At 68.8% G+C, this 56,804-nt stretch carries 49 protein-coding genes, 3 tRNA genes and 2 pseudogenes (1 of these 54 only partly in view); 30 read left to right on the top strand and 24 right to left on the bottom strand.

The window, feature by feature from the left end:
- A protein-coding gene (gene rox / locus ABZ345_RS35360) for a rifampin monooxygenase (protein ID WP_359858690.1) crosses the window boundary here: on the bottom strand, positions 1–708 show its 5' portion. 717 nt of this gene lie to the left of the window's left edge; only the first 708 of its 1,425 coding nucleotides appear in the window; its start codon is at positions 706–708; its stop codon lies beyond the left edge, outside the window.
- Positions 709–851: 143 nt separating this feature from the next.
- Between rox and ABZ345_RS35355 the strand changes: the two genes are divergently transcribed.
- Positions 852–1,988, top strand: coding sequence for an MFS transporter (locus ABZ345_RS35355; RefSeq protein ID WP_359858688.1), 1,137 nt, complete (start codon positions 852–854; stop codon positions 1,986–1,988).
- Here the strand turns inward: ABZ345_RS35355 and ABZ345_RS35350 are convergent, their stop codons facing one another.
- The 3 genes from ABZ345_RS35350 to ABZ345_RS35340 form a co-directional block, all read right to left on the bottom strand.
- On the bottom strand, positions 1,989–3,839 hold the full coding sequence (locus ABZ345_RS35350) for a glycoside hydrolase family 97 catalytic domain-containing protein (RefSeq protein ID WP_359858686.1): 1,851 nt from the start codon (positions 3,837–3,839) through the stop codon (positions 1,989–1,991).
- A 61-nt stretch (positions 3,840–3,900) separates the two neighbouring features.
- Complete coding sequence (locus tag ABZ345_RS35345) at positions 3,901–4,293, bottom strand: NUDIX domain-containing protein (protein ID WP_359858684.1); 393 nt, start codon at positions 4,291–4,293, stop codon at positions 3,901–3,903.
- Between the two features lie 10 nt (positions 4,294–4,303).
- Positions 4,304–4,885 (bottom strand): NAD(P)H-dependent oxidoreductase, encoded by a 582-nt coding sequence (locus ABZ345_RS35340; protein ID WP_359858683.1) that lies wholly within the window; start codon positions 4,883–4,885, stop codon positions 4,304–4,306.
- An 82-nt stretch (positions 4,886–4,967) separates the two neighbouring features.
- Here ABZ345_RS35340 and ABZ345_RS35335 point away from each other — a divergent pair, with 82 nt between their 5' ends.
- The gene (locus ABZ345_RS35335; protein WP_359858681.1) at positions 4,968–5,441 is read left to right on the top strand and encodes a MarR family winged helix-turn-helix transcriptional regulator; all 474 of its coding nucleotides are present in this window, start codon (positions 4,968–4,970) and stop codon (positions 5,439–5,441) included.
- Here ABZ345_RS35335 and ABZ345_RS35330 read toward each other — a convergent pair.
- Complete coding sequence (locus ABZ345_RS35330; RefSeq protein ID WP_359858679.1) at positions 5,438–6,625, bottom strand: FAD-dependent oxidoreductase; 1,188 nt, start codon at positions 6,623–6,625, stop codon at positions 5,438–5,440. The genes ABZ345_RS35335 and ABZ345_RS35330 overlap by 4 nt on opposite strands.
- 188 nt (positions 6,626–6,813) lie before the next feature.
- Between ABZ345_RS35330 and ABZ345_RS35325 the strand changes: the two genes are divergently transcribed.
- Genes ABZ345_RS35325 through ABZ345_RS35315 form a run of 3 tightly spaced genes read left to right on the top strand, consistent with a single transcriptional unit; the run spans position 6,814 to position 9,924 of the window.
- Positions 6,814–7,014 carry a hypothetical protein gene (locus ABZ345_RS35325; protein ID WP_030468277.1) on the top strand — a complete coding sequence of 67 codons (201 nt, stop codon included), beginning with the start codon at positions 6,814–6,816 and terminating at the stop codon, positions 7,012–7,014.
- A 53-nt stretch (positions 7,015–7,067) separates the two neighbouring features.
- Positions 7,068–8,567 (top strand): AMP-binding protein, encoded by a 1,500-nt coding sequence (locus ABZ345_RS35320; protein ID WP_359858677.1) that lies wholly within the window; start codon positions 7,068–7,070, stop codon positions 8,565–8,567.
- Positions 8,568–8,595: 28 nt separating this feature from the next.
- Positions 8,596–9,924, top strand: coding sequence for a LuxR C-terminal-related transcriptional regulator (locus ABZ345_RS35315; protein WP_359858675.1), 1,329 nt, complete (start codon positions 8,596–8,598; stop codon positions 9,922–9,924).
- Positions 9,925–10,131: 207 nt separating this feature from the next.
- Here the strand turns inward: ABZ345_RS35315 and ABZ345_RS35310 are convergent, their stop codons facing one another.
- A complete protein-coding gene (locus ABZ345_RS35310) occupies positions 10,132–11,370 on the bottom strand; it encodes a helix-turn-helix transcriptional regulator (RefSeq protein ID WP_359858673.1) in 1,239 nt (412 codons plus the stop codon).
- 30 nt (positions 11,371–11,400) lie between these two features.
- Here ABZ345_RS35310 and ABZ345_RS35305 point away from each other — a divergent pair, with 30 nt between their 5' ends.
- From ABZ345_RS35305 to ABZ345_RS35290, 4 genes are all read left to right on the top strand, one after another.
- Entirely contained in the window at positions 11,401–11,532 is a 132-nt protein-coding gene (locus tag ABZ345_RS35305) for a hypothetical protein (RefSeq protein WP_359858671.1), read from the top strand.
- A 117-nt stretch (positions 11,533–11,649) separates the two neighbouring features.
- The gene (locus ABZ345_RS35300) at positions 11,650–12,138 is read left to right on the top strand and encodes a PH domain-containing protein (protein WP_359858669.1); all 489 of its coding nucleotides are present in this window, start codon (positions 11,650–11,652) and stop codon (positions 12,136–12,138) included.
- Positions 12,135–13,643 carry a PH domain-containing protein gene (locus tag ABZ345_RS35295; protein WP_359858667.1) on the top strand — a complete coding sequence of 503 codons (1,509 nt, stop codon included), beginning with the start codon at positions 12,135–12,137 and terminating at the stop codon, positions 13,641–13,643. The genes ABZ345_RS35300 and ABZ345_RS35295 overlap by 4 nt, the downstream gene beginning before the upstream one ends.
- The gene (locus tag ABZ345_RS35290; protein WP_359858665.1) at positions 13,633–16,275 is read left to right on the top strand and encodes a BTAD domain-containing putative transcriptional regulator; all 2,643 of its coding nucleotides are present in this window, start codon (positions 13,633–13,635) and stop codon (positions 16,273–16,275) included. Before ABZ345_RS35295 ends, ABZ345_RS35290 begins: the two co-directional genes overlap by 11 nt.
- Here the strand turns inward: ABZ345_RS35290 and ABZ345_RS35285 are convergent.
- Positions 16,254–17,189, bottom strand: a complete 936-nt coding sequence (locus ABZ345_RS35285) for a helix-turn-helix domain-containing protein (protein WP_359858663.1) — start codon at positions 17,187–17,189, stop codon at positions 16,254–16,256. The two genes, ABZ345_RS35290 and ABZ345_RS35285, sit on opposite strands and share 22 nt — an antisense overlap.
- A gap of 71 nt (positions 17,190–17,260) precedes the next feature.
- Between ABZ345_RS35285 and ABZ345_RS35280 the strand changes: the two genes are divergently transcribed.
- Complete coding sequence (locus tag ABZ345_RS35280; protein ID WP_359858661.1) at positions 17,261–18,526, top strand: MFS transporter; 1,266 nt, start codon at positions 17,261–17,263, stop codon at positions 18,524–18,526.
- Here the strand turns inward: ABZ345_RS35280 and ABZ345_RS35275 are convergent.
- Positions 18,458–19,972: a helicase HerA-like domain-containing protein gene (locus ABZ345_RS35275; RefSeq protein WP_359858658.1), complete on the bottom strand. Its 1,515-nt coding sequence runs from the start codon at positions 19,970–19,972 to the stop codon at positions 18,458–18,460. The two genes, ABZ345_RS35280 and ABZ345_RS35275, sit on opposite strands and share 69 nt — an antisense overlap.
- Positions 19,973–20,044: 72 nt before the next feature.
- Between ABZ345_RS35275 and orn the strand changes: the two genes are divergently transcribed.
- From orn to ABZ345_RS35260, 3 genes are all read left to right on the top strand, one after another.
- The gene (gene orn, locus ABZ345_RS35270) at positions 20,045–20,650 is read left to right on the top strand and encodes an oligoribonuclease (RefSeq protein ID WP_359858655.1); all 606 of its coding nucleotides are present in this window, start codon (positions 20,045–20,047) and stop codon (positions 20,648–20,650) included.
- A gap of 67 nt (positions 20,651–20,717) precedes the next feature.
- Positions 20,718–20,790: transfer RNA gene (locus tag ABZ345_RS35265), tRNA-His, on the top strand.
- A gap of 57 nt (positions 20,791–20,847) precedes the next feature.
- Complete coding sequence (locus ABZ345_RS35260; RefSeq protein ID WP_359858652.1) at positions 20,848–22,473, top strand: ABC-F family ATP-binding cassette domain-containing protein; 1,626 nt, start codon at positions 20,848–20,850, stop codon at positions 22,471–22,473.
- A 1-nt stretch (position 22,474) separates the two neighbouring features.
- On the opposite strand, the gene ABZ345_RS35255 is transcribed toward ABZ345_RS35260, so the two are convergent.
- Together ABZ345_RS35255 and ABZ345_RS35250 are read right to left on the bottom strand one after the other, a co-directional pair.
- On the bottom strand, positions 22,475–24,478 hold the full coding sequence (locus ABZ345_RS35255) for a PQQ-dependent sugar dehydrogenase (RefSeq protein WP_359858650.1): 2,004 nt from the start codon (positions 24,476–24,478) through the stop codon (positions 22,475–22,477).
- 117 nt (positions 24,479–24,595) lie between these two features.
- A complete protein-coding gene (locus ABZ345_RS35250) occupies positions 24,596–25,744 on the bottom strand; it encodes an Ig-like domain-containing protein (protein WP_359858647.1) in 1,149 nt (382 codons plus the stop codon).
- A gap of 267 nt (positions 25,745–26,011) precedes the next feature.
- On the opposite strand from ABZ345_RS35250, the gene ABZ345_RS35245 reads away from it, so the two are divergent.
- The 4 genes from ABZ345_RS35245 to ABZ345_RS35230 all read left to right on the top strand — a co-directional run bounded on the left by ABZ345_RS35245 (position 26,012) and on the right by ABZ345_RS35230 (position 31,504).
- A tRNA-Lys gene (locus ABZ345_RS35245) sits at positions 26,012–26,085 on the top strand.
- A 385-nt stretch (positions 26,086–26,470) separates the two neighbouring features.
- Positions 26,471–27,763: a hypothetical protein gene (locus ABZ345_RS35240; RefSeq protein WP_359858644.1), complete on the top strand. Its 1,293-nt coding sequence runs from the start codon at positions 26,471–26,473 to the stop codon at positions 27,761–27,763.
- A 98-nt stretch (positions 27,764–27,861) separates the two neighbouring features.
- Positions 27,862–29,061: a fructose-specific PTS transporter subunit EIIC gene (locus ABZ345_RS35235; protein ID WP_359858641.1), complete on the top strand. Its 1,200-nt coding sequence runs from the start codon at positions 27,862–27,864 to the stop codon at positions 29,059–29,061.
- A gap of 211 nt (positions 29,062–29,272) precedes the next feature.
- Entirely contained in the window at positions 29,273–31,504 is a 2,232-nt protein-coding gene (locus tag ABZ345_RS35230; protein WP_359858639.1) for an autotransporter-associated beta strand repeat-containing protein, read from the top strand.
- Positions 31,505–31,511: 7 nt separating this feature from the next.
- Here ABZ345_RS35230 and ABZ345_RS35225 read toward each other — a convergent pair whose 3' ends face one another.
- A complete protein-coding gene (locus ABZ345_RS35225) occupies positions 31,512–32,945 on the bottom strand; it encodes a leucine-rich repeat protein (RefSeq protein WP_359858637.1) in 1,434 nt (477 codons plus the stop codon).
- 144 nt (positions 32,946–33,089) lie between these two features.
- A complete protein-coding gene (locus ABZ345_RS35220) occupies positions 33,090–34,616 on the bottom strand; it encodes a ferredoxin reductase family protein (protein WP_359858634.1) in 1,527 nt (508 codons plus the stop codon).
- Positions 34,617–34,988: 372 nt separating this feature from the next.
- Here ABZ345_RS35220 and ABZ345_RS35215 point away from each other — a divergent pair, with 372 nt between their 5' ends.
- Complete coding sequence (locus ABZ345_RS35215; RefSeq protein ID WP_359858631.1) at positions 34,989–36,467, top strand: non-reducing end alpha-L-arabinofuranosidase family hydrolase; 1,479 nt, start codon at positions 34,989–34,991, stop codon at positions 36,465–36,467.
- Between the two features lie 51 nt (positions 36,468–36,518).
- Here ABZ345_RS35215 and ABZ345_RS35210 read toward each other — a convergent pair whose 3' ends face one another.
- Positions 36,519–37,808 carry an SLC13 family permease gene (locus ABZ345_RS35210; protein WP_359858629.1) on the bottom strand — a complete coding sequence of 430 codons (1,290 nt, stop codon included), beginning with the start codon at positions 37,806–37,808 and terminating at the stop codon, positions 36,519–36,521.
- 61 nt (positions 37,809–37,869) lie between these two features.
- Positions 37,870–38,976, bottom strand: a complete 1,107-nt coding sequence (locus ABZ345_RS35205; RefSeq protein ID WP_359858626.1) for a PrpF domain-containing protein — start codon at positions 38,974–38,976, stop codon at positions 37,870–37,872.
- A gap of 232 nt (positions 38,977–39,208) precedes the next feature.
- On the opposite strand from ABZ345_RS35205, the gene ABZ345_RS35200 reads away from it, so the two are divergent.
- Both ABZ345_RS35200 and ABZ345_RS35195 read left to right on the top strand, forming a co-directional pair.
- Positions 39,209–40,120 carry a LysR family transcriptional regulator gene (locus tag ABZ345_RS35200; protein WP_359858719.1) on the top strand — a complete coding sequence of 304 codons (912 nt, stop codon included), beginning with the start codon at positions 39,209–39,211 and terminating at the stop codon, positions 40,118–40,120.
- A 104-nt stretch (positions 40,121–40,224) separates the two neighbouring features.
- On the top strand, positions 40,225–41,127 hold the full coding sequence (locus ABZ345_RS35195) for an AMIN domain-containing protein (RefSeq protein WP_359858623.1): 903 nt from the start codon (positions 40,225–40,227) through the stop codon (positions 41,125–41,127).
- A 2-nt stretch (positions 41,128–41,129) separates the two neighbouring features.
- Here the strand turns inward: ABZ345_RS35195 and ABZ345_RS35190 are convergent, their stop codons facing one another.
- The 4 genes and pseudogenes from ABZ345_RS35190 to ABZ345_RS35175 form a co-directional block, all read right to left on the bottom strand.
- Positions 41,130–41,666 (bottom strand): GNAT family N-acetyltransferase, encoded by a 537-nt coding sequence (locus ABZ345_RS35190; protein WP_359858620.1) that lies wholly within the window; start codon positions 41,664–41,666, stop codon positions 41,130–41,132.
- A gap of 62 nt (positions 41,667–41,728) precedes the next feature.
- A complete protein-coding gene (locus ABZ345_RS35185) occupies positions 41,729–42,466 on the bottom strand; it encodes a methyltransferase (RefSeq protein ID WP_359858717.1) in 738 nt (245 codons plus the stop codon).
- Positions 42,466–42,624 (bottom strand): annotated as a pseudogene (locus ABZ345_RS35180) (hypothetical protein); the annotation flags it as partial. The pseudogene ABZ345_RS35180 and the gene ABZ345_RS35185, both read right to left, overlap by 1 nt.
- A 107-nt stretch (positions 42,625–42,731) precedes the next feature.
- A pseudogene (locus tag ABZ345_RS35175) lies at positions 42,732–42,962 on the bottom strand (FAD-dependent monooxygenase); the annotation flags it as partial.
- A gap of 216 nt (positions 42,963–43,178) precedes the next feature.
- On the opposite strand from ABZ345_RS35175, the gene ABZ345_RS35170 reads away from it, so the two are divergent.
- The 5 genes from ABZ345_RS35170 to ABZ345_RS35150 all read left to right on the top strand — a co-directional run bounded on the left by ABZ345_RS35170 (position 43,179) and on the right by ABZ345_RS35150 (position 45,121).
- Positions 43,179–43,790 carry a lysoplasmalogenase gene (locus ABZ345_RS35170; protein ID WP_359858617.1) on the top strand — a complete coding sequence of 204 codons (612 nt, stop codon included), beginning with the start codon at positions 43,179–43,181 and terminating at the stop codon, positions 43,788–43,790.
- A gap of 69 nt (positions 43,791–43,859) precedes the next feature.
- Positions 43,860–43,933, top strand: a tRNA-Lys gene (locus ABZ345_RS35165).
- 147 nt (positions 43,934–44,080) lie between these two features.
- A complete protein-coding gene (locus ABZ345_RS35160; RefSeq protein ID WP_359858614.1) occupies positions 44,081–44,278 on the top strand; it encodes a hypothetical protein in 198 nt (65 codons plus the stop codon).
- On the top strand, positions 44,275–44,730 hold the full coding sequence (locus ABZ345_RS35155; RefSeq protein WP_359858611.1) for a histidine kinase dimerization/phosphoacceptor domain-containing protein: 456 nt from the start codon (positions 44,275–44,277) through the stop codon (positions 44,728–44,730). The genes ABZ345_RS35160 and ABZ345_RS35155 overlap by 4 nt, the downstream gene beginning before the upstream one ends.
- 196 nt (positions 44,731–44,926) lie before the next feature.
- Positions 44,927–45,121 carry an LPXTG cell wall anchor domain-containing protein gene (locus ABZ345_RS35150; RefSeq protein WP_359858715.1) on the top strand — a complete coding sequence of 65 codons (195 nt, stop codon included), beginning with the start codon at positions 44,927–44,929 and terminating at the stop codon, positions 45,119–45,121.
- A 144-nt stretch (positions 45,122–45,265) separates the two neighbouring features.
- Here ABZ345_RS35150 and ABZ345_RS35145 read toward each other — a convergent pair whose 3' ends face one another.
- Genes ABZ345_RS35145 through ABZ345_RS35135 form a run of 3 tightly spaced genes read right to left on the bottom strand, consistent with a single transcriptional unit; the run spans position 45,266 to position 46,565 of the window.
- Positions 45,266–46,132 carry a transglutaminase family protein gene (locus ABZ345_RS35145; protein ID WP_359858608.1) on the bottom strand — a complete coding sequence of 289 codons (867 nt, stop codon included), beginning with the start codon at positions 46,130–46,132 and terminating at the stop codon, positions 45,266–45,268.
- A complete protein-coding gene (locus tag ABZ345_RS35140; RefSeq protein WP_359858606.1) occupies positions 46,129–46,284 on the bottom strand; it encodes a DUF6307 family protein in 156 nt (51 codons plus the stop codon). Before ABZ345_RS35140 ends, ABZ345_RS35145 begins: the two co-directional genes overlap by 4 nt.
- Positions 46,281–46,565 (bottom strand): DUF5994 family protein, encoded by a 285-nt coding sequence (locus ABZ345_RS35135; protein WP_359858603.1) that lies wholly within the window; start codon positions 46,563–46,565, stop codon positions 46,281–46,283. Before ABZ345_RS35135 ends, ABZ345_RS35140 begins: the two co-directional genes overlap by 4 nt.
- A 623-nt stretch (positions 46,566–47,188) precedes the next feature.
- On the opposite strand from ABZ345_RS35135, the gene ABZ345_RS35130 reads away from it, so the two are divergent.
- Positions 47,189–47,803 (top strand): hypothetical protein, encoded by a 615-nt coding sequence (locus ABZ345_RS35130; RefSeq protein WP_359858600.1) that lies wholly within the window; start codon positions 47,189–47,191, stop codon positions 47,801–47,803.
- An 18-nt stretch (positions 47,804–47,821) separates the two neighbouring features.
- On the opposite strand, the gene ABZ345_RS35125 is transcribed toward ABZ345_RS35130, so the two are convergent.
- Positions 47,822–47,977: an RGCVC family protein gene (locus tag ABZ345_RS35125; RefSeq protein ID WP_359858597.1), complete on the bottom strand. Its 156-nt coding sequence runs from the start codon at positions 47,975–47,977 to the stop codon at positions 47,822–47,824.
- A 259-nt stretch (positions 47,978–48,236) separates the two neighbouring features.
- Positions 48,237–49,658: an FAD-dependent monooxygenase gene (locus tag ABZ345_RS35120; RefSeq protein ID WP_359858594.1), complete on the bottom strand. Its 1,422-nt coding sequence runs from the start codon at positions 49,656–49,658 to the stop codon at positions 48,237–48,239.
- Between the two features lie 454 nt (positions 49,659–50,112).
- Between ABZ345_RS35120 and ABZ345_RS35115 the strand changes: the two genes are divergently transcribed.
- The 4 genes from ABZ345_RS35115 to ABZ345_RS35100 are packed head-to-tail and all read left to right on the top strand — an operon-like array spanning position 50,113 to position 55,757.
- The gene (locus ABZ345_RS35115) at positions 50,113–51,462 is read left to right on the top strand and encodes a tyrosine-type recombinase/integrase (RefSeq protein WP_359858591.1); all 1,350 of its coding nucleotides are present in this window, start codon (positions 50,113–50,115) and stop codon (positions 51,460–51,462) included.
- Positions 51,452–53,290, top strand: coding sequence for a hypothetical protein (locus ABZ345_RS35110; RefSeq protein WP_359858588.1), 1,839 nt, complete (start codon positions 51,452–51,454; stop codon positions 53,288–53,290). The genes ABZ345_RS35115 and ABZ345_RS35110 overlap by 11 nt, the downstream gene beginning before the upstream one ends.
- A complete protein-coding gene (locus tag ABZ345_RS35105) occupies positions 53,287–55,371 on the top strand; it encodes a hypothetical protein (protein ID WP_359858586.1) in 2,085 nt (694 codons plus the stop codon). The genes ABZ345_RS35110 and ABZ345_RS35105 overlap by 4 nt, the downstream gene beginning before the upstream one ends.
- Positions 55,368–55,757: a hypothetical protein gene (locus ABZ345_RS35100; RefSeq protein WP_359858583.1), complete on the top strand. Its 390-nt coding sequence runs from the start codon at positions 55,368–55,370 to the stop codon at positions 55,755–55,757. Before ABZ345_RS35105 ends, ABZ345_RS35100 begins: the two co-directional genes overlap by 4 nt.
- 217 nt (positions 55,758–55,974) lie before the next feature.
- Here ABZ345_RS35100 and ABZ345_RS35095 read toward each other — a convergent pair whose 3' ends face one another.
- Complete coding sequence (locus tag ABZ345_RS35095) at positions 55,975–56,757, bottom strand: MBL fold metallo-hydrolase (RefSeq protein ID WP_359858580.1); 783 nt, start codon at positions 56,755–56,757, stop codon at positions 55,975–55,977.
- Positions 56,758–56,804 lie beyond the last annotated feature (47 nt).

Below are 56,804 nucleotides of genomic sequence, written 5' to 3'. Positions count from 1 at the left end.
CGCCTTGAAGTCGTCGAGGGTCGGCATGACCGCGCGGTCCTCCGACACGCCCTCCGCGGGCACGACGACCCGGTACCCACCGGTGCGGTAGGGCCCGATGCCGAACAGCTTCTGCGTCTCGCGGACCTTCATCATGATCGGCATCGCCTCCTCCCACGGCATGCCGATCTCCATCTCGCCGAGCAGGATCTCGACCCGAGTGGGCTCGCCGGGGAAGTCGATCCCGGCCAGCTTCCGCACAGTGCTGCGGCCGCCGTCGCAGCCCACCAGGTACCGCGCCCGCAACGCACTGCCGTCGGCCAGCGAGACGGTCACGCCCTCGTCGTCCTGCGACAGCCCGACGACCTCGCAGGAGCGCCGGACCTCGGCACCGAGAGCCACGGCGTGTTCGGTGAGCAGGCGCTCGGTGATCGGCTGCGGCAGGCCGAGGGTGTGCGGGTACTTGGTGTCGAGGCGTTCCGGCGCGGGCTTGTCGATGCCCGCGAAGAAGCCGGCGAGCGGGTGCTTCGTGCCGAGCTCGAGGAACCGGTCCACGATGCCCCGCTGGTCCAGGATCTCGATGCTGCGCGCGTGCATGCCGAGCGCGCGCACCACCTTCGTCGGTTCGGCGTCCCTCTCCAGCAGCACGACCTCCACACCGTGCAACCGCAGTTCGCCGGCCAGCATCATGCCGGTCGGCCCGCCGCCGGCGATGATGACGTCGATCATGGAGTTCCCCATTTCCCCAGGTGGATGACGTTGGCCGGGAAATGATGAAGCACACCCGGGGTCTTGTGGCAAGCCCCCGTCTGCGCTATATGTTGAAGTGGGAGGAGAGAGATCTCCTCCTTCGTCGTCTCTGGGGGAGCGACTTGATCAGGTGGTACTTCGCGGGGCTGGCGCTGTCGTTCTTCGGCACGAGCGCGATGTACCTCGTCGCCGGCGTCTGGGTGAAGTCCCTGACCGGCAGCGACGCTCTCGCGACGATCGCGATCCTGTGCGTGTACGCGCCGGGCGTGCTGTCGCCGTGGATCGGCCGGTTCGCCGACTCCTACCGCCGCAAACCACTGCTCATCTGGACCGACCTCGCGATCGTGCCCGCGCTGGCGGTGCTGTTCTTCACCGACGAGATCTGGGTGATCTACGCGGTCTTGCTGGTCTACGGCGTGAAGGCGGTCCTGGTCAGCGCCGCCGAACCAGCGCTGCTCGTCGCACTGCTCCCCCAGGACCAGCTCGCCAAGGTCAACGGCCTGCGCATGTCGCTGCAGGAAGGCATGAAGCTCGTCGCGCCACTGGCTGCCGCCGCGTTGTTCGCCGTGTACGGCGCGTGGCCGGTCGTCGCGATCGACGCGCTGTCGTTCCTGCTCGCCGCCGCGGCCACCAGCATGATCAAGGTCGACGAGCCACCTCCCGCGCCGCGCGAGACACCGAGCCGGCCGCACCTCAAGGCCCTCACGTGGCCGCTGACGGGCGCGGCGACGGCGCTGTTCGCGGGCTCACTGGGCACCGCCGCGTCGTTCGCGCTGGTAGAGGACGGCCTGCATCGCGGGCCGGCGTTCCTCGGCGTGCTGACCGCGGCCCAGGGTGCCGGATCGGTCCTCGCGGGCCTGATGGGAAAGCGCGCCAACGTCACCCTCGGCCTCCTGCTCATCGCCGCGGGGGCCCTGGCCAGGATGACGGCCTGGCTTCCGGCGGTGCTCGCGGGAGGGTTCCTGAACGGCGTCGGCCTCGCCTGGGCCGTGGTCGCGGTCATCACGCTGGTCCAGCACCGCACCCCACCGGCGGTGCTCGGCCGGGTCAGCGCGACGGCCGTCAGCATCGTCTTCGCCGGCGGGCCGCTGGGCCTCGCGGCGGGCGCGGCACTCGTCGCGCACCTGAGCTTCCAGGCGATCTACGTGATCATCGCCGTGGTCGCCGCGGCCGCGGCGATGTGGGCACGCGGGGACCGGACGCGCCGCTTCACTGCGCGCCGGGCCCCCGCGTGGCAGGCGACCGACCAGATGGAGTGATCAGCCGCACGTGGTGGCGGTCGGCGGCACCTGGCAGAGCCTGGCCGCGTAACCACCGTTGCGAGCCACGGGCACCGTCAGGGAGTCTCCCGCCGCGACACGTTTGGTGTCGAACGTGATCTTGCCCGTCGGGCTGTCGTGGTACAGCTCAACCAACCAGGAGCCGGAGCCGAGGAATCCCGTTCCGACCGAAAGGTCACGCGGATCACCCGCGGTACCGGCACCGAGGAACCACGTCGAGCCGGATCGCCGCGCCAGCACCGCGAGCTTGCCGGGATCGCCCGCCACCAGCCGGGTCTCGTCCCACGCGGCCGGAACCGTGCGCAGGAACTGCTCGGCCACGGGGTACGCGGCGTAGCTGGAGATCTTGTCGGCGAAGTGCTGGACACCCGACTCGTACAGCACGCCCAGCGCGAGCTCGGCCGCGTCGGAGTTCGGGCGCACCCCCGAGAACGTCACCGGCGTGAAGTCCATCGGCCCGGTCAGGTTCCGCGTGAACGGCAGCGTCAGGTAGTGCTCGATCGGGAACGGCTCCCGGCCGGGACGCGGCTTCGTGCCCTCCGCGCCCTTCACGGCCTCGACCGACAGCACGTGCGGCCAGGTCCGCGTGACACCGCGAGGAATCGGCGCGCCGTGGAAGTTCAGCATCAGCTGGTACTTCGCGGCCGCCGCGTACACGGCGTCGTACCAGCGCATGCGGTCCTGGCCGTCGGACTCGATGAAGTCGATCTTCAGGCCGACCGCGCCCCACGAGCGGTACTGGGCGAAGAGCCGCTCCCGTTCGCTGTCGGTGTCGATGGTCTGCCACCGCACCCACAGCCACGTCTCGACGCCGCGCGCCTTCGAGTACGCGATCAACTCGGGAATCCAGTCGGCGCTCCAGCCGGAGTCGACGAGGTTGTACTTGTAGCCCTGCTTCGCCGCGTAGTCCGCGTAACGCTTCTGCAGAGCCAGGTCACCCGTGCCGTCACCCCACCACGACCACACCGCGGTGCCGGGCTTGATCCACGAGGTGTCGGAGATCTTCGACGGCGGCGCGAGCGAGGTGATCAGCGAGCTCTCGACGATCTCGGCCAGCGATCCGACGCCCAGCACACGCCACGGCGTCGCCAGCGGGCCGGCGGAAGTCTCGGCCGGATCAGGCAGGACGAGCCGATAGCGGGAACCGTCGTACACCACCCGCGAACCGCCGTAGCGGCCGTCGAGATCCGACTCGGCGAGCAGCAGCCACGACTCGCCGACGTGGAACAGCGCCGGATAGCCGTACTCGACGCCCTTCTCCGCAACGCGAACGTGCGCGGACTCGTAGTCGCTGCGTCCGTTGTCGTACGGCAGCAGGAACTTCTCGGCGGCCGAGGGCACCGCGAACTCCGACGCTTCGCCGAGCACCGTCGTCCACTTGCCCGAGGGCAGCACGTACTTGTACGCCACCCCGTCGGAGGACGTGCGCACCACGAGATCCAGCCGTTCAGCCATTCGCTGGAGGTGGAACGTCGTCTCCGTGCCGACGTAGGTGTGCTCGCGTTTCTTGCCGGACACGGTCGTGTACGAGTCCTGGACGAGCCGCGACGCCGACCCGACGAACTTCAGCCCCGACGTCAGGTCGGCGTCAGCGGTGCGGATGCCCAGCGCGGACGGCTCCAGCACCGTGGTGCCGCCGTGCCGGACCTCCAGGCTCAACTTCCCCTTGTCGAGCCGGACAAGTGCTTCTGGCGCAACGGATTGCGCACTGACAGGCGCGGTGACGCGCCATTCTCCGGATTCTGCGATGGCGGGAGTCGTGCCGACCAGCGCGCCCGCGACGGTCGCACACACCGCCGCCAGCACCACTGATCTGTTGCGAAACCCCATGCGTGTCACTCCCTACAGCGTGGCGGCGGTAGGTGGACAGAGTGGGAAAGCGCTTACCAGCTTAGGACAGCAACCCGGCTTCGTGTAGGTGAGCGAAGATGATGCGATCGACCGGAGAGATCCGGTCCACGTCGGCGGTGGTGAGCCAGGCGAGCTCCTCGATCTCGGCCGACGCCACCGGTTCCCCCGTGAACGACGCGGTGTAGCAGGTCATCCGCACCGTCACCCCCGACGAGTGGCCGTGCGCCTGCGCCTCGAACGTCCCGACGTGCTTCGCCGACGCCGCGTCGATCTCGACGGACAGCTCCTCGCGGATCTCGCGCACGAGCGTCTCGACGTCGGTCTCCCCCGGCTCCCGCTTGCCACCGGGCAGGTAGTACGTGTCCTTGCCGGCCGACCTGGTGCCGAGCACCCGGCCGTCCTCCAGCTGAATCCAGGCAACCTTGTCGATCATGTCCGCCAGGCTAGGCGGACGCGAGCTCCTTCACCACGCGGTGCGCGTCGGCCAGCGACTCCACCGCCAGCTCGCGGAACTGGTGCATCTGCGGGTTGACGTCGGCCATGGTCAGCTCGGCGTGCACGAACTCCAGGTTGTGGTCGAGCCCGATCATCGACAGCACCGCCCGCAGGTACGGCTCCTGGAAGTCGAAGCCCTCCCGCGGCGTGCCCGGCTTGTACGAGCCACCACGCGCGGTCACGACGACGACGCGCTTGCCGCCCAGCTCGAAAGTGCCGTCCTCGCGCGGGAAGAACTCCTGCCCCGCGACCTGGTCGATCCAGGCCTTCAACGTCGACGGGATCGAGAAGTTGTACATCGGCGCGCCGATGAGGATCACGTCGGCGGCCCTGACCTCGGCGACCAGGTCGGCCTTGATGTCGTGCGGCGAGCCGTCGACGTGCGGGACCGGCTCCGCGTTCAGGTCGCGGTAGGTGTAGCCGCCCTCGGGGTTCGAAGACCTCCAGACGTCGGCGAACGCGCCGGTGATCTCGCGGGTCACAGACCCCTCGTGGCGAATGCTGGAGTCGATGTGAAGCAAAGTGGTCATGCCCAGAACATACGAGTGAAGAAGTTCCGAGTCAAGATGTTCTGGGCCGAGAACATCTTCGCCGGGATGTAGGATGGACCACATGGAGGTGCAGCAACCGATCACCGCGTGCGTGGAGAAGTGGGACTTCAACTGGCTGCTGCACCGCGCCGCCCAGCGGGTCGGGGCCGCGTTCGCCGACGAGATCGCGAACTTCGGCATCTCGTTGCGCGGACAGCTGGTCCTGAACGTGCTCGCCGTCGGCGAGGAGGCCGCACGCACCCAGCTCAAGCTCGGCGCGATGCTCGGCCTGGACAAGACCACGCTGATGAGCGAGCTCGACAAGCTGGAGCGGGCCGGCCTGATCATGCGCGTGCCCGACCCCAACGACCGCAGGGTGCGCACGCCGGTGATCACCGACAAGGGTCGCGAGCTGCAGAAGCAGGCGGGAGACGCGCTCGCCGAGGTCGAACGCGGCTTCCGCGCCCGCTTCTCCGAGCAGGAGATGGCGGTCATCCGCAAGGCCCTGGGCGACCTCGCCAACGGCGAGGGCCCGATGCAGGGCTCCTGCATCTAGACCAAGGAGCCCAGATCAGCGTCACGCAGCTGGTCCGGAGTCACCGTCGCCTGCGCGTTGACCAGCTTGCTCAGCGCCGTCCCGTGGTCCCAGACGTTGACGTTCATGGCCGCCCGCAGCCGCCCGTCGCGCAGCCAGAACGCGATGAACTCCCGCTTGGCCAGGTCGCCGCGCACCACCACCTCGTCGGACGGATCCGCGAGGCCGCGGTACTCCATGCCCAGGTCGTACTGGTCGGTGAAGAAGTACGGCGACTTCTGGTAGGGCTCGTCCAGCTCGAGCAGCGGCCCGGCGACGTACGTGCCCTGGTCCTTCGCGTTCGCCCAGTGCTCGACGCGGACCCGCCCGTCGTAGCGGGGGTGGTCGTGCGCCGCGATGTCCCCGGCCGCGAACACGTCGGGGGCGGACGTGCGCAACGTGGCGTCGACCGCCACGCCGCCGTCAGCCAGGTCCAGCCCGGCGGCCTCGGCGAGCTCGAGCCGCGGGGTCGCGCCCACGGCCAGCACCGTCACGTCCGGCAGCAACTCGGTGCCGTCGTCCAGCCGCACGCCCGACGGCGAGAAGCTCGCCACGCCGGTGCCCAGCTTGAACTCGACGCCGTGCTCCTCGTGCAGGCCGCGGAACATCAGGCCCATCTCGGTGCCCAGCACGCGCACCAGCGGTTCGGACAGCGGGTCGACCACCGTGACGCGGCAGCCGTGCGTGCGGGCCGCGGCCGCCACCTCGCAGCCGATCCAGCCCGCGCCGACGATCACGACGTGCCTTCCCTCGCGCAGGTTCGACTTCAACGCCAGCGAGTCGTCGATCGTGCGCAGCACATGTCCTTGCGCGCCAGGCAGAACACGGGGGCGCGATCCCGTCGCGAGCAAGAGCCGATCGTAGGAACGCACTGCTCCATCGGAGTCAACGATCGAGTGATCACCTGGTCGCAGATCCAGCACCGAGACGCCGAGTTTCAGCTCGATCTCGTTGTCGGCGTAGAAGCCCTGCTCGTGCACCCACGCCGGTTCGGCGGCCTTTCCCAGCAGAACGTCCTTGGACAGCGCGGGAAGCTCGTACGGGCGATGGTGTTCGGTGCCGAACATGGTGATCTTGCCGCCGTAGCCGCGGTCTCGGAGCGCTCCGGCAGCCGAGGCACCGGCGAGGCCCGTCCCGACAATCACGATGCGTTGCGGTTCCGCCATTTTCACCCCTCCAGGTGACCTACTCTCGTCCCACATGCGACGCTATCCGCAGCTCGGCACGGTCGCTCGATGGGGAACTTTCGCGGGAACGCGAAAACGTCGTCACGACTGCCGGTCGCCCGCGTCTCATCAACGCGAGCGCCGGCGCCACCGGGCCGGCGCGCCGAGTGAGCTGGAGGAAGAAACCCGTGGGAGCCAAAGAGGAGTGGCAGGTGAGCTGCCGCGACATCGCTTCGCGCCGACGGGACTTGACGGTGTTCGTCAGCCAGGGGCACATCGTGATCAACGTGCCGCCGGGGGAAGCCGCCGTTCTGACACCGCTGGAGGTCGGCCGTCTGCGGGCCGCACTGCGGGAAGCCGTCGTCGCCGCGTCCGACACCGAGATGTGACCGCCATCACAGCGTTACCTACTCACAAGTAGGTAGATGGCAGAGTGGGTCCCATGGTGACCCGCGTGCTGCTGACCCTGGTCAAAGCCGGCGTGATCCGGCCGCTGGGCCCGCGAGGCCTTGCCGCGACCGCACGCGGCTATCTGCACTGGGACATCACGCTCGCGTGGGGGTACCAGACAGGCGCCGGCCGGCACCCGGACCGTGCGGCGATCATCGACGACGACGGTGTGCTGACGTACGCGGAAGTCGACGAGCGCACCAGCCGGCTCGCGCACGCCTTCCGCGCTAAGGAACGTGTCGGCCTGCTGCTGCGCAACCACCGCGGGTTCATCGAGACGATGACCGCGTGCACGAAGATCGGCGCCGACGCCGTCCTGCTCAACACCGGCCTGAGCAAAGGACAACTGGCCCAGGTCGCCCAGGAGCAGAAGATCGACAGGATCGTCGCCGACCGCGAGTTCGCCTCCGTGCTCCCCGATCTGCCGGTGTACTTCGGCGACGAGCTGGAGTCGCTGATCCTCAACGGCCCGCGCACGCCGTTGCCCCGCAGGCCTCCGCGCGGCCGGCTGATCCTGCTCACCTCCGGCACCACCGGCGCTCCGAAGGGCGCGCGCCGGCCGGAACCGGCGAGCCTCGCCCCCGCCGCCGCACTGCTGTCGCGGATCCCGCTCAAGCACGGCGAGGTCATCGCGATCACCTCGCCGCTCTTCCACGCCTGGGGGCTCGCCGCGTTCCAGCTCGGGCTCGTCCTGGGTGCCACGCTGGTGCTGCGCCGCAAGTTCGACCCCGCGCAGACGCTGAAGGACGCCGAGCGGTGCACGGCGATGTTCGTGGTTCCCGTGATGCTGCAACGCATGCTGGAGACCCCGCACCGGCCGAAGCTGCGGATCATCGCCTCCAGCGGGTCGTCGCTGCCACCCCGGGTCGCCGCCCGCACCCTGGAGGAGTTCGGCCCGGTGCTCTACAACCTCTACGGCTCAACGGAAGTGAGCTGGGCGAGCATCGCAACACCCGAGGAGATGCTTCGCGCGCCTGGCACGGCGGGCCAGCCACCGCTAGGCACCCGATTGGCCATTGTGGACGATCAGGGCAAGCCGGTGGCGCCCGGCGAGACCGGCCGGATCTTCGTCGGCAACGAGATGCTGTTCGACGGCTATACCAACGGCACGAGCAAGGAGTCGTTGAACGGCCTGATGTCCACGGGTGACCTCGGCTATCTCAAGGACGGCCTGCTGTTCGTGGCCGGCCGGGACGACGAGATGATCGTGTCGGGCGGTGAGAACGTCTACCCGCGCGAGGTCGAGGACCTGCTCTCGAACCTGGAGGGCGTCACCGAGGTCGCCGTGCTCGGCGTGGAGGACGACGAGTTCGGCCAGCGGCTAGTCGCGTTCGTCGTGGGCGCCGAAACCCTGACGGCCGAACACGTACGTGAACACGTGAAGGCGAACCTCGCGAGGTTCTCGGTCCCCCGGGATGTTTTCTTCGTCAACGAGTTGCCGCGCAACGCGGCCGGGAAAGTGTTGAAACGTCAATTGCGCGAACAGGTCTAGGCTCGGCCCTCGGGAGAGGGGCTTGATCATGACGGTTCCCGGCAGGACGGCTGATCCCCGGTCCAACGCCGTGCACAACCTGCGCGAGGCACGCATCGCACTGGACGAGGGCAGGCCAGGCGAGGCACTGGAGTACGCCGAGAAAGCGGTTGCCGCGTTCGCCTGGCTGGACGACGTCGAGGGCGTCGCGGAAGGCGTGCTGACCCAGTCCGTGGCGCTCGGCAAACGCGGGCTGTGGCCCAGCGCGCTCGACACGATCGACAGGGTGCAGGAGATCGCGGCCGCGAACCGCCACATCGGACTGCAGGCCCGGTGCAGCTTTTCCCGTGCTGTGGTGGAACTGCGGCTCGATTCGCGCGAACGCAGCTTCAACTCGTTCGCCAGGGCGCTGGGTCTCGCGGAGCTCACCGGCGACAACGAGCTGATCGGGTCGGTGCTGTTCGAACAGGCCCGCGTGATGCGCATGCAGTACCACGAGCACTGCATGATCCGCACCGAGGAGAGCCGCTGCAGCCTCGACGGCGAGCCGTGCGTGCGCAAGCTCCGGCGGGCGGAGGCGTTGTGCGCGCAGGTGCGTGACCGGTGGAAGCAGGTCGGCGACCCGGTGCGGATGGCGATGGTCAACGTCCTGCTGACACACGTGCGCATTGATCTGGGTGAACTTGACCGCGCGAACCGCAGCTGGCAGCGCGCTGACCAGTTGCTTGCCGGAAGGAACCGCCCGGTGGCGCGGGCGGAGGCGTTGATGGCGCGCGCCAGGATGTCCGGTGCGCGCAAGCGGTACCAGGACCAGATCACCCAGCTGACGCAGGCCGCCGAGCTCGCGATGAGCTGCCTGGCACGGGAAGTGGCGGTGCACGCTCACCAGCAGCTCAGTGAGGCGTACGAACGATCCGGGGACCTGGGACGGGCGCTCAGGCACGCGCGGCTCCAGTTGGAGCAGTACCGCCTGTGGGAGCTGCAGGAGGGCCGCGACCTGTTGCGGATGCGCGAGCACGACCTGTCCTCACGACTCGTGGAACAGTTGGCGCACAGGCGTTTCGAGCCCAAGCGCGAGGACGCCGTGGTGCGCGTCCCGCACGCCGGTGAGCTGCACGAGACCGGTACGGCGGAGCACACGAACACCCGAATCGCCCGCGCGCTGCGGGCGGGTCTGACCAAACGCGGCATCGAGGTGCTGCGGCTCGTCGCGGCCGGCGCGAGCACGGCGATGATCGCCGAGTCGCTCGGACTCTCGCCCAAGACCGTGCAGAACCACCTCCAGCGGATCTACACGACCCTTGACGTCAACGGCCGCTCCGGCGCCATCGTGTGGTGGATGAGCTTGACCAACGGCGAGTCATCTATTGTCAAGTGATTGACAATTGGTCCGACCAGACCGGGGTCCAATCGCCCGTTCGGTCGCTTGCCGCCGACGGGGTGGTCGCGGTTCTTGGGTGATTTACCCACGTCCACGCAGTGGAATTGGGTGATGTGACGGGTAACTGGTCTGTGTCATGCTCCGTTAACAATGTGTCCAGTTAAGGAGCGAGGGGCGGTCATGGCCGGGCAACGTCGCCTGCGGTCAGTGCTTGCGCAGAGCAATCCGCGCCACGTCGCGCCACAGCAGCGGGTCAACGCCCTCGGGGTTGATGTGCTCCAGCAGCGCGGCCAAGGCCGTGCGCGCGCCGGTGCTGCCGTCCGGGTCGACCTCGTCCGCCGCCCGCACCAGCAGCAGGTGGCACCGCAGCTGCTGCTCGGCGTCGAGCTGACCGGTCGCGATGGCCTCCTGCGCGAGCTCGCGAGCCCTGTCGACCTCGCCGTCGCGCAACGCCAACTCGGCGCGCAACGCGCGAGCGTGGGCGAGCAGACCGTCCGGCCGGCGCATCGCGGCGACCGTCGTCTCCACCTTGTCCAGCAACGCCACGACCTCGTCGAGGTTCGCACCGGGCGTGCGCAGCGCGATGGACGCTCCCGCAAGGCGAACGCGGCAGCGGTACTCGGGATCACCGTCGAAGTCGTCGAGCATGGCGACGGCCTCGCGGATGCAGTGCGCGGCCTCGCTCCTGTCCCCCAGCCGGTCCGCGACCTTGGCCCGCGCCCACCACGTGGAGATCGCGAGCCGGTCGCGCCCGAGTTCGGGCAGTCGCGCGGAAAGCTGGTCCACGACCTGTTCGGCGTCGGCCAGACGTCCCGCCGCGGTGAGCTCCGCGCACAACGAGATGAGTGCGCGCGTGTTGACGCGGCGCACCCGTTCACCGTCACCACTGGACAGCTCAACGGCCTCGGTCGCGGCTCGCACGGATTCGGCCGTCCGGCCGAGGCGCCGCAACGAGGATGCGCGCAGGATCTCAGCCAACGCGTCCACCGCCGGACCGGGAGACCAGGACTTGCGCAGCTTCGCCGCCGCCAGCAGCAGACCCTCGTGGTCGCGCTGCCTCGCCAGCATCACCAGGCGCGTCCAGCGCACGCACCAGCCGAACATCTCCTCGTCCGACCGCTTTCCCAGCGTTTCCAGCAGGTCGACGGCCATCACCAGGTCGCCGTCGTGGTAGGCCAGCAGCGCCTCGCACCACGCCAGCGCCTCGTCCTGCATCGCGGTGCGGTCCTCGTCGACCATCAGCTCGGACGGGTCGACGCCGAGCACCTCGGCGAGCCTGCGCACCACGGCGGGCGACGGCACGCGCTCGCCGGATTCCAGCCTCGACACGTAGCTCATGGAGACGCCGGGGCACGCGAGGTCCTTTTGCGACAAACCGCGTTGCAGCCGGACCGCCCGCAACCGCGCGCCGAACCTCGTCAACGACTTCCTGCCCTCATCCACGGCCGCCACCTATCGGAACGGAGCACCTCAATGAAGATGAACACTATCGCTCGAATCGCCGCCGCAGTGATCCTCAGTTTGGGAGCACTGCTGACGGCGGCCGGAGCGGCGTCGGCCGACACCCCTGACGTCTTCACCCCGCCGTACTACTGCCAGCCCTGATCGTTTTGACCGGTTGAGGTGGTCTTGCCTCCCTCGCAAGCAAGACCACCTCTCCACCGACACACCAATTGGCACACCTGGCCACATCGCCAGTGGGCGGTGAGGCACCCTTGTGGGGTGACTCTGCAACTGCGCACTCCTCGTCACCAGGTGAGTCCGAAGTCGGTCCTGCTGTGGACGATGCAGGCGGCCCTCTTCTGGCTGGTGCTGTTCGTGCCCCAGCTGGTCGTGTTCATGCTGGTGAACGAACCGCCCACGTGGGAGCTGGCGCTCATGATCGCCACGCTCGTCGTCGGGATCGTGCACACCGCGGTCGAGCCGAGCTGGCGGTACCGCGTGCACCGCTGGGAGACCACGCAGGACGCCGTGTACACCCTCTCCGGCTGGCTGAACCAGGAGTGGCGGGTCGCGCCCGTGTCGCGCATCCAGACGATCGACACCAAGCGCGGGCCGTTCCAGCAGTTGCTCGGCCTCGCGACGGTCACGGTGACGACGGCGTCGGCCGCGGGTCCCGTCGAGATCGAGGGCCTGGACCACGAGGTGGCGCAGCGGCTCGTGGTCGAGCTGACCAACACCACCCAGGCGACGCCGGGTGATGCCACGTGACCACTCCAGCCGACCTGCCCGCGGCGCCGGAGTTCACCGAGCCGCTGGCCGAGTGGCACCGCCTGCACGTGCGCATGCTGATCGTGCGGCCGCTCAACGAGGGCATCGCGATGCTGGTGCCGATCGCCGTCCTGCTGGTCACCGGCAACGGCGAGAAGTGGCGGCTGTTCGCGAGCGGCGTGACGGTCGCGCTGATCCTCGCGTTCAGCTACTTCATCTGGCGCACCACGAAGTACCGCATCACCGACGACCAGGTCGAGCTGCACACGGGTCTGCTGACCCGCAAGCAGCTCGCGGTGCCGCGCGATCGCATCAGGACGGTCGACCTCACGTCCAAGCCCGGTCACCGGGTCTTCGGGCTGTCGGCGGTGCGCATCGGCACCGGGCAGCAGGACGCGCCCGGCACCGACGGCCTCACCCTCGACGCGGTGACGTCGGAGGAGGCCGAGCGGCTGCGGGTGTTGTTGCTGCAGAAGACAGTCGCGCGACCGGCGTCCCCGGACGAGCCGCACGCCGAGCCGGTGCTCGCGGAGTCCGAGGTCATCTCGCAGCTCGACCTGAAGTGGCTGAAGTTCGCGCCGCTGTCGTTGTCGGGCCTGGTCGCGATCGGTGCCGTGTTCGGCATCCTGTCCAACTACGCCGACGACCTCGGCCTGCACCCGGTCCAGGACCTGTGGGAGTGGCTGTTCGAGCACCCGAGCTTCACGCTGCTCGGCGTGTTCGCGATCGCGCTGGTCGTGGCCGGGCTGGTGCTGTCGGTACCGCTCTACATCCTTCAGTTCTGGAACTACCGGCTCACCCGCGAGCCGGACGGAACCCTGCGCGTGCAACGAGGTCTGCTCACCACGCGGTCGGTTTCCGTGGAGGAGCAACGGCTTCGCGGCGTCGACATCCAGGAACCGCTGCTGGTCCGCGCGGGCAAGGGCGCCAAGCTCGCCGCGGTGACCACGGGCCTGGGCTCGAAGGGCGAGAGCAACCTGCTGCTGCCGCCCGCGCCGTTGTCCGTGGCGCACCAGGTCTCGCAGGACGTGCTGAAGGTCGCCGACGACCCGACTCTGCGCAAGCTCCGCAAGCACCCGTTCGCCGCGTTGCGCCGCAGCGTGATCCGGCACGTGGTGCCGTGGGTCGTGATCGCGATCGGCCTTGCGATCTTCGCGCCGTCGTGGGCGTGGCCGATCCCGGTGGCGATCATCCCGTTCGCCGCGCTGGTCGGCTGGGACAACTACCGCTCGCTCGGCAACGCGCTCGACGACCGCTATCTGGTGACGCGCAACAACTCCCTGGTGCGCAGCACCGTGGCGTTGCAGCGCACCGGCATCATCGGCTGGCGCATCCAGCGGTCGTTCTTCCAGCGCCGCAGCGGTTTGATGACGATCGGCGCGACCACCGCGGCGGGTGCGGGCGTCTACCACGTGACGGACGTCGGCGAGTCCGACGGCCTGGCGCTCGCCGACGAGGCGGTGCCCGACCTGCTGCGGCCGTTCCTGGTCCGCGATGACGGCTGAGTTCCGGGTACTCGGCACGCTGGAGGTTTCGGTGCGGGGGCGGGTCGTCCCGCTCCCCGCCGGTCACACCAGGGTCGCTCTCGCCGGACTGTTGTTGCGCGCCAACGAGCTCGTGACCACCGACCGGATGGTGCGGTGGCTGTGGAACGGCGACCCGCCCGGCCCGGACCGGGCGGTCAAGACCGTGCAGATGGTCATCGCGCGGCTGCGCAAGGCGCTCGGCGAGGCGAACGTGGTGACCACGGTGTCCGGCGGGTACACGGCGGTGATCTCACCGCACCAGCTCGACCTGGCCCGGTTCCGCGACCTCGTGGCCACGGGAGCCGCGTCCGAAGCGCTGTCGTTGTGGCGCGGGCCAGTGCTCACCGACGTCCACTCGGAGTCGTTGCGGCGCGAGGAGATCGACCCGCTCGCCGAGGAACGCCTGACCGCGCTGGAACTGCGGCTCGCGGACGACCTGGAGCGCGGGCGGCACGCCGAGGTGATCCCCGAACTGCGTGCCCTGACCCGTCAGCACCCGTTGCGGGAACCGTTCTGGGCGCACCTGATCCTCGCTCTGCACCGCTGCGGTCAGCAGGCGGAGGCGCTGGCCGCGTACCGGGCCGTGACGCGGCTCTTCGCCGAGGAGCTGGGCAGCACACCGGGCCGTGAACTGCGCGGCCTGCACGAACGGATCCTCACCGGCGCCACCATCTCTGTTCCGCGCCAGCTCCCCGCCGTGAACCCGCACTTCGTCGGCCGCGAGGCGGAGTTGACCGCGCTCGGCTCCGCTGCCGTGTCGGTCATCCACGGCACCGCGGGCGTCGGCAAGACCGCACTGGCGGTGAAGTGGTGTCGTGGAGCCGCCGATCGCTTTCCCGGCGGGCAGCTGTACGTGAACCTGCGCGGCTTCGACCCGAGCGCGGAACCCGTGCGGCCGTCGGACGTGCTGCGCGGTTTCCTCGACGCGCTGAAGGTGCCCGCCGACGAGATACCGTCCACTGTGGAGGAGCGGTCGGCTCTGTTCCAGCGGCTGCTCGCCGGACGGAAAGTGCTGGTGCTGCTGGACAACGCGCGTGACGCGGACCAGGTCCGCCCCTTGCTGCCGGACAGCCCCGAACGCGTCGCCGTGGTGACGAGCCGCGATCCGTTGTCCGGGCTGGAGAACGCTCGAGCGGTCGATCTGACGACGCTGACCCGCGACGAGTCGGAGGCGGTGCTGGCCAGTCATCTCGGCCTGGCCCGGCTGCAGGCCGACCCCGGTGCTGCGCGCGACCTCGTCGAACGGTGTGCGGGGCTGCCACTCGCGCTCGCCGTGGTCGCGGCCCGTGCCTCGGCCACGACCTTCCCGTTGCGCGAGCTCGCCGACGACCTGATCGGCGCAGGCCTCGACATGCTCGGCGACGACGACTCGTCCACGGACGTCCGTGCCGTCTTCTCGTGGTCCTACCAGCAGCTCTCCCCCGCCGCGGCCCGGTTGTTCCGGCTGCTCGGCGTGCGCGGCGGCGGGGTGATCGGGGTGCACGCGGCATTGGCGCTGGCGGGTGGCGAGGTCCGCCCGTTGCTCGCGGAACTGGTACGGACGCAGCTCGTCAGCTCGCCGGCACCGGACCGGTTCGGGTGCCACGACCTGCTCGCCGCCTACTCGGCGGAACTGTCGCACCTGGATCCCGGCAGGGAAGCCGCACTGGAGAGGTTGCTGGACTACTACCTGCACTGCGCCGACATCGCCGACGGCCTCCTGCCGGTCATGCGCACGCCGGTCGACATCTCACCACGGCACCGGCCGACGGAGACTCCGCCGCTGACCACCGCCGACGAAGCCACCGCATGGTTCGGCACCGAGCTCACGAACGTGATCAGCGCGATCGAGTCCGCGGCGGCGCACAACCGGCCGACGCACGCGTGGCAGCTGACGTACACGCTGTCGCGGTACCTGTGGCTGCGCTCCGACTTCTCGGCCTTGCTGCGCGTCTGCCACCTGGCGTTGCCCTGCACGGAAGGCACGACCGAACCCCGGCTGGCGATGCTGATGAACATCGGCGTCGCCCACGAGCGGCTGCACGAGTTCGAGGAGTCGGCGACGTGGCTGCGCAAGGCGCTCGACCTGAGCGGTCACGTCTCGGAGCTGGCTCGTGCGCGTGTACTGGGCACGCTGGCCGCCGTGTTGGAGCATCTGCGTCATTTCGACGACGCCGAGGCACATCACCTGGAAGCAGCCGCGACCGCGCGGAAGGCGGGCGCGACGTGGGTCGAGGCGATCGCCCGGCAAAGCCTCGCCATCTTCTATCGCAGGATGCGGCGATGGGACGAGGCCGAGCAGCAACTTCGCCGCGCACTGGCCATGTACGACCAGGTCGGTGAGCAGGTCGGCGCGGTCTCCTGCCGGCAGGCCATGGCAGAGGTCCAGCTCGGCCAGGGACAGTTCGAAGCCGCGCGCACGGCCGCCCGCACGACGCTCGCCCTGTCCCGTGAGATCGGCAGCCGCTACCACGAGGCCGGCTCGTTGGCACTGATCGGCGACGCGGCACACGAGTTGGGCGCGGAGGACGCCGCCGACCACTGGGAGCTGGCGCTGACGATCTACGACGAGCTGGGTGTGCCGGAGGCGGACGAGGTGCGGGCGAAGCTTCAGGCCGTGCGGAACGTCTGACGGTAGGCCGTCGGCGACACCCCGATCGACGCCGCCAGCTGCTGCCGCAGTGCCGCTCCCGTCCCGAAGCCCGCGTGCCGGGCCACCTGGTCCACCGGCAGCTCCGTCGACTCGAGCAGGTGCCGGGCCCGTTCCACCCGCTGCTGCGTCAGCCACTGGCCGGGCGACATGCCGGTCTCGGCGCGGAACCGGCGGGTGAACGTGCGCACGCTCATCCGCACCTGCGCGGCCATCCCGGCGAGGTCGAGCGGTTCTTGGAGCCGCTCCAAGGCCCACTCGCGGGCCAGCGCGGTCGACGTGTCCGGGTAGCTCGGCACCGGCCGGTCCACGAACTGCGACTGGCCGCCCTGCCGCCACGCCGGGACGACGCAGTAGCGGGCGATCCAGTTCGCCACCTCGCTGCCGTGGTCGGACCTGATGACGTGCAGGCACAGGTCGATGCCCGCCGCGACGCCCGCCGAGGTGAGCACGTCGCCGTCGTCGATGAACAGCACGTCCGGGTTGAGCCGCACCTTCGGGTACAGGGCGCGGAACTCCTCGGTGGTGCCCCAGTGCGTGGTCGCGGGCCTGCCGTCGAGCAGCCCGGCGGCGGCCAGCACGAACGCGCCGGTGCAGATCGACATGATCCGCGGCGCGTTCGTGGTGGTCAGTGCCTCCAGGACGGCGGGTTCGAGCCAGCCCTCGCGTGCCGGTCTGTAGTTGGTGCCCGGCACGAGCACCGTGTCCGCGTCTTGGAGCGCCTCCAAGCCGTGCTCGGGCGCGATCGTGAAGCCGCCGCTGGTGGGGATCGGGCGGCGGTCCGGCGAGCAGACGACGACCTCGTACAGGTCGCCGAGCCGGGCGAACATGTGCGTCGAGCTGCCGAGGTCGAACGCCACCGACTGTTCGAGCGCGAGGACGGCGATGCGGTGCATGGCCTGATTCTTTCACATGTTGGCCATCCGGCCACTGGTTCAAGGTCGGGCCATCACCGAACCTTGTCGGCGTGAGACTCCATTGGGCCTGGGTTGTCGCAGGTGTGTCCTTCATCGCGTTGGTGGGTGCCGCGTCGTTCCGCGCGGCGCCGGGTGCGCTGATCGAGCCGTTGCGGGCGGAGTTCGGCTGGACGACCGGCACGATCTCGCTCGCCATCTCGATCAACCTGTTGCTGTACGGGTTGACGGCGCCGTTCGCGGCCGCGCTGATGGACAGGTTCGGCGTGCGGGTCGTGGTGACCTTCGCGTTGACGATGGTCGCGATCGGCAGCGGGCTGACGGTGTTCATGACCTCGTCGTGGCAGCTGGTACTGCTCTGGGGTGTCGTGGTCGGGCTGGGCACCGGGTCGATGGCGCTGGCGTTCGTCGCGACGATCACCGGACGCTGGTTCGTCCGGCACCGCGGGCTCGTCACGGGTGTGCTGACGGCGGGTGGCGCGGCCGGTCAGCTGGTGTTCCTGCCGCTGGTGGCGTGGCTGTCCGCGACCTATGGCTGGCGGTACGCGTCGCTGGTGATCTGCATCGCCGCGCTCGCCGTGGTGCCGCTGGCGGCCTTCTTCCTGCGCGAGTACCCGCGTGACGTCGGGCTGCTGCCGCTGGGTGCCGCCGAGGACACTCCCCCGCCGCCGTCCGGTGGTGCGGCGCGCAGGGCATTGGGCGCGTTGAAGTCGGCTGCTCGCACGCGGCCGTTCTGGTTGCTGGCAGGCGGTTTCGCGATCTGCGGCGCCTCGACGAACGGCCTGGTCGGCACGCACTTCATCCCCGCCGCGCACGACCACGGCATGCCGACGACGACCGCGGCCGGATTGCTGGCGCTGGTCGGCGTGTTCGACATCGTGGGCACGATCGCGTCCGGCTGGCTGACCGACCGCGTCGACTCGCGGATGCTGCTGGCGGGCTACTACGCGTTGCGCGGGCTGTCGTTGATGCTGTTGCCACAGCTGTTCGGCGAGTCCGCTCACCCGTCGATGCTGGTGTTCATCATCTTCTACGGCCTGGACTGGGTCGCGACCGTGCCGCCGACGGTGGCGTTGTGCCGCCAGTACTTCGGCATGTCCGGCCCTGTCGTGTTCGGCTGGGTGTTCGCGTCGCACCAGCTCGGGGCGGCCATCGCCGCGTCCGCGGCCGGGCTCACCCGCGACCACCTGGGCAGCTACGACCTGGCCTGGTACGTCGCGGGCGCGCTGTGCATCGGCGCGGCGGTGCTGTCAGCGTCGCTTGCGCGAAGTCCCGAAGAGGCCCCGCGTGATCTCGCGCGCCAGGGCGCTGCCGGCTGACCGCAGGAACGACTTCACGGCGCTGTTGCCGAGCACCTTCTCGACGAGCCCCGGTTCCTCCTTCTCGTGTCGCTGAGGTTCCGGGGCTTGTTGTTCTTGTTGCGGCGGCGCGACTTTCTGCATCAGCTGCTCGTAGGCCGACTCGCGGTCGACCGTCTCCGAGTACTTGCCGTGGAGGTCGCTCTGCTGTGCCCCCTGCTTGATCGCGTCGTTGCCGATGGTGTCCATCAACGAGCGGGGCGCGCGCAGCCTGGTCCACGCGACCGGCGTCGGCGCGCCCTTCTCGCTCAGCACGGTGATGATCGCCTCGCCGATGCCGAGCGACGTGAGCGCCTTCTCCAGGTCGTAGTGCGGCGTCGTCGGGTACGTCTTCACCGTGCGCGCCAACGCCTTCTGGTCGTCGGGCGTGAACGCGCGCAGTGCGTGCTGGACGCGCGCGCCGAGCTGCGACAGCACGTCGTTCGGGATGTCGGTGGGCAGCTGCGTGCAGAAGAACACGCCGATTCCCTTGGACCGGATGAGCTTCACGGTCTGGGTGATCTGGTCGAGGAACGCCTTCGACGCGTTCGAGAACAGCAGATGCGCCTCGTCGAAGAAGAACACGAGCTTGGGCTTCTCGACGTCACCCTCTTCCGGCAGCGTCTCGAACAGCTCCGCCAGCAGCCACATCAGGAACGTGGAGAACAGCGCCGGGTTGCCCTGCAGCTCGGCCAGTTCCAGCAGGCTGACGACGCCCTTGCCGTCGTGCTGCCGCATCAGGTCGGCCGGGTCCAGCTCCGGTTCGCCGAAGAACCGGTCGCCGCCCTGCGCCTCCAGGTTGACCAGGGCTCGCAGGATGACGCCCGCCGTCGAGCTCGACACACCGCCGATGCCCTTCAGGTCCTCCTTGCCCTCGTCGCTGGTCAGGTGCTGGATGACGCTGCGCAGGTCCTTGGTGTCGAGCAGCGGGAGGCCCTTCGAGTCCGCCCAGTGGAAGATCAGGCCGAGCGTCGACTCCTGGGTGTCGTTCAGGCCGAGCACCTTCGACAGCAGGATCGGCCCGAAGCTCGTGACCGTGGCCCGCAGCGGCACGCCGAGGCCGCCGGTGCCGATCGACAGGAACTGGGTCGGGTACGACTGCGGCTGCCAGTCGTCGCCGGTGTCCGCGGCGCGCGCCTTCGTCCTGTCGCTTTCCTGCCCCTGCTGCGACAGACCGGACAAGTCGCCCTTCACGTCGGCCATCAGCACCGGCACGCCGTTGTTCGACAGCTGTTCGGCGAGCAGCTGGAGCGTCTTCGTCTTGCCGGTTCCCGTTGCCCCCGCGACAAGTCCGTGGCGGTTGACCATGGCCAACGGGATGCGGACGTGCGCGGTCGACTCGACGGTTCCGTCGACCAGCACCGCGCCGAGCTCGATGGCCGCGCTCTCGGAGGCGTATCCAGCAGCGATCTCAGCTTGAGCCGTCATGCACGAGGAGCGTAACCAGGTTGCTGCACGCCGCCACTCGAAGTTGACGCCCCGCGCAGTAATGTTCCGGGCGTGATGGATCGTCTGGTGTGGATCGACTGCGAGATGACCGGACTCGACTTGGGCAAGGACGCTCTGATCGAGATCGCGGCACTGGTCACGGACGCCGAGCTGAACGTGCTCGGCGACGGCGTGGACATTGTGATCCACGCGGATGACGAAGTGCTCGCCTCGATGCCAGAGGTCGTCATGGAGATGCACGCCAAGTCGGGCCTGACAGAAGAGGTGCGCGCCTCCGCGGTGTCGCTGGAAGAGGCCGAGGCGGCCGTGCTGGCCTACATCAAGGAGTGGGTCCCCGACCCTCGCACGGCACCGTTGGCCGGCAACTCCATCGCCACGGACCGCGGGTTCATCGCCCGCGACATGCCTGCGTTGGACGCGCACCTGCACTACCGGATGGTCGACGTGTCGTCGATCAAGGAGCTGTGCCGGCGCTGGTACCCGCGCATCTACTACGCGCAGCCGGGCAAGGGGCTCGCGCACCGGGCGCTCGCGGACATCATCGAGTCGATCCGGGAGCTCGCGTACTACCGGCGCACGGCGTTCGTGCCGCAGCCCGGTCCGTCGAGTGAACAGGCTCAGGCCGTGGCCGCTGAGCTGCTCAAGAACGCCGACTGAACCCCCGATTTCAATATCAGTAGCTGCCATTGCTATGCTTCTCCTCGCCGGTCAACGACCGGTGATGGTGGGTGTAGCTCAGCTGGCAGAGCACTGGGTTGTGATCCCAGGTGTCGCGGGTTCAAGTCCCGTCACTCACCCTTTGTCGAAAGGCCTCCGCAAATGCGGGGGCCTTTCTTCACGTTTCGGGAGCCTTCATGACCACGCTCGTCGCCAAGGATCTCGCCGCAGGTCACGGTGATCGCGTCCTGTTCTCCGGCCTCGATCTGGTGGTCGCTCCCGGCGACGTCATCGGGCTCGTGGGCGTGAACGGCGCGGGCAAGTCGACGCTGTTGAAGACGCTGGCCGGGCTGATCCCCGCCGAGTCAGGTCGCGTGTCGCTGAATCCGCCGTCCGCGAACGTCGGGCACCTCGCGCAGGAGCCGGAACGTCTCGAAGGCGAGACCGTGCGGGACTTCCTGGCTCGCCGCACCGGTGTCGCCGCAGCTCAGACCGCGTTGGACGTCGCCACCGAGGCGCTGACCGCCGGCAACGACGAGGGCTACTCGGAGGCGCTGGACCAGTGGCTCGCGCTGGGTGGCGCCGACCTGGAGGAACGGTCACTCGAAGTCATCGGCGACCTCGGGCTGACGGTCGGGCTGGACGCGGTGATGACCTCGCTGTCCGGTGGCCAGGCGGCGCGGGCGGGCATGGCGTCGTTGCTGCTCAGCCGCTACGACATCTTCCTGCTGGACGAGCCGACGAACGACCTGGACCTCGACGGCCTCGAGCGGCTGGAGAAGTTCGTCACGGGCCTGCGCGCGGGCACGGTGCTGGTGTCGCACGACCGCGAGTTCCTGGCCCGCACGGTCACGAGCGTGCTGGAGCTCGATCTGCACCAGAACGCCGTGCGCCTGTACGGCGGCGGCTACGAGTCGTACCTCGAAGAACGCTCACGGGCCCGTCAGCACGCGCGTGAGGACTACGACGAGTACGCGGACACCAAGGCCTCGTTGGAGGCTCGTGCGCGCATGCAGCGGTCGTGGATGGAGAAGGGCGTGAAGAACGCCCGGCGCAAGGCGGGCGACAACGACAAGAACGCCCGCAAGTTCCGTGCCGACGCCACCGAGAAGCAGGCCTCCAAGGCGCGCCAGACCGACCGCATGATCGAACGGCTGGACGTCGTCGAGGAGCCCCGCAAGGAGTGGGAGCTGCGGATGGAGATCGCCGCGGCCCCGCGGTCCGGCGCCGTCGTGGCGTCGCTGCGGGCGGCTGTGGTCGAACGCGGCGGGTTCCGGCTGGGTCCCGTCGACCTGCAGATCGACTGGGCGGACCGGGTCGCGATCACCGGGGCGAACGGCGCGGGCAAGTCGACGCTGCTGGCCGCGCTGCTCGGCAGGGCGGAGCTGACCTCGGGCTACGCGACGCTGGGCTCCGGCGTCGTGGTCGGCGAGGTGGACCAGGCGCGCGGGCTGTTCCTGGGTGACCTGCCGCTGGTGGACGCGTTCGAGGAGGCCGTGCCGGAGATGAACCCGGCCGACGTGCGGACGTTGCTGGCGAAGTTCGGGCTGAAGGCGGCGCACGTGATGCGCCCGGCGGCGTCCCTCTCCCCCGGCGAACGGACGCGGGCAGCGCTGGCGTTGCTGCAGGGGCGCGGGGTGAACCTGCTGGTGCTGGACGAGCCGACGAACCACCTCGACCTGGCGGCGATCGAGCAACTGGAGCAGGCGCTGGAGAACTACCCCGGCACGTTGCTGCTGGTCACGCACGACCGGCGGATGCTCGAAGCGGTGCAGGTGAACCGTCACCTGGCCGTTTCTCATGGCCAGGTGACGGTGTCCTGAGTCAGCGCAACTTCACCTTGTAGATCTGGGTGGTGCTGTTGTTGGGGATGGAGTCCTTGTCCCCGTTGGACGTCGTGAGCCAGAGGTCACCGTCCGGCGTCTTCTCGACCGTCCTCAAGCGACCGTAGGCACCCTCGAAGAACACCTGCGGCTCACCGCCGACCGGGATCCGGTAGAGCCGCTGGCCGCGCAACGCCGCCAGGTACAGCACGTCGTCCACAATGGCCAGTCCGCTCGGAGAGGCCTGGGATACCGGCCAGGTGTGCTTGGGCGCGAGGAACGTCGGGTCGCCGCACTCGCCAGACGTGCCTTCGCAGGCGGGCCAGCCGAAGTTGGCGCCCGGCTTGATCAGGTTGACCTCGTCCATGACCGAGTTGCCGAGCTCGGCCTCCCACAGCCTGCCGCGCGAGTCGAACGCCAGGCCCTGCACGTTGCGGTGGCCGTAGCTGTAGACGTACTTGCCGGGGAACGGGTTGTCGCGAGGGACGCTGCCGTCGGGGTTGACGCGCAACACCTTGCCGCCCAACGAGTTCAGGTCCTGGGCGTTGGAGCTGACCTGGCCGTCGCCGGTGGAGATGTAGATCTTGCCGTCCGGGCCGAACCGGAGCCTGCCGCCGTTGTGGAACTTGTTGCGCGGGGCGCCGGTGAGCAGGACCTGGTGCGTGCTCTGGTCGAGTTTCCCGTCGACCAGCCTGAACCTGACGAGCCGGTTGTCGGTCGGGCTGGTGTGGTAGGCGTAGATCCAGCCGTCCTTGTACTCCACACCGAGCAGGCCGCCCTCGCCGTCGGTGCTGACGACGTTCGGAACACGGCCGGCGACGGATTTGGTGCCGTCGGGCGCGATGCGGATGATGTCGCCGGTGTCGCGCTGGGCGTAGAACGCCGTGCCATCCCTCAAAAACTCGAGGCCCCACGGGACGTCCGTGTCGTCGGTGATCTTGGTGACCTCGCCGACGGCGTCGTGTCCCTTGCGGGTGCTGGCTTTGATCGGCGCGGTGAACGCGGAGCTCTTGCCGGCGGTGTCGATCGCCTTGACGGTGAACTCGTAGTCGGTCTGCTGCTTGAGACCGGCGATCGTGGTCTGCTGGCCGGTGGTGGTGCCGACCTGGACGCCGCCGGAGAACACCGCGTAGCTCGCGACCGCGACGTCGTCACTCGACGCGCCCCAGGCGAGCGAGACGCTGTTGGCGGTCAGCTTCTGGACGATCGCGTTGTACGGCACGGTCGGCGGCCCGGTGTCGACGACGGCGGCCGGCGTGGTGACCGTGATCGAGTTGCCGGCCTGCGAGATGTTGCCCGCGGCGTCCTTCGCGTTGACGTAGAAGGAGTACGTGGTGTTCGGGTTGAGACGGGTGACGTTGTTGGAGAGCGCGTCACCGGCGACCGACTTCACGAACTGGCCGGACTGGTAGATCTCGTAGCTCGTGACGGCCACGTTGTCGCTCGCCGGGCCCCACTGCAGGTTGACCGAGGTGGCGGTGAAGGCCTTGACGCTCAGCGTGCCGGGGGCGCCGGGCGGTGCGGTGTCGACGACGCCGGGCGTGCCGTGGACCTCGAACTCCCTGAGCTCGTAGTTCCTGAAGCACGGCTTGGTCAGCGAGACCCGCACCCAGCGGCCGAAGCCGGTGAACTCGAGGTTGTCGTCGCCGCCGTTGCCCTTGTCCGTGCTGTACATGTCACGCCAGTACACGCCTTCCGGCGATGTCTGGACGGAGTAGCTGCGCGCGCAGAGGAAGCCCCAGCGCAGCACGACGCGGTTGATCGTAGACATCGAGCCGAGGTCCATCGAGATCCACTGCCGGTCGCCGCCAACGCTCCGCCAGGTGGTCCGGCGGTCGAGATCGGTCGCCTTCGTGGCGACGTGCCAGGCATTGCTCTCGCTCGACGCCGTGGCCGGTCTGGCGAGCGACAGCAACACGTCGTCGGCTTGTGCGGGCGGTGCCGCCAGAGCGGTGAGCGCGAGAGCCGATGCGAGCACGAGCAGTCTTCGCAGCGGTGAAACCACAGTGCCTCCCAGGTAGGTGCAACCAGGCGGCGGTGGCGGAGACAGCCTTCCACAAACGTTTTCAGCAGGCCAGCGAAAGGGGCTGCGCACCAGGTGCGCAGCCCCCTCGGCGTTATGTCAGCGGTTGCCCTGAACCCACTGGTTCCACGGCACCTGCCAGTCGCCGAACCCGTCCCACGGCTCCAGCGCGGGCCCACCGGAGTTCGTGACGATGACCGGGTCGCCCTGCTTGCTGTTGTCGTACACCCACTTGGCGTTCGCCGGCGAGAGGTTGAGGCAGCCGTGGCTCACGTTGCGGCGGCCCTGGTCACCGACGGACCACTCGGCCTGGTGGAAGAAGATGCCGCTGTTCGACATCCGGAACGCCCAGCTGACCGGCGTCTTGTAGCCGCCGTTCTCGAGCGCCAGGCCGTACGTGGTCGAGTCCATGATCATGCGGTCGTGCTTCTCCATCAGCACGTACGTGCCGGTGGGCGTGGTGTTGGCCGCGTTGCCCATCGAGGTCGGCATGGTCTTCACGACCTGGCCGTTGACCTTGACGTTGACCTGGTGCGTGCCACCGTCGGCCTCGTAGATGACCTCGTCGCCGACCGTGGTGGTGATGACGCGGTCTTCCTGGCCGTAGATGCCGTCACCGACGGTCTTGCCGTAGACCTTGATGTGCATGGTGATCTTGGTGCCCGACTTCCAGAACTTCTCCGGACGCCAGTGCACCTCCTTCTTGTTGAACCAGTAGAAGGCGCCCTCGACCTTGGGCTCGGTGGTGATCTCCAGCATCTTCTCGGCCGCGACCTTGTCGGCCACCGGCTCGTCGAAGTAGAACGCCAGCGGCTGCCCCACCCCGATCGTGCTGCCGTCCTGCGGGGTCGTCGACACGTAGGTCAGCGTCCGCGGCTTCACCGTGGTGAAGGACGACTCCTTGGTCTGCGGCTTGCCGTCCTCACCGGTCGCCGTGGCGCTCAGCTTGTAGGTCTTGCCGTACCCGAGCGGCTCGGTGTTGTTCCACTGCGTCCCCTCGGCGTTCAGCTTCCCCTCGACCGCCTTGCCCTCACCGTTGGTCAGCTTGACGTCGGTCAGCTTCCCGTCGGCCGCGGTGGCGATGACCGGCAGTCCCGGCGCCACGTCAGCCGCGCCGTCGTTCAAAGCCAGCGTCAACGTGACAGGCTTCAGCGGCGGCGGCGTACTCGACGACGTGCCCGCCGCACCGCCCGATCCCTCGCCGCCCCCTGAACAGCCTGCGATCAGGATCACAGCGACTCCCGCCATGACCACACCACGACCGCGCCTGCCCCACATCCCCATCGACGTACTTCCGATCTGCTTGTCGCCCGCTCCCGAGACTGCCTGCACGAAGTCGTTTTGGCGTCCCCCAACTAGGGGACGACACGAGGTAGCCCGAAGTTGCGCGAGTGGCCGGATCGTTACGTGGCGGATGCACCTGCAAACCGGTGCTGACCAGCCGATTGGGATCCGCTCGAGGCGCTGTGCTAACGTTCTGCACGTCGGAACGGCAAGTGTCCGGCACACAAACAAGCGCCGCTAGCTCAGTTGGTTAGAGCAGCTGACTCTTAATCAGCGGGTCCGGGGTTCGAGTCCCTGGCGGCGTACTTCAGAGAAGCAGGTAGAGATTCGTCTCTACCTGCTTCTCTGCTTTTCCGAACTCTTTCTTCCGCCCCTCTTCGCTGGTGGCGGATCGTGGCTCGCGTCCTTCCGGGCGAGGCGAGCGTCGAACACACGCGACCTGGATCAACTGGTGCCGGGTGGTCCGTGGATCGCCGGGGTGCCGATGTCGGGCCGGCTCGGCCAGACACCCCTCTCACCTGCGAGAAGTCCGGTTTCGCCGAGGACCTCGCCGCGAAGGAATGGGGATACCCATTCGATCCGGCCCCCATTGTTCGGGTATCACACGGCACGCACTGTTCAGTCGGTGCACGGCACAGCAGTGCCGGCGGGCACCTCTGCAGGTCCACCTCGCCCGAAGGAAAGCAACCGATGCAACGGACAGCAAGAAAGAAGTACGTCGAGCGGATCCTGATCGCGACCGTCGCCGTCAGCGCACTGCCGATGATCTTCGCCGGGCCCTCGGCCTCCGCCGAGCCGGACACGCCGGACTCGCCCGCGGCGTCCACCACACCGGACACGCCTTCGCCGTCCACCACACCGGACACGCCGTCGGACACGCCTTCGGACGCTCCGAGCCAGGATCAGTGGCAGGGCCTCGACAAGATCGTCGCCGAACATTCCGCCCTCGGCGTCTTCGGGCTCAGCGACACGGTGCTGATGCTCCCCGCGGGCACGTCGGCCGAGGAGGTGGCCCAGACCCAGGCGGAGATTCCGGCGGGCGTGGCGGTCACGGTCAAGATCAGCAAGTTCACCAAGGGTGAGGCGGACGAGGTCCAGAAGTACGCCATGAGCGGCGACTGGAACTCCAGCGGGGAGCAGCTCGGCATCGTCGCCGCGTACGACGGGCAGAAGGACGCGGTCCACGTCGCCGTCGAAGGGCCTCAGTCCGCCGCGGACGGCTTGCGGCAGCAATACGGGGACAAGGTCGACATCGGTCCGGGGCGGATGACGCCCGAGTGGGGCCGGTTCGACGACAGCGTGCCCTTCTGGGGCGGCGGTTCGATCAAGAACGCGGCGACCGGCAGCTACTGCACGGCGGTTATGCCGTCTGGGACAACCAGACCAACAAGCCCAAGATTGGTGACCGCCGGTCACTGCAACACCCTCTGGGGCCAGTTCCAGACCGCGTCGGGCAAGTACTTCGGCAACGTCGAGCGGCGGCGGACGGACCTGGACGCCGAACTGATCAGCAGCCCCAACGCGTCGTACTCCGGCAACATCTGGACCGGCGGCACCGCGGACAGCCACACCTACTTGAAGGTCACGAACTGGAGTGGCTGGACCTACCTGGGCCGGCAGCTGTGCGTGAGCGGGCAGACGACGTTCAACCACTGCGGGCATCCGGTCAGCGTCAACGGCGTGGCGATCAACTACGAGGTCTTCGGCGAGCGGAACAGGATCAACGGCGAAGCCGCCTACATGATGGACCGGGGCGGAACCGACAGGTGCCACTGCAACGGCAAGTTCACCGCCCCCGGTGACTCCGGCGCGCCGGTGTACGAGCTCGGCTGGGACCCGAACACCCCCGACCACAAGGCAGCCGTCCTCACGGGCCACCACCACGGGTCGTTCTGGTTCAACGGCTACGACCGAATGGTCAACGTCAAGCCCGGCCAGGTCCTGCAAGGCTGGAACCTCCGCCCTATGTACGGGTCGAGCTGATCTCGCGCAGCCGGACGGCCGGCACCTGTTCGAGTGCCGGCCGTTCCCCTCGGCACCAGCACCCCCGCATCTCCTTCCCGTGACCGGAGTTTCGAATCATGTCTCACCCCGAGAACCGCACCACCCGCACCGCGGTGCCCATGGACCGGGACCCGGTCAGCGGCGACCAGCTCGTCGATCGCCCTGTCGGCGTCCGGTTCGCCCGGTGGCTTGCGGGCAACACGACCTACATCGGCACGCTCGTCGCGATCGGCGGCCTGCTCACCGTCCTGGCCTATGCCGTGGGCGGACCGGAGATCGGCACGAACGCGGGAACGCTGCTCAACGACGGTCCGTTGACCCAGGCCGACTCCTGGGCCGCGCTGATGCTCCAGACCGGCGCCTCCGCGCTGCTCCTGCTCACGCCCGTCGTCGGCGGCTACGTCGCTCACGGCATCGCCGGCCGCCACGGCATCCTTCCCGGCGCCATCGGCGGCGTGGTCGCCATGGTGTCGATCGGCGGTTTCCTCGGCGGGGTCATCGCCGGTGTGGTGGCGGGCACCGTGACCGTGCTGTTGCGGCGGGCCACCGGCCGCCTGGCCCAGCGGGGCACCGTCACGATGGCGCTCGTTCCCGCGGTCGCCACCGCGATCACCACCGCCTTGATCTTCGAACTCGCCGGCCCCCGCGTCAGCGACCTCGTGGACGCGCTGCACAACGCGCTGCCCCCACTGACCTGGGGGAACGCCACGGTGCTCGGCCTGGTCCTGGGTCTTCTGGTGAACGCGGACCTCAGCGGCACGATCAGCAAGGCCGCCATCGCGTTCGCCGCGACCGGTGTCCAGGTCGCGCCGAACAGTCTCAACTTCAAGATCATGGCGACGGTCATGGCCGCGGGCATGGTGGCGCCGCTGGCCCTGTCGCTGGCCACCGTCGTGCGCGGCAGGGTGTTCACCCCGGCCGAGCGCAGCTACGGCAAGGTCTCGTGGCTGTTCGGTGCGGCCTTCATCCCCGAGGGCGCAGTGCCCTTCGCGCTGGCCGACCCACTGCGGGTGCTGCCCGCGACGCTGGCCGGTGGTGCCGTCACGGGCATCTTGACCATGACGTTCGGCAGCACGATGACCACCTCCACCGGTGGTGTCTTCGCGATCGGCAAGCTCGGCTCGCCCCTGCTCTTCGCGGGTGCGGTGGCGGCCGGTGTCCTGGTGACGGCCGGCGTGGTGGTCGTCCTCAAGAGCCTGCGGCGCGCGGTGCCGGCGGAGACCAGCGTGCCGGTCAAAGCCCGGCGTGCCACCAAGATGGACGCCGCGATCGCCTGAGAGGTGGATGGGGGCGCCCTCCCCGCCCCGTCCGTCTCTCAGTCGCTCAGCAGCAGTTGGTCGGCCATGAGGTGCCCCCACGCGCCGGTCGCCTGGTCGATCACCTGCACTCGGGCGCTCCGGTGCCCGGACGCTGAGGTTGACACCGTCGTATCGGCCACGAACACTTGGCGCGCCCAAAATGTGATCGCTAACATCGTGGAGTCGAACTGTGCGCGCACGGCGTGGCCGGATCTCAGCGCTGCTGACTGCGATCCTTCTCGTCATCCTCGGCTCGCCGGGCGCGGTGGCACAGCCCGCTAGCAGAGACGTCACCGCCGACGTCCTGGCGAACCGGAACGTCAAGCTGAGCGGAGACGCTGTCGTGCGGCTCACCAGTGGCGTCATCACCTACACGGGCGTGATCACCGGCGAAGGAACCTTCACCGTCAGCGGAACGGGCACGTTGGTGCTGGTGAAGAACAGCGACTTCACGCTGCCGAAAGACCGCCGCAGGCAGAAGACCGTCACGGTGGGCGGCAACCATCCGGTCACCACGATCGAGAACCCCGATCCGCCCGCCGTGATCGTGCACCGCGGCGCAACTCTCCAGTACGGCAACGGATCCGGCGGCGACGGTGCCATCGGGCACGCCGCGCAGGCTCCCGAGGTGTCGCTGAACACGCTCAACCACCAGATCGACGGCACCCTGGACCTGGCCGTGCACCAACGGATCAACCTGGGCGTCATCAGCGGGTCCGGTCTCGTCAAGCAACGCAGGAACACCTGGCCCGGCATCGACCTGCCCGGCACGCATCCGTTCTCGGGCACGCTCTACGTCGGCACCGGCGCGGACTACGGCAGCCTGCACTACCTCACCGCCATGCCGCACGTGCGCAAGGTCGTCAACCAGGGCTCGTTCATCCACAACGCCCCGGACCGCGAGGTGGTCACCGACGCCGCCGACATCTACTCGCAGTTCTACGGCAACGACATCAACTTCCACACCTGGGGTTCCGGCGTGGTGCGGATGTCGGGCGTGTACAGCTGGTCGGACAACGGATCGGACGTCGATCCCGCACTCAGCGACCCGTCGCGCAACTTCGCCACCGTGCCGCACCGCGACAACAAGCGCGGCATCAACATCGAGGGCGCCACGGTGACCTGGGGCGACGGCACGAACAACCGCTTCTTCCTACCAGGCAACGAAAACACCGTCTACATCAACATGCACGCGGAGGGAAACGGCACCCGAAGCGTGCTGACGCTCGACTACAACGGCCCGGTCACCCTGGACGCGCCGATCTCCGGCGGCCGCTACCACGACACGATGGCGGACGTCGGCCGTGGCGACGTCGTCATCGCGGCCACCCGAGGCAATGCGGTCACGTTCACCGCGCCGCAGAACTACGACGGCACCACGACGATCGGTGAGGGTGCGTCACTGCGGCTGGGCGACGGCAGCCCGCAAGGCGACAGCTCACTGCTCCGGACCGGCAAGATCGCCGACAACGGCGAGCTGATCGTGCAGAACGCCAGCAAGGGTGCCGAGCTCGCCAAGATCAGCGGCAAAGGTTCGCTGACCCAGGCCGGCCCGGCCACCACCACTCTGACCGGCGACCTCACCTACCAGGGCAGGACCACGGTGAAAGCGGGCACGCTCGCGGTCACCGGCGGTTCCCTCGCCGCGAGCACCGCGGTCGACCTGCCGGCGGCGGGGACGAGGCTGGATCTCACGCGGGCCGGCGACCAGACGGTCAACGACCTATCCGGCGTCGAGGGCAGCGCGGTGGCGGCTGTCGGCGCTCTGACTGTGCACGCCACGACCGCAACGACGTTCGGCGGCACCGTCACCGCCGCAAGCGTCACCAAGACCGGCGCCGAAACGCTCACCCTGACCGGCGCGCACACCACTCCGGACGCACCCTGGACCGTCCGGGAGGGAACGCTCGCGCTGCCCGGTTCCGTGCAGACACGTCAGCTCACCGTGGAACCTGCCGCGACGCTGCGGGCCACCGGCACGGTGGAAGGTGCGGTGGACAACGCCGGGACCATCGATGCCACCGGCCTGACCGTGCGCGGCGCTTACACCCAGCGGCCCGGCGCACGTCTGGCCGCGACCCGGATGAGCGTCACCGGCGCGGTGACGCTCGCGGGAACGTTCGAACCAGGCACGGAACGAGGTCCTGGCGTGGTCATCGACAACCGGGGAACCGGCCAGGTGAGCGGGACTTTCGACGGACTGCCCGAGGGAGCGGCGGTCGGCGCGCTTCGGCTCACCTACCGCGGCGGCGACGGCAACGACGTCGCGCTGACGGGCGACTCCGGTGCGAGCTCTGATGCCACGACAGCACAAGCGGCTGTGTCCGACTTCGGGCCGGTGTGGTGGTTCTCGGTGGCCGGCGCGCTCGTGCTGCTGATCGCGCTTCTGTTCGTGGTGCGCAGGTCACGGAAGCGAAGCTGAGCACCGGTCAGGGCTTGGGACGGACCGCGAGCCCAGGAGCGCCGGAGGGCTTGAAGTTCGACCACGCCGCGGGATCGCCCGTGTGGTACACCGTCGCGTTCGGACTCTCCGTGAAGACGTCGGCCTCCTGCTTCGGCGGTGTCGAGCCCAGGTAGACCGCGGTCAGGGCGGGATTGCCCCGGACCGCGCCCGGTCCGAGCCGCGTGACGCCCGGTATGACGACCGTGGTCAGCTTCGCGTTGTTGGTGATGGCGTTGTGCCACACCGTGATCACGCGCGGGGCGTGGACCCAGCGCAGGTTCGCGAAGCCGGTGACCGCGTTCTTGTCCATCTCGGTGAGGGCCGGCAGGCGCAGCCCGACGAGCTTGCCGTTCAGGTCGAAGCAGTTGATGCCCAGGTACTCGAGCTTGGGCAGGTTGACCGAGATCAGCTCATGGCTGTCGTTCAACGCGTTGCGCCCGAGCCGTCGCAGCGCGGGCGCGGTGAAGTACTGCAGCCGGGAGGCGTCGTCGAACGCGAAGTCGTCGACCTGGGTCGTGTTCGGCAGGTTCACCTTGAGCAGGTACTGGTTGCGGCGGAAGGCGTCGTGGGCGATGGTGCCGGCGCTCGGCAGGTACAGGACGCTGAGCTTGGCGTACGGGGCGTGGCCGAACGCCATGACGCCGATCGACCTGGCGCCGCGCAGGCTCACCTCGCTGAAGTTGTGGTTGCTGAACGCGCCGTCGGGCACCGCGTCCAGGTCGTCGAGGACGAGCTGCCTGACCCAGGTGTCCCACCAGCCGTTGAACCAGAGGTAGGGGGATTTGCCGCCTCTCGCCTGCTGGCCCGCGCACGGCAATCCGGACGCGGGCGTGCATTCCCGTCCACTTTGGATGCTGCGCAGGTTGTAGACGTGGAGCCGGGTGAGGTTGTTCAGGCCGAGGTCGCGGTGCACGCCTTGCAGGGCGGCGAGATCGGCGTCGGAGAGCGCCGTGCCGCCGGTGAGGTACAGCGCGATCCCGGTCGCCTTGGCGAGCTCCGGTTTGTGCTGGGCCAGGCGGGCTTTGAGAGCGCCTTCGGTGACGGCGTACTGGAACGCGAAGGTGCTCGCGGGCAGTTGGTGGTCACCGGGTTTGGTGGGCCGGTAGCTGTAGCCGTCGTCGCGGCGCAGGTCGGGGTCGGCGGCGAACACCGGGTCCGGTCCGGGGTCCGCGGTCGGATCCTCGGGCAGCGTGCCTTCCAGGTACGGGCTTGCGTCCCGAACGGCTTTCCGCGCCGCGCTCGACGTGCTGGAGGGCGGCGACGAAGTGGTCGTGGCCGGTGGAATTGAGGCGGGGTCGGCGATGTTGCCGACGATGGCCGGTGGCTCGGAGGGGTTTCCACCCGACACGAGGACGATCGCTCCGGCGCACGTGACGGCAAGGGCGATGCCGATGACGGCAACGAGGGTTTTTCGCTTCATGTCGGCGTTGTGTCACTGCTTCGGGGGCGGGGGGTGTGAACGCTAACATCGGCCGACGCAGCCAACAAGGTCGACTTCGGCGAGTGGCTGATCACGCGGAGAACCCCGCCGGACCGCGGTGAGGTCCGGCGGGGTTCGGTTCCGTCAGGCGAGTCCGAACCGCTCGGAGTGCACCTGCCGGGCCGGAACCTTCAGGTCGCGCAGGGCGGAGAGCACGGCCGAGGTCATCGCGGGCGGGCCGCAGACGTAGACGTCGCGTTCGGTGATGTCCGGTACCAGGGCGCGGAGGCGGTCCGGTGCGAACGGTGACGCGCCTTCCCCGGTACGCCCGGTGAGCAGGTGCAGGTGCCCGGCGCGGTCCGCGAGCAGGGTGCGCATCTCGCCGGCCAGCACGGCGTCGCTCTCGGTGCGCACCCGGTAGAGCACGACGACGTCACCGGCGGGGTCCTCCTCGAGCATGGACCGGATCGGCGTGACTCCCACGCCTCCGGCGATCAACAGTGCGCCCGGCCGCGTTCGGTGCAACGAGGTGAACGCTCCGTACGGCCCTTCGACGAACGCGCGGCTGCCGACCGGGACTTGCCGCAGACCCGCGCTGGTCGTGCCGACAGCCCTGGCGGTCAGGCGCAACGTGCGGCCGTCGGGTGCCGCCGACAGCGAGAACGGGTTCGCGAGCCACCAGTGGTTGTGTCCGGGGAACCGCCAGAAGCAGAACTGGCCGGCGCGGGCGGGCAGGCGGTCGAGGTGGCGGCCGGTGACGTGCACCGACACGACGTCGTCGGACTCCGGCACCACCGCCGCGACCTCGAACCGGTGGTAGTTGTTGCGCCACAGGGGCATCACGATCCGGCCCGTGACCAGGGCGCCGAACGCGAACAGCCACAGGGCCCACCAGTAGATCCGCGCGGGCACCGACGAGGTGAAGGTCGTGGTCTCCAGCAACTGGTGGACGAAGGCCAGCCCCAGCGCCAGGTACAGCAACAGGTGCACGCCGTGCCAGGTCTCGTAGCTGATCCGCCGCCGCACGTACCTGGCGGACACCACGCCGATCACGACGATGATGGTCGCGGCGAGCATCCCGAGCAGCGAGGCCGGCACTCCGGCCAGTGCGAGGAACGTCTTGCCCATCGACGCCTTGTCGAGCGTCGCGTAACCCAGCACGACCAGCGTGGCGTGGGTGAGGATCGTCCACAGCAACGTGAAGCCGACCCACCGGTGCCAGACCGTCAGCCGGTCCATGCCGATCCGGCGGTCGAGCCACGGCAGTCGAGCCACCAGCAGCAGCTGGAACAGCATCAGGACGGCGGCGTGCAGACCGACGAACTTGGCGACCGTGAGCACCCCGTTCTTGCCGGCCCCCGCGGTGAAGAAGAGCACCTCCACGATCACCAGGTTGACGATGACGAACGTCCACAGCGCCCACCGCGCCGCGATGACCGGAGCGACGGCGCGTTGCCGCACCCGTGAATTCCTTGCCTCCACCGCTTCCCCTTCGTCCGCATGAAACGTCAGACGCTCTGCGACCGTCTCGGCCGACGTCGCCGGCAGGATGGACAGGAACAGCATGCACGTCCGAAGGCGTCCCGCGCTCGGTTCCTCGGCCGCTCGGGCCGGGGCGTCCACGGCGACGGGGTCGACGGCACTGCGGGCCCGCGCCTTCTGCTGGACCACCTGGCGGAGGCTGATCCCTCGCCGGTCGACGCGGCGCCCGTTGCAGGGCAACTGAACCCGGGGTGTCGATCGTCCTTTTCGGACTGTCCTGCACAGACCACAACGACTAGGCAGGCAACGACTGGCCACGCGAGGCTCGACGGCCGCTAAGCCTTGGTCAGACCCAGCGTCTCACATGGGTACTTCCCGCGAAAACATCGCAGTTACATCTTGACGCGATGGATGTTATCGCTCACAGTTCCCGTGGTGCGCTCAGGCGCACCGCCGGTTGGCAGTCCAGCTCCCAAAAACCTTCATATTCCGAACCGGCCCGTTGTCGTAAATGTTAGCGCTAACAGTTGCTCCCCTGTTCAAAGACGAAAGGGAAGTCGCATGTCGGTTGGGTTTGCGCGCACCGCGCGATCGAGTGGTCGATGGCGGTCCGGGCTGGCGGCCGCGGCAGTCGTCGCCGTCGTGGGCAGTCTGCTCACGAGCGCCATGACGCCGGCGTCGGCCGCCACTGTGGACACCAGCGCCTGGTACGTGCTGGTGAACCGCAACAGCGGTAAGGCTCTCGACGTCAACGGCACGTCCACCGCTGACGGCGCCAGCCTCATCCAGTGGACCCGCACCAACGCCAACAACCAGCAGTTCCAGTTCGTGGACGCCGGCGGTGGGAACTACAAGCTGCGAGCGCGGCATTCCAGCAAGCTCGCCGACGTGCTGGGTGCCTCGACCGCCGACGGCGCTGCTCTGGTGCAGTGGACCGACAACGGCGGCGCCAACCAGCAGTTCAGCCTCGCCGACTCCAGCAACGGATACGTGCGGCTGGTCAACCGCAACAGCGGCAAGGTGGTCGAAGTCCAGAACGGCTCGACCGCGGACGGCGCCACCGTGGTGCAGCGGACCGACAACGGTGGCACCAACCAGCAGTGGCAGCTCGTCCAGGTCGCCGGGGGCGGCTCGTGCACGCTGCCGTCGTCGTACCGCTGGACGTCGACCGGCCCGCTGGCGAACCCGAAGTCCGGCTGGGTCTCGCTCAAGGACTTCACCAACGTCACCTACAACGGCCAGCACCTCGTCTACGCCACGACGCACGACACCGGGAAGAACTGGCTCTCGACGAGCTTCCGCCCGTTCACGAACTGGTCCGACATGGGCGCCGCCACCCAGAACTCGATGTCGTTCGGCGCCGTCGCGCCGACGCTGTTCTACTTCGCCCCGAAGAACATCTGGGTGCTCACCTACCAGTGGGGCTGGCCGGACACCTTCTCCTACCGCACCTCGAGCAACCCCGCCGACCCCAACAGCTGGTCCGCGCAGCAGACGTTGTTCACGGGCACCCTCTCCAACGGAGCGCCGATCGACCAGACCATCATCGGCGACGACACGAACATGTACCTGTTCTTCGCCGACGACCTCGGCAACATCTACCGCGCCACCATGCCCATCGGGAACTTCCCCGGCAGCTTCGGCTCGAGTTTCACGAAGATCATGAGTGACACGGAGGCCAACCTCTTCGAGGCGGTCGAGGTCTACAAGGTCAAGGACCAGAACCAGTACCTCATGATCGTCGAGGCACGGGGCGCGAACGGGCGCTTCTTCCGCTCCTTCACCGCCAGCAGTCTGGGCGGCTCGTGGACACCGCAGGCCGCGACCGAGAGCAACCCGTTCGCCGGCAAGGCCAACAGCGGTGCCACTTGGACCAACGACATCAGCCACGGTGACCTGGTCCGGTCCAACCCCGACCAGACCAAGACCGTTGATGCCTGCAACCTGCAGTTCCTCTACCAGGGACGCAACCCCAGCTCCGACGGCATGGACTACGGCCTTCTGCCGTACAAGCCGGGCGTGCTGACGCTGCAGCGCTAGCAGTTCCGGGGTTCGGTGCGGATCGCGCGATCCGCACCGAACTCAGGAGGATCAGAACGAGCCTGGCAGGACCAGCACGGCCCACGCCGCGATCGGGCCGAGCGCGACGATGACGCAGGTGTAGTTGATGACCTGCCGGTAGAAGCGGTTCCGGTCGACGCCGCGGGCGTTGGCGAGAACCAGCGCGCCGTTGGTGGAGAACGGTGAGACGTCGACTATCGTGGTGGAGATGGCCATGGCGGCGACGACACCCACGGTCGGCAGTGATCCGGTGAGCAGCAACGGGATCGCCATCGGGATGGTCGCGGTGAGAATCGCCGTCGACGAGGCGAACGCCGACGTGACGCCGACGATGACGCACAGCACGAGCGCCACGAGCAGCGGAGCTCCCAGGCCGACCGCGCCGTGCGCGACCCAGTCGATGGTGCCGGAGCTCTCCAGCACGTCCACGTACGTGACCATGCCCGCGACCAGCAGGATCGTCGGCCAGCTGATGCCCTCGACGGCCTTGCCGAGGTTCTCGCGATCGAGCAGGGCGAGCACGGCACCCGCGGCCAGCGCGAGGAAACCGATCTGCAGGTGGAAGGCGAGTGCTCCGACCACGAGCACGACCAGCGCCGCGAGCGTGGCGCGCTGGCGCCAGGTCACCGCGATCGTCTTCGGCCGGACCGCGACGGCGACACCGCCACCGGTCGGCTCACCTGCACCGGTCTTGTCGTCCGGACGCTCGTGGAAGCTCTCCTCACCACGGCGGCGCAGCAACACGTAGGTGCCGGCGGCGAGCAACAGGTTGAAGCCCAGGCTGGCGAAGAACAACGCCGCGTGGGAGATCGTCAGACCGGACTTGACCACGATGCCGTACACGAGCGCGCCGGACACCGCCATCGGGGAGAACGCCCCGGCGTGGGCTCCGCAGATCACCATCATGCCGATCATCAGCGGGCTGATGCGGTAGGTGAAGGCGAAGCTCATCCCGATCGGTACCAGCAGCGCGACGGCCGCCGGGGTGAAGGTGCCCAGCGCGGTCAGCGTGGCCGCGACGGCGAACAACACCCACGGAACGAGGATCGCGCGGCCCCGCACGAGCCGGATTCCGCCCTCCACCAACAGATCGATCGTGCCGTTCAGCTTGGCGACGGAGAACAGGTAGGTGACTCCGACGACGGTGATGAACAGCGAGACCGGGAACCCCGCGAAGATCTCCTTCTCGTCGAGGCCGAACGCGAACGTGCCGACCACGAACGACGCGACCAGCGCGAGGATCCCGATGTTGATGGGCAGCATCGTGGCGACGACGAACATGGCGCCCAGAACCAGGATCGCGATTATCTGTGATGACATCATTGTCCTCTTCGGTCGTGCGGCCGGCCCCGACGCTCCCCGTCCGGGCGGGACGGTGCGGTCAGGGGGCCGACGCGGCGGCCAGTGTCGTGAGTGAGGGCTCCAGCGGTTCGTCGTCGGGCAGTACGAGGGTCGCGTCGCCGATGCGGCGCGTGGTCCGGGTGACCCCGATCGCGAGCAGTCCGTCGCGGGTGCTCGCGCGGGTGGTCACGACTCCGGCCGGAGTGTCCAGGCGCAGCACTTCTTGAACGCCCGCGGTGAAGTCGGACAGGACCGTACCCGCGGTGTGGGCGGCGGCAGTGAGCGCGACGCTTCCGGTGATGGCGAGCGCGGGATGCGTGCGGCCCATGGACAGCATGCGCACGGTCACGTCCGAACGCCCAGGCCGTCCCCCGCTGACCAGGGCGATCTTGGGGGTCGCCCGTGCGGCCGAGGCGGGATCGGTGGCCAAACCCATGCGGACCGCGGCGATGCGGCGGATGCGGTCGAGCCGGCCCAGCAGGTCTTCCCTGGCGTCGAGTGCGGCAGGGGTCGCCTCACCGTCCGCGCCGACCTCGGCCGCGGGAACGAGCACGACGGGCGCTCCGGCGTCGAGCAGCGTGACGCGCGCGCCGTCCACCAGGTCGACCGCGTTGCCGGTGGGCAGCAACGCCCCGGTCGTCCGGCCGGCCGGATCGACGAACCACAGCTGCACGCCGAGACCGGGCTGAGCCACGCCGGGAATGCGGTCCGCGCCCTGTTCGGTCACCTGGCCCGAAGGGGTCGGCACCTCGACGACGATCAGCTGGCCGGTGTTGGTGTTGTTGATCCGCACCGTGGTCACGTCGCCGGTGGGCGCCACCCAGCCGCGCCGCAGCGCGTAGGGCCCGACGACGGCCGAGCAGTTGCCGCAGTTGCTCGTCCAGTCCACCCGCCCGTCGGCGATGCCGATCTGGGCGAACGTGTACTCGACGTCGATGCCCGGCCGGTCGCTCCTGGCGAGCACGACGGCCTTGCTGGTGGTGGAGGTCGCCCCGCCGACACCGTCGACCTGGCGCGGGTCAGGGCTTCCGTACAGCCGCAACAGCACCTCGTCGACGCTGCGACCGGGCACCGTGAGCACGTCGCGCTCGAACACCCAGCACTTGCTGGTGCCGCCGCGCATCCACGTCGCCGGTATCTCTCGCACAGTCGCTCCTTATGAGGGAATGACAGCAACCGTGACTCTCGTCGAGCTTGAACACCATCACGAGAACCTGCACACCCGTGAAGTAATGCTTCACGCTCAATCGGCCCAATCCGAGGCTCAACTGGAAGCTCTCCGGCATAGATGCAGTTCAATAGATGTGCGTACTCTGAAGCTGAACTGCACAGAAGTCATCAACCGGTGAACTGGCCGCATCAAACTTTCGAGGGTGATCATGCTGGACGTTCGACGCCTGGCGCTGCTCGCGGCTGTGGTGGACACGGGTTCGATGACCGCCGCGGCGGAGCAGCTCGGGTACACCCCGTCCGCGGTGTCGCAGCAGCTGCGCCGGCTCGAGGTGGAGGCGGGCCAGCCGTTGCTGCACCGGCAGGCCAGGGGTGTGCGTCCCACCGAGGCGGGAGCCGTGCTGGCAGGCCACGCCCGCCACGTTCTGCGCCGGCTCAGCGCCGCCGAGGCCGATCTCGCCGAGCTCGCGGGACTGCGCAGGGGCACCATCGCGGTGGGCGTGTTCCCGACCGTCGCGAGCGCCCTGCTTCCACTGGTCGTGAGCCGGTTCCGCCGCCAGTACCCCGACCTGCGCCTGGACGTGCGCAGCACCCGGTTCGACGAGCTCGTCGAACTGCTGGAGAACGGCACGGTCGGCATCGCGCTGCTGTGGGACTACGCGTGGAACCGCGTCGACGTCGCCGACATCTCGCTGACCCCGCTGCTGGACGATCCGACCGTGCTCATCGTCGCCGCCGACCACCGCCTCGCCCGCAAGCGGTTCACCACCATGTCCGAGCTCGCCGACGAGGAGTGGATCGTGCGCGCCCACGACCACCCGGTGGCCGAGGTGCTCGAGCGCAGCTGCCGTGCGGCCGGGTTCACGCCGAAGATCGCGTTCGAGGCCAACGACTACCAGGAGGCGCAGGCCATGGTCAGCGTGGGACTCGGCGTCGCACTCGCGCCCAGGACCGCGGTGCGCAACCCGCACCCGGACGTCCGCGTCCTCGCCCTGGGCGCCGACGTGCCCGCCCGCCGGGTCCTGCTGGCGCACCGCCAGGACAGGCTTCGCGCGCCCGCCGAGCTGGCCATGCACCAGCTCCTGGTCGACGTCGCGCGGGAGTACCAGACCAGGCCCTGATCGACAGGAACCGTGCGCGCCGCTGAACGTCTTGTGTGCTAAGGACTTCTCGAGCCACCGCGCCCGGCGACATCGCGCCGGACCCGGTTGAAGGGTGCGTCGGCATGATGACGCGAAGAACGATTCCGTTGGCGGCCATGGCATTGCTGCTGCCACTTCTCATCGGCGGACCGGTTGCGGACGCCTCGTCCGAGCTGCCGGCGCCCACGAACACCGCGGACGTCGTGGTGGCCCACGACGAAGCGGCATCTCCGCCGGTGGTGAGCGGCATCCTGTTGGGCCGCCACGCCGACTACGACCGGCTGGTGTTCGACATCTCCGGCGCCATACCGAGCTATTCCGCGCGGTACGTGTCCGCGGCGTACTCCGAGGGTGGTGTGCGCGTGCCGGTGCGCGGGGCCGCGGTGTTCGTGGTGTCGCTGCATCAGGTCGACACCACGCGGCCGCCGGTGGTGCCGGCACGGACGAATCTGCCGACGATTCGCGACGTGGTCGGGTCCGACCAGTACGGCGGTTTCCTCAACTACGTCATCGGAATGAGCGACCGCAACGGGTTCCGGGTCTTCGAACTCAACAACCCGAGGCGGCTCGTCATCGACGTCGCACACGACCTGCCCGCTCCCACGTCGACGGAGATCCAGTCCTCACCTACGGGCGACGACCAAAACACGACTCTGACCGCGATCCGCACCGGGACGCATCCGTCGTACGACCGCGTGGTCTTCGACTTCTCCGGACCGAGCAGCGGTCTGCGCTTCGTCGCGCTCTACGAGGACGGCGTGCTGGTGGTCTCCCTGGGGCACGGCACCGTGCTCGATGCCACGGGCGCGTTGACCTACACCGGTCCCTGGACACTGCATCCGCAGATGGCGCAGGTCGCCGGGATCGAGCTCGTCGGTGCCACCGCCGACGGCACCCTGGCCCGGATCACCGTGCGGCACGCCGCCGGATTCCGGGCACTGCAACTGCGATCTCCGGACCGCATCGTCATCGACATCGCCCACTGAGGTCAGCTTCCCGGCGTGCGCACGTGCCTGTGCCCGCTGTCCGGGAAGCTCGGGCGTGCGGCCGGGAGCAGGTCGTGCAGGAGGTAGCCGCACTTCTCCGCCACGCGGCAGGAAGCTCGGTTTCCCTTGGCGTGCACCAGTTCCAATCGGGTCAGCTGGACGAGGTCCTGCTCGCCCAACGCCCATCGCGACGCGGTCTCCAGGGCACGGGCGGCAACGCCCTGGCCCCGGACCGCGGCCGCGGTCCAGTAGCCGACCTCCGCCACGCCGGCGGTCACGACCTTCACCACCACGTGACCGATGGCGTCTTCATCGGCCACCACGGCGAAACTGAACCGCGTCGAGGTGGCCCAGCCGGCGGCCTGTGCGTCCAACCAGTGCCGGGCACCGGTCCTGTCGGTCAGCGACGTGGCCAGCCAGCGGCGCAGCAACGGGTCGCGATGCGCCGCGAGCAGTGCCGGCAGGTCGTCCGACCGCCACGGGCGCAGCGTCAGGGAGACCGCCGACCCGTTCTGCGGCACGGGCAGGGTGATCGTCACGGCTTGCGATGCTAACCCCGCGAAGGCAGCACCCTCGCTCGGGAGGGTGCTGCCTTCGCGGCTCAGCGGCGGCGTGCCTTCATCACGTGGGCGTCCAGGGGTAGCTGGTGGGTTTCGGTCAGTTCGAAGCCCGCGTCGGCCAGCAGCGCGCGGTAGTCGGACTCGGACCGTTCGCGGCCGCCCGTGTTGCAGAGCATGTGGACGTCCCACAGGATGGCCAGCGAGGCCGGGTCCGTGCCTTCGGGGAGCAGGCGTTCGATCACCAGCAGCTCGGCGTGGGGCGGCATGTTCCGCGCGCAGGTGGCCAGGATCGTGGCGCACTGCTCGTCGTCCCAGTCGTGCAGCACGCGGGACAGCAGGTAGATGTCACCGTTGGCGGGAACCGACTTCGTGAAGTCGCCGGGTACCAGCGTGAGCCGACCGGCCACTTCGGACAGTCGCGGCCGCGCGGAGGCCAGCGCGTTCGGGAGGTCCATCAGGACGCCGTGCAGACCTGGGTTGGCGGCGAGGATGCGGGACAGCAGCTCGCCGTTGCCGCCGGCGATGTCGACCACGGTGCGAGCGCGGGAGAAGTCCACGGACCTGGTGACCCCGCTGAACATGGCGTTGCTGGCCGCCATGGAGCGGTGGAAGAGCTCCGCGAGGCCCGGTTCGGCCGCCATGTGCGCGAAGTGGTGGGCGCCGAAGACTTTCGCGTACGACTCCTCGCCGCTGCGGACGGCGTCGGTGAGGGCCGCGAACGACTGGTAGAACGGGCCGCCGCCATGCTTTGCGGCGCTTCGGCGAGCAGCGCCAGCCAGGTGATCCCGTAGTCACGGCCGTGACGTCCTTCCGCAGCCGCGGGAACGGCCGCGCGGGTGATTCCGTTGCTGCCGTCGCACCCGGCGAGGAACCGCCCGGTGGCAACGCTTTCGCCGTTCTCGTCCCGGTAGCCGATCGTGGCGGTCGAGGTGTCCACGTCGGTGACGGTGACGCCGAACCGGATCTCGCCGCCCGGTCCAGGTACTCGGCGAGCAGGTCGGTGACGAGATCCTGCTGCGGGTAGACCGTGTGCACGTCACCTTGCCCGAGCTCGGCGTAGTTCAGCTCGAACTCGCCGTCCTCACCCCGGAACGCGCACACCCCGTGTGAACGTCCTTTGTGGAGCAGCCCGTCGGCGAGACCGTGCTCGGTCAGCACCCGGACGCTGTTCGGGCTGAGAAATCCGGCCCTGGCCCTGGTCTGCACCTGCTCGCGGCTCGCCCGTTCGACGACGAGGGTGTCGATCCCCTCACCGCGCAACAGGTTTCCTAACACCAGTCCTGCCGGTCCCGCGCCCACGATGAGCACGGTGGTGTGGCCGGCCACGCCTAGCGGTCCTCTCTCCGAACGCGCCCATGTGGGCCCGTGTGTGGCAGCACTGGACCGCAACCGCAAGCCCGCGCACGAGCGGCACGCCGGAGGCCTAGTTGATCATCACTCCATCTTGGACACCGAGTGTCTACAGTGAGGCCCTGAAGCTGAGGAGTGCTCATGAAGCTGTACGCGGTCGCCGCCGTCGTCGACTCGGTCATGGCGGTCTCGCGCAGGCCTGCCGGCGTGCGCAAGGTCACCAAAACGGCGCTGATGCCCGTGCTGGCGGCGACCAGCCCACCGCGCTCCCCCGGCATGGCCATCGGTCTGGCCGGGTCGTGGGCGGGCGACGTGGCGCTGCTCGGCGATTCGGACCGGGCGTTCCGAACCGGACTCTTCAGCTTTCTCGTGGCTCACGTCGGGTACACGGCGGCTCTGGCGCGCCTCTCGCGACCTGGGTCTCGCAAGGCGGTGCTCCCGATCATCGCGGCTTCGGCTGCCGGTGCCGCGGTGTTCGCGCGTGCGGCCGGGCCGATGGGGCGGCCGGTCGGGTTGTACGCGTTGACGCTCGGGACGATGGTGGCCGCGGCCTCGACGGCACGCGGGCCGGGTGCGCGACGGGTTTTCGGTGGTGCGGCACTGTTTGCTCTGTCCGACGCACTGCTCGGGGCGAGCCGGTTCGTCCTCAAGGGACGGGCGGCGCGGATCGCCTCCGCCGGCGTGATGCCGACTTACGCCGCAGCTCAGTGGTTGATCCACACCGGGTTCGAGCGGGAGGGTGACCCCGCCTGAAAACCCGTTGGATGCCCTGTGCTAACGTTCTTGATGTCGGAATGAGCTACACGTCCGGCACACAAACAAGCGCCGCTAGCTCAGTTGGTTAGAGCAGCTGACTCTTAATCAGCGGGTCCGGGGTTCGAGTCCCTGGCGGCGTACTCCGGAGAAGCGGGTCGACTTTCGAGTCGGTCCGCTTCTTCGCGTTCTGAGTGCTCACCAGCAACACGGGTGGTGTGCCGCGCTTTGGGGGAACCGGGCCGGTTGAGCCGCAGGTCGGGGGCTGTTCTGCCGGACAATCCGGTGATGTGATCTCCCAACGCCTCGCGGCGCGGCCGTTGCTCGCGGACAGCCTGCTGGCCGCGGCGGTGCTGGCGTTCCAGCTGTGGCTGTCGCTCGGGGTGTACGACATGCCGGCGGACGGTTTTCTGCTGGTCGAGGTGCTCACCGCGGGTGCACTGGTGCTGCGCAGGCGCTATCGGTTCTGCTGGTGGTGTCCCTCATGATCTTCCTCGTCGTGGTGGAGCACATCCAGGAGAACCGCACGATCAACTGCATCCTGTCGATCCTCATCGCGACGTACTCGGCGTCGGTGGCGTTGCGGGCGCGCTGGGCGGTTGTCGCGACCCTGTACGTGATCGTGATGGGCATTCAGCCGTTTCCGGTCCATCCCAATGCGGAGGTGGTGCGCAACCTCATCGAGTGGAACATGATGATCGTCATCACGGCGTGCCTCGGCCAGGTTCAGCGGCGCAGCAGGCGTCGTGCCGCACGACTGGAGCACGCGCTCTCGTTGCTCGACGACGCGCACAAACAGCTGGCTGAGGACGCGGTCGCGGTCGCGGTCGAGCGCAACAGGATCGCCCGCGAGATGCACGACATCGTCGCGCACAGGCTGAGCGTGATCGCCGTGCGCGCCGGGGTGGCTCGTGCGTTACTGCCGACGGATCCGGCTTAGGTCGCGGAGGCGATCGGCGTGATCGAAGCGACCTCGCGGGAGTCGCTGGTGGAGATGCGGACCATGCTCGGTTCCAGACCGTCGACAACTGACTGGACCTGCTCGACAACGAGCTGGACGCCATCGAGTCCGATGTGGACGGTTCGGATGACGTGCCGGTCATCGCCGACACCATCACCTACGCCAAGGCGGAGGCCTGCCGGAAGCCGAGCAGGAGACCCGGCCGGAACTGGAGCAGGCACTGGGGGTCGAGGCGAAGCAGTCCGAAACCCCACTCGCCTACACGGGCAGCAACGGCATGGTGCCCGCCGGCCTCGCCGGGCTGGGGATGCTCGGCGCCGGTCTGGTGCTGTTGCTGCGGCGCAGGCGTCCGGCGGTCGAGAAGCACTGACCGGCGCCCGGGAAGGGGGCGGGTACCGCCCGCCCCCTTCCTCGAGAACTGAATCTGCTGCGATCGAGGAAGCATCCAGCGGCATGAGTGAACGGCCCGTGCGTTGAACATCGCGCGGGCCGTTTCCGTGTGCACGGGCAACGGTCATCGCCAGGCCGGGGCGAGGTCCTCTTCCGCGAGCACGGCCATCGATTCCAGCAGCGGACCACCGAACGTGGTGACCATCGCGACGTCGGCGGCGTCCCTGCCACGACCGATGACGACACGTCCTTTGCGGGTTGCGTTGTTGCGCGGGTCGAAGGTCCACCAGCGGTCACCCAGCCAGACTTCCATCCACGCCGCGAAGTCCATCGGCGCGTCATCGGGCTGCGCGTCCAGGTCCGGCAGGTAGCCGAAGGCGTATCTGGCGGGGATGTTGAGCGCGCGGCAGAGCGAGATCGCCAGGTGCGCGAAGTCACGGCAGACGCCGAGACCCGAGGCGTTGACGTCTGCGGCGGTCGACTGGGAGGTGGAGCTGCCGTAGGTGAAGGTCAACGAGTCGTGGACGTGCCTGCAGATCTCCTGCACCCGCTGGTAGCCGGGCGGATGGGATCCGAACCTCGACCACGCCTCGTCGCCGAGCACGTCGGACGTGCAGTAGCGACTGGGCAAGGTGTACAGCAACACGTCGTCGGGAAGATCGTCCGGCGCCGTCTCGGGGGCGTTCACGTCGACGTCCTCGGTCCGATCGGGTACGTCCACCCAGGCCGAGTACTCCACAGTGGACAGACCGGCGGGCAGCACGAGGCGCGAACACCAGTTGCCGTACAGGTCGAAGTGATGCCGCACCGGCGTCTCCGGTGAGACCGCCAGATGTTCACGGCTCACCAGCACGTCACCGCTTCGCGCCGCCCCGATCAGGAACACCGCCGCGGTGGGCACTTCGGCGCGGTAGGTGAACGCACAGCCGACGCGGAGCAGCCGAGTGCTCCGCGCCTGAGGTTCCTCTCGTCCGTCGTGGCTCGAGGTCAACGCACTCGCTCCGGGATGTGGTCCAGCGCGCGCAACACGTGCACGGCGAGATCCCGCGCCTCCTTGTCGCCCAGTTCGGTGCGGCCGGACAGCACGTCCCGCACCATCGTGAGCCTGCGTTCGTAAGCGGATGTGTGGGTCGTCGTGGTCATCGAACTCCTCGGTTGGTCTGCTGGCCCGCAACGACGTCCGCGGTGTGCGGCGGCCTGGTCCAGAACCCGGTCGCCCTCGGGATCTCGCCCAGCCGAACTGCCGGCACCGCGAGCGGTGCGGGCAGTTCGGCGGCGAGGTCCCGGGAAGGCGGCCACCACGCACCGTCGACATACCCCGTGGTGAGCGCCTGCGGCCGCAACCGAGATCGCAGCGGACACCGAGGCTGCTCTGTGGCCGTGACGGCCAGTGGAGTGATGGAATGGTGGGGGGCCGACGTCATGCCGGGACTCCCGTCTACAGCCGAAAATACGACTGGTTCAGGTTTCGCCGAGTACGACCTGAGCTTGACCACTCAGGCACGAGATGTTCTCGGCAAAAACGACACTACACCCTTTCCGCGATGTTTTACCGAACCGACATCGGATATTTTCAGCCACCGCCTCGCCTTCGATGCTGGTAGAGGCTCGCCACCAGCCCGAACCCGCTTCGTTCACCCGTTCAGTCGAAGAATTCTCGGCCACCTCGGCAAGCCATCGGCGAAAGTGCCAAAAAATGAGCGAAGAAATTCGACCTCGACCGTTTTTCGGCTACGTAAGAAATGTGGCCCGGGTCTTTGCGCCCTCGACGTGGCAGCGCAGAACCAACGGGCGGGTTTCGCGTCAGCACACAGGCGAGGTCGGAGAACTCGACGCAACATCTGCGCGGGCCGATGCGAAACCGTTGGCCTGAGGAGGTTTCTGCCCCCACCCCAAGTCACTCCACAATGGACTGTCTTACCCGGTTGCTCGCGTGGTGAGGCGGGTGCGGGCGTAGTGTGGGCCCATCGACGATTCAACGAACAGCCAGCAGTCCCTCACGAACTCGACCAGGCTCACCAGAAGGATCCGGGCCAGCGCGGCCGTGATGGCGAGCGTTCTCCTGCTCCTCGCGGCCGTCCTGGTGATGACGCTGGGCGTCTCGGAGGTGGGCGCGGCGTTGCTGGGGGTGCTCGGATGGCTGGTCGCACTGGCTGCGCGCCTGCCCGTCCTGGCATCGGCGGGCCGGCTGCACGCGATCAGGCGGCGCGACACCATCCTCGCGGTGACATCGGGGATCACCGACGAGGTGGTCCGGCTCGCGCTCGTGCTGGCCCTGCTCGGCGGGGTCGGATCGGCGCTCTGGGCGGGCTTCGGCTGGACGCTCGCCGGCCTCGTGTTCACCGGTGCCACCCGGATGGCGCAGTTCCGCTGGCCACTCGGGCAACAGGCTGCCGAGCAGTTGAGGTCGCAGGGCGGGTTCAGCAGCACGCATCCCGTGCACGCCGGCGTTCGCGCCGTCACCGCGACCTCGCTCCACCTCGGCGCGACGCTTCTCCTGACCGCCGGACCGTGGTGGGTGCTGGTGACCGCGGCCGCGCACGCCGTGGTGAACGTCGTGTTCGCCCGGTGGGCCTGGCGAAGGCTGGTACCTGTCGAAGTGCTCGGCACCGTCGTCAGCGCCGCGCTCCTCGTGGCCGGACTGCTGATGTCCCTCAGCTGACGATCCAGCAGTCGGCGGTCATCGGCAGATGCAGCTTCGGGGCAGTGCGGAGGCGGTGGTCGCGGCGCAGAACCGAAGACCGAGCGGATCGTGCTCGTACGACGGGTGTGGGCACGCGGCACAAAGATGAGCGCCGGCGTTGTCGGCCACTGCGGGTGTTCTCGGCTCGGACATGGGCATGCGGGTACTCCGATGAGCGTTGGTGGAACGCGCAGGTGCGGCCGCGATCGCTGGAACGACTCGAGCGTCACCAGGAACGTTTGGCCGGAGCCACGGGTGAAGGCACTTGGATGGCCGGATCAGCCGGATTTCTCGTGCGCCCAAGGCGACATCAGCTTGACCGCCGATGCGCGACATACCCTCGGTGACCTCACCCTACGCTGCGCAGGACCTTCTTGGGAAAACGAGGGGCGGACCTGGTTCCGCGGCGAAATCAGTCAGCGGGCTCGCCGAACCAGCGGGCGAGGTGGTCGTCAAGGTCCTGCTGGTCCTCACCGATCCACGCGACGTATCCGTCGGGGCGCAGCAGGAGCGCCGGCACGTCCAGCGCCGCAGTGGGATCCGCGATCAGGTCGACGCGGTCCGACCAGCCCCCGACGGTCAGGCGTTCGGTGCGGTCGAGCACCAGGGCGCGGCCCCGGTGCAGCTGGTCGTAGAGGGAGCCCTGTTTCAGGTCGATGTCGTGCAGGCGGCGGCCCAGCAGGTCGGGGCCCTCGCCGAAGTCGTAGCGGATGCCGATCGCGGTGATCTTCTCGGTCAGGTGGCGGTTCACGTCGTCGAGGTCCATCAGTTCGGTGAGCAGCCTGCGGACCGCCCGTGCGCCTGGTTCGGGAGAGTGCAGCGCCACCTGGGCTCGGGTGTTGTTCAGCACGTCCTCGGCCACCGGATGACGTTCGGCGTGGTAGGTGTCCAGCAGTGTTTCCGGTGCCCAGCCGTGGATCTGGGCGGCCAGCTTCCAGCCGAGGTTGACCGCGTCCTGCACGCCCAGGTTCAGGCCCTGGCCGCCGGCGGGCGGGTGGATGTGCGCCGCGTCGCCTGCCAGCAGGACCCTGCCGAGCCGGTACCGCTCGGCCTGGCGGGTGGCGTCGCCGAAGCGGGACAGCCAGCGCGGCGAGTGCACGCCGAAGTCGGTGCCGGCGATGGCCCGCAGCTCCCGTTTGAAGTCCTCGAGGGTGGGTTCGGCGCGGCTTTCGCTGACCGTGGCGCACGGGATGATGGCGCGATAGACGCTCTCGCCGAAGGGGGCGAGGGTGAAGACCTTGTTGGTCTCACGGAGTTCGGTCACACGAGCGGCGATCTCTTCCGGCGGCGCGCCCGCTTCCAGCTCGCCCATCAACGTGTCGTTGCGCGAGGGCTCGCCGGGGAAGCCGACGCCGAGGAGTTTGCGCACGGTGCTGCGGGCGCCGTCGCAGCCGACGAGGTAGCGCGACCGCAGTCGCTCACCGCCGGCCAGTTCCACGGTCACGCCCTCGTCGTCCTGCTCGAGGCCGGTCACCGCACGACCGCGCCGGACCTGCGCGCCCAGTTCGGTCGCGTGTGCTTCGAGGAGGCGGTCGATGACCGGCTGCGGGATGCCCAGCAGGTAGGCGGAGTCCAGGCCCTCGGGAGGAGGCTTCGGAATGGCGGCGAAGAGGCCGCCCACCGGGCGTTGCCTGCCGCGTTCGAGCAAGCGGTCCAGCAGTCCGCGCATCGCCATCAGCTCGAGGCTGCGAATGTGCAGACTCACCACGCGCACGAACGACGAAGCCGGTTCAGGTTCCTTGTCCAGAACGAGCACGCGCACGTCGTGCAGTCGCAGTTCGGCTGCCAGCATCGCGCCGGTCGGCCCGCATCCGGCGACGATCACATCGAACATGAACCACCCATTCGACCAGGCCCCGACATCGGCGGCCGATTGTCGGGCAGTGCCGGTTCGTGCGGCAAGCGATATACGCCAAGGAAAAGTGCGGACTGCCCGAGTGTCCGACCGAACACCTGTGCGAAGCCGGTGATAGGTTCGACCCCATGGACCGGCAGCCGCTCGAACTGTCCCAAGTGGACGGCAACCTCACCTTCAGGTACGACTCGACCGGGCAGCCGGTGGCCGTCCTGCCCGCTTGTGCATAACCGGTCTCTGACCGGAACATGCCACCTCGATGATCACGACGCGTTGGCATGTCCGGTTCACTCGCTCCGAACTGCCGCAACTGACCACCCCGCTTCCGTTTGTCGCTGAGCTTCCGGCTGGCTGGGATGAGTGGCTGCGGCGGGCGGATGTTGTTGCGGGTACACCGTTTCTGCTGTCACCGTCCTATGAGTACGACGTCGCGTTGAACGACTTCTTTCAGGGCGTCGAGATGGTGGCCAGTGCGAGGAACACGCAGTCGGGTTACGCGCGGGACCTCGCGGCGTTCCTGACGTTCCTGTGGTCTGCCCGCGAGCGACGCTCGTGGCGGGATGCGACCGAGGCGGATCACCTGGCCTACTTGCACTGGCGGCGCCGTGATCCCGCTGGGCCACGCGTGTCCGGCGCCGCGTGGGATCGTGAGGTCGCGGCGGTCAACCGGTTCTATCGGTGGGCGTTGAGGCGCGGACATGTGCGAGTCAATCCGATCCCGCAGACCACGCGACGTCCGGTTCCGCTGGAAGCGGGGTGGGCGAACCGGGCCACGCTGGACGAGCAGCGGCCGGCCACGTACTCGCACGACGCGGTTCGCGAGCGGGTGGAGTGGCTGCCGCCCGTGGAGTACCGGCGGTGGCGGGATGTCGGCGTTCGCGGGTTCACGGCTGCGGGTCTGCCGGACGAGCGGTTCCGCGGTCGGTGGGCGGCGAGGAACGCGGCGTTCTGCGACCTGATGGTGCGCACCGGGCTTCGTCTGGCGGAGCAGGTGGCGCTGACCGTGTTCGAGATGCCGCTGGATCACGGAGCGGGCGGCTATCAGCGGTTCTGGTTGCCGCCATCGATCGCCAAGGGTGGCTCGGCTCGCTGGGTGTACGTGCCGACTTCTGTGATCGCTGACTTGGTCGCCTACACCGAGATCGACCGCCCTGCGGTGGTCGAGGCCGCCCAGGATCGATACCGGCGGATGCAACGGCCACTCGTGGTGCCGGATCCGGCGCGGCCGGTCGCCATCCAGGTGACCGCGGCCGGGATCCAGCGGCGCCTCAAGGTGGAGCAGCTCGACGCTGCCGAACGTCGGGCGCTGCTGGTCGAGGGGCCTAGAGGACTGGAACCGGCGTTGTTCTGGCTGGGCGAGCACGGCTGGCCGTTGTCGGTGCACCGGTGGAAGAAGATGTTCGCCGAGGCGAACATCCGCTGCCGGAAGGCCGCGGTCGAGCTGGCCGCGCACGCCCACATGCTGCGCCACACCTTCGCGGTGGTGACGTTGGAACAGTTGCAGCGCGGTCATATCGCGGCGCTGGCGGAGCTGACGGAGGAGCAGCGCGGTCACTACACGCGGATCTTTGGCGACCCACTGGACTGGGTGCGCCGCCGGTTGGGGCACCGCTCCGTGGTGACTACCCAGATCTACCTGCATGCCCTGTCCGAACTGGAGATGCATACCTGCACGGCACTGGTCCCGGACGGGTGGGAAGACCCACGGGCCATCGCGGTGGACGCGCTGCTGGTCGACGAGCCCATGCACGACGATTCCCTGGTTGTGCCCGGTGGAGCGTGACGGACGCGGGAGCACCTACGCCGGTCGTCCGGCCGCCGTTCCCGACCAGGCCTACGGCCCAGCGGCCGAGGTGGCCGATTCCGCGGGCGGCCTGGTCGTCGAGTTCCTCGGCGAGGACGGCCGGGCCGGAACCTTTCCGATCGGCGATCTCCCACTGCCGGGATGGCATGCCGCGGTCGCGGCAGCGTTCGCCGCGCTGGTCGGCCCGGCGGGCACCCGCCGCACGCTGGCGTCGGCCGCGACGGCATGGGGAACGCTGGGACGGTTCGCACGGTTCCTGGCCGACTTGCCAGACCCGCCTGCGACTCCGCAGCAACTGATCGCCTCCCAGCTCGATTCCTTTCTGCTGCACCGCATCGACACGATCGGCGCTGTGGCAGCATGGATGGAAATGGGCGTGCTGCGCCGGATGTTCCGACGACCGGCGCTGCGTGATCTGGTGTCAGCGACGGTGCTGAACTACCTGGGGCGACGCGGTCGGAACACCAAGAAACCGGGGGCACCGGGCTACTCCGAGGGCGAGTGGACGCGGCTGGTCTTCGCGGCCCGCGCCGACGTCGAGGCGATCCGCGACCGCATCGACGCCGGAGAGCGCCTGCTCGCGGCCTGGTCTACCAACCGGTCCGCGCTGGACCACCCCGATCGGGAGCTGGCCGGGCAGTTGGGGCAGATCGCCGAGAGCGGCGTCGTTCCCCGGCTGACCGGCGCGATCGGGCAGGAGCGCGGGCGGCGCACCGCGCTCGCGCAGCGGCTGTTCGTCACCCAGGCCGACCGGGAACCGCTGCTGGTGCTGCTCGGCGCGGTGACCGGCCGCAACCCGGAGACGCTCAAGGAGCTGCCCGCCGAGCACCGCATCCTCGACGGCCGCGCCGTCAAGCTGCTGGTCACCAAGCGCCGCCACGGACCGCAGCGCTGGTTCGACACGGTCACCTGGGAAATCGGCCCGCCCCACCGCGAACTGCACACCCCCGGCGGCCTCTACCTGCTGCTACACCGGTTGATGGCCCGGGGCCGGGCGTTTCGTGTCTCGCCGACCGGCTCGAACTCGATCTGGTCGGTCTGGCGCAACGCCCGCACCGGCGGGCTGGCCGGAGTGCACGAACACGAGGACCCGTTCGCCGCAAACCTGACCACCTCGATCAACTTCACCCAGTGGGCGCGTCGGCACGATCTGCGCGCCGACTCCGCCGACGCACATACTGCGGCGCCGCCACTGCAAGTGCGTCTACCGCGCGTCCGCACCAGCGTCGAGGTGCGCCGCACCCGCGCGGTCGGCGGTCATCTGCCCTCGGCGGTGCGCTCGAACACCGTCGACGTGCTGTTCGCCAACTACCTTCGCGGAGATCCGACCGCACGCGACTGGGCCGAGGACGTTCTCGGCGACGCGGTGGTCGACGCCGAGCAGGCCGCGCTGGCGGCGCACGACCGTGTCCTGCACGCGGCCGGGCGCACCCTTCTGCGCATCGAACTCGCCCACCACACCGTCGCGGTGCAAGAGGGTGCCTGGACTGCGTGCAGCGACCCCGACCAGCACCCCGGCACCAACCAGCCCTGCCGCCGCATGTCCTTCCTGGACTGTTTCCACTGCGGGAACTGCGTGATCACGCGCTCACACTTGCCGGCTATCCTCGCGCTGCTGGACGACCTCGCCGCACGCCGCACCCAGCTCGGGGAAACCGACTGGTGGATCCGCTACGGCCCGGCCTGGGCCGCGATCCGCCGTGACGTACTGCCAAAGTTCACCCCCGCCGAGCTCACCGCCGCACGCGCGAGTGCACCAGCCGACGCGCTGCTCGAGCTGGCCGAAGACCCCTGGGAGCGCCCGTGACCGCAACCGCGCACGAGCTGCACGAGCCGGTCGGCGCCCAGCACCACGTGCTGGCCGACCGACCCCTGCGGCCCGGCGTCCTGCTCGCCGAGACCTCCCGGTTCGGCGACGATGTCTGGCGGCTGGAGCATGGCCTGCTCCAACACCACCTCAAGACCCTGGTCCTCGACTTTCCGTCCGTGCCCGAGCGCTATCGGTTGCACGCCAAGCAGTTGTGCTACGCGATGCTCGCCGGACCGCTGCCACCGGGCGAGCGCCGACAGAACGTGAGCACCGTCCGCAGCGTGTTCAGCGAGGTGCGGCGATTCCTGTACTGGCTCGACGGCCGGCCGCCCGAGGGCGCACGTCCCGCTCGCCCCAGCCTCGCCCAGCTGACCGAACAAGACATCACGGACTTCCACCGGCATCTGCTGACGCTGCCCAGCCTCGGCGCACGCCAGCACGCCCGCCACGCCGTCCGCCTGCTCTGGCGCTACCGCACCGGTCTCTCGGACCCGCTGCGGGTCAACCCACATCAGGTCGATAGCTGGCCGAACAGCAAGCGCCCCAGGGAGAACACGACCGACCGCATCCCCGAGCCCGTCCTCGGACCACTGATCACCTGGGCGCTACGGTTCGTCGACGAGTTCGCCCCGGACATCCTTGACGCCGAGCAGCGCTGGCGGGACTACCGATCGCGCTTCCGCAACGGCAAACGCGGCCACAACTCCGGCATCTCCCATCAACTCCAGTCCTATCTGGACGACCATGCCCGAACCGGACGTCCACTGCCCGGCCACCAGGGACGCCCGAACCTGCAGTTCATCGCCACCGAGATCGGCATCAGCCACACAGGACTGATGCGTCGGCACCGTGACACGGTCGCCCGAACCGCCGCACTCGTCGGCACGACCGAACACACCTGGCTGGACACCACCGTCCACGGACGACTCGACGACAGGCCCTGGATCGACGGCATCGCGCTGAACCACCCCACCCAGTCGATCCGCAAGCTGGCCCGGCTGCTGCAGATCTCCTGTTACATCGTGATCGCATTCCTGTCCGGAATGCGCGACAGCGAGGTCAAGCACCTGCGCCGCGGATGCGTCACCGTCCACCGCGACGCCGACGGCAGGCCCTACCGCTGGAAGCTGACCAGCCGCGCGTTCAAGGGCGAGGCTGACGCCACCGGCGTCGACGCCACCTGGATCATCGGACACCCGGCGGCCCGCGCGGCCGCTGTTCTGGAGCGACTGCAGCCCGCCGACCGGCCCATGCTGTTCTCCCACCTCGCGCACAGCAACGCCACCAGCACCTCCAAGACCACCCCCACCCAGGCACAAAGCACCGGCACCACCAACGCCCAACTCGGCGAACTCGCCCGCTGGATCAACGACTACTGCACCCGGCACGGCCGCACCGACAACATTCCACCGATCAACGGCCAACCCTGGCGGCTGTCGACCCGACAGTTCCGCCGCACCCTGGCCTGGTTCATCGCCCGCCGCCCCGGCGGCTCGATCGCCGGCGCCATCCAATACCGGCACCTGAGCGTCCAAATGTTCGAGGGCTACGCCGGCACCTCCGACGCCGGCTTCCGCGCCGAGGTCGAAGGCGAACAGGCCCTGGCCAGAGGCGAACACCTCCTCGCGCTGATCGACACCCACGAGCACACCGACATCGCCGGACCAGCCGCCGACGAAGCCCGGCACCGACTGGACGGATTCGCCGACCGGGCCAGGTTCAGCGGCACCGTGCTCACCGATCCACACCGCCTCCGGCGGCTTCTGCAGCGCGAGGACCCAGCCATCTATCCCGGCACGTTCGCCACCTGCGTGTTCAACCGCGACAAGGCACTCTGCCACCAGCGCCGGGACAACCACGGCATCACCCGCCCGACCCTGGGCAACTGCCGGCCGCTCGAATGCGCCAACGTCGCGCTCACCACCGACAACATCGCCGCGCTGCGCGCTGAACGGGACCGCGTCGACCACGAGCTCGCCCTACGGCCGAGCCTGCCTCCGCTGCTGCAGCACCGCCTCCGCAGCCGGCGCGATCAAATCAGCCACTTCCTCGACCGCCACGTTCCGGAGACCTCGTGACCCGCCGCACCGCCCTGCCGACGCGCGCCGAGATCCGCACCGCGATCTCGCACCTCACTGAAGCCGCCGGCAAGCCACCGACCGTCCTGGCCCTGGCACGCCACATCGGGCTCGCCAACACCACGTTCCGCCGCAACTTCCCCGACATCGCCACCGAGCTCAACCAGCAGCGGTCGCAGCCATCACCCCACGACCCCGACGCCGTCAGCCAGTTCGAACAGCTCAAACGCGACAACAACAAGCTCCGCCAGGACAACCACGAACTCAGACAACACCTCGAGCTCGCCATCTCGAACATCCAACGGCTCACCCTGGACAACCATCAGCTACGGCAACACCTCGAAGCCGCCGGCAAGGTTCGCCGCCTCGACGGCCGTCACCCCTGACGCGGAAGAGGCCGCGAGCCCAGCCACTGGAATTCGCGGAGACCCGCGATCTCCCATCCAGCCCAGCTACATGACCAGCCTTCTTCAGAACGGCGGCGGGACTTCACCCCGGAAGTTGGACACCTGACACACTCGGACCTTGATGGTCAGGGTGGACTGGAGTCCTGCATAGATGGCGATGAAGCACTATCCGCCGGAGTTCAAGGCCGGAGCGGACTCAGTTCTTGGGGCCGAACATGTAGGCGTTGGCAACGTCGATGAGGGCTGCGCCCTGGTAGGCGGGGTAGCGCTCGGTGATGGCCTTCTTGTAGGCGTCGCCGTCGTCACCGAGCAGCTCCCGGCCGGCATTGACGTAGTCGGTGAGCTCGGCCCAGATGGCGGGGGTGGTCGGCTCGCCGTGGCCGGGCAGGATGGTGTCGTACTCGGTCTGGGCCGCGAAGCGGTCGATGTTGGCCTGCCAGCCGTCGAAGTCCTTGTCCAGCAACCACAGGTGGGTTCGGTTGTAGACGACGTCCTGAGCGACCAGGACACCCTGCTCGGGCAGCTTGATCACGAGGGTGGTGTGGATCTCGCCGCCGGTGACCTTCTCGACCACGAACGGGATGCCGTCGATGACCTCGGTGCCCGGGGTGATCTCCACGGTCGGAGTCATATCGGCAAGCGGGATCGCGGCGCCGGTGGGCAGATCCGTCTTGGCACCCATGGCGACGATCTCCGCGACGGTCTCCGGCAGGGCGTGCACGGGGACGCCGAAGCGGGCCGCGCCCTGGTAGTGGTCCGGATGCGCATGGCTGATGACGAGGCGGTCGAGCGGCTTGCCAAGGCTCTTGGCGTAGGCGACGACCTCGTCGGCGTAGGCCAGGACGAACTGCGCGTCGACGGCGATGATCCGCGACGGCGTCTCGATCAGCTGGGTGGTGACGCCCAGGCCGTCCTCGGGCGCGCTGTAGCTGTGGATGCGGACCGGGCCCTTGTCGATGACCGTGAAGGTGCCGTGCATGGCTGTGCTCCTGTCGAATGCGGATGAGTGGTGAGAGGGCGCGGGAA

The organism is Lentzea sp. NPDC005914, assembly GCF_040629405.1.
In the GTDB taxonomy this organism is placed as follows: domain Bacteria; phylum Actinomycetota; class Actinomycetes; order Mycobacteriales; family Pseudonocardiaceae; genus Lentzea.
This window is presented reverse-complemented; position numbering and strand designations above follow the sequence as displayed.

What these genes read in the sequence shown, in the direction of transcription:
- ABZ345_RS35350 (WP_359858686.1), bottom strand. Translation starts at nt 3,839, where the DNA reads ATGGGGTTTCGCAACAGATCAGTGGTGCTGGCGGCGGTGTGTGCGACC.
- ABZ345_RS35345 (WP_359858684.1), bottom strand. Translation starts at nt 4,293, where the DNA reads ATGATCGACAAGGTTGCCTGGATTCAGCTGGAGGACGGCCGGGTGCTC.
- ABZ345_RS35340 (WP_359858683.1), bottom strand. Translation starts at nt 4,885, where the DNA reads ATGACCACTTTGCTTCACATCGACTCCAGCATTCGCCACGAGGGGTCT.
- ABZ345_RS35335 (WP_359858681.1), top strand. Translation starts at nt 4,968, where the DNA reads ATGGAGGTGCAGCAACCGATCACCGCGTGCGTGGAGAAGTGGGACTTC.
- ABZ345_RS35330 (WP_359858679.1), bottom strand. Translation starts at nt 6,625, where the DNA reads ATGGCGGAACCGCAACGCATCGTGATTGTCGGGACGGGCCTCGCCGGT.
- ABZ345_RS35320 (WP_359858677.1), top strand. Translation starts at nt 7,068, where the DNA reads ATGGTGACCCGCGTGCTGCTGACCCTGGTCAAAGCCGGCGTGATCCGG.
- ABZ345_RS35315 (WP_359858675.1), top strand. Translation starts at nt 8,596, where the DNA reads ATGACGGTTCCCGGCAGGACGGCTGATCCCCGGTCCAACGCCGTGCAC.
- ABZ345_RS35305 (WP_359858671.1), top strand. Translation starts at nt 11,401, where the DNA reads ATGAAGATGAACACTATCGCTCGAATCGCCGCCGCAGTGATCCTCAGT.
- ABZ345_RS35290 (WP_359858665.1), top strand. Translation starts at nt 13,633, where the DNA reads ATGACGGCTGAGTTCCGGGTACTCGGCACGCTGGAGGTTTCGGTGCGG.
- ABZ345_RS35285 (WP_359858663.1), bottom strand. Translation starts at nt 17,189, where the DNA reads ATGCACCGCATCGCCGTCCTCGCGCTCGAACAGTCGGTGGCGTTCGAC.
- ABZ345_RS35275 (WP_359858658.1), bottom strand. Translation starts at nt 19,972, where the DNA reads ATGACGGCTCAAGCTGAGATCGCTGCTGGATACGCCTCCGAGAGCGCG.
- ABZ345_RS35260 (WP_359858652.1), top strand. Translation starts at nt 20,848, where the DNA reads ATGACCACGCTCGTCGCCAAGGATCTCGCCGCAGGTCACGGTGATCGC.
- ABZ345_RS35250 (WP_359858647.1), bottom strand. Translation starts at nt 25,744, where the DNA reads ATGGCGGGAGTCGCTGTGATCCTGATCGCAGGCTGTTCAGGGGGCGGC.
- ABZ345_RS35240 (WP_359858644.1), top strand. Translation starts at nt 26,471, where the DNA reads ATGCAACGGACAGCAAGAAAGAAGTACGTCGAGCGGATCCTGATCGCG.
- ABZ345_RS35235 (WP_359858641.1), top strand. Translation starts at nt 27,862, where the DNA reads ATGTCTCACCCCGAGAACCGCACCACCCGCACCGCGGTGCCCATGGAC.
- ABZ345_RS35225 (WP_359858637.1), bottom strand. Translation starts at nt 32,945, where the DNA reads ATGAAGCGAAAAACCCTCGTTGCCGTCATCGGCATCGCCCTTGCCGTC.
- ABZ345_RS35215 (WP_359858631.1), top strand. Translation starts at nt 34,989, where the DNA reads ATGTCGGTTGGGTTTGCGCGCACCGCGCGATCGAGTGGTCGATGGCGG.
- ABZ345_RS35210 (WP_359858629.1), bottom strand. Translation starts at nt 37,808, where the DNA reads ATGTCATCACAGATAATCGCGATCCTGGTTCTGGGCGCCATGTTCGTC.
- ABZ345_RS35200 (WP_359858719.1), top strand. Translation starts at nt 39,209, where the DNA reads ATGCTGGACGTTCGACGCCTGGCGCTGCTCGCGGCTGTGGTGGACACG.
- ABZ345_RS35195 (WP_359858623.1), top strand. Translation starts at nt 40,225, where the DNA reads ATGATGACGCGAAGAACGATTCCGTTGGCGGCCATGGCATTGCTGCTG.
- ABZ345_RS35170 (WP_359858617.1), top strand. Translation starts at nt 43,179, where the DNA reads ATGAAGCTGTACGCGGTCGCCGCCGTCGTCGACTCGGTCATGGCGGTC.
- ABZ345_RS35155 (WP_359858611.1), top strand. Translation starts at nt 44,275, where the DNA reads ATGATCTTCCTCGTCGTGGTGGAGCACATCCAGGAGAACCGCACGATC.
- ABZ345_RS35140 (WP_359858606.1), bottom strand. Translation starts at nt 46,284, where the DNA reads ATGACCACGACGACCCACACATCCGCTTACGAACGCAGGCTCACGATG.
- ABZ345_RS35135 (WP_359858603.1), bottom strand. Translation starts at nt 46,565, where the DNA reads ATGACGTCGGCCCCCCACCATTCCATCACTCCACTGGCCGTCACGGCC.
- ABZ345_RS35130 (WP_359858600.1), top strand. Translation starts at nt 47,189, where the DNA reads ATGGCGAGCGTTCTCCTGCTCCTCGCGGCCGTCCTGGTGATGACGCTG.
- ABZ345_RS35125 (WP_359858597.1), bottom strand. Translation starts at nt 47,977, where the DNA reads ATGTCCGAGCCGAGAACACCCGCAGTGGCCGACAACGCCGGCGCTCAT.
- ABZ345_RS35120 (WP_359858594.1), bottom strand. Translation starts at nt 49,658, where the DNA reads ATGTTCGATGTGATCGTCGCCGGATGCGGGCCGACCGGCGCGATGCTG.
- ABZ345_RS35095 (WP_359858580.1), bottom strand. Translation starts at nt 56,757, where the DNA reads ATGCACGGCACCTTCACGGTCATCGACAAGGGCCCGGTCCGCATCCAC.